Here is a 55,538-nt window from a genome sequence, read left to right on the forward strand (position 1 = left end):
ACGGCCCCAGCGACGGCGAGCCCGTGCTGCTGCTGCACGGCTTCCCGCAGACGGCGGCGAGCTGGGAGCCCGTCGCCCGCCGTCTCGCCGACGCGGGGTACCGCGTGCTCGCGCCCGACCAGCGCGGCTACTCCCCGGGCGCGCGTCCCGAGGGCCGGCGCGCCTACCGCGTCGAGGAGCTCGTCGACGACGTCGTCGCCCTCGCCGACGCCGCGGGCGCCGGGACCGTGCACGTCGTCGGCCACGACTGGGGCGCGGTCGTCGGATGGGCCCTCGCCGCGCTGCACCCCGAGCGGGTCCGGACCCTGACCGCGGTGTCGGTGCCGCACCCGGCGGCGTTCGTGAAGGCGATGGTGACGAGCCGGCAGGGCGCGCTGTCCTGGTACATGTACTTCTTCCAGCTCCCGTTCGCCGCCGAGCGGGTCCTCGGGCGGACCGGTGGTCTGGCCGGCGCGGCCCGCCGCGCGGGACAGAGCCCGGAGCGCGCCCGCCGCGACGAGGCGGCGCTCGCGGCGAAGGGCGGACTGCGGCCCGCCGTCACCGGAGCGGTGAACTGGTACCGCGCCATGCCGTTCTGGGAGCACAAGGGCCTGCAGCTGACCGTCGCGGTGCCGACGCTGCTGGTGTGGAGCGACGGGGACGTCGCCATCTCCCGGGCGGCGGTGGACGGCACGCCGCGCTGGGTGACGGGGCCCTACCGGCTGGAGGTGCTGAGCGGGGTGAGCCACTGGATCCCGGACGAGACCCCGGACCGGCTCGCCGACCTCGTGCTGGAGCAGCTGCGGGCCGCGTAGAAGCTGGGGGTTCCGGGAGCGCGGGGGGATGCGCTCCCGGAACCATGGTCGGCCGAGGGGGGCGCGGCCGACACAAGTCATGTTACGGCGGGATTGTCGAGCCCGCGTTGCGATTCACGCCATAACGCACGAGACGTCGCGCTTCAGCCCGCAACCGCCACCGGTGTGATACCCCCGCGAGGTTGCTCGGCGACGACCCGGGGGAACGTCCGGTCACCGCCCCCCGGAGAAGGGCGTTCGCCGCGCCCGTGCCGCAGCAGCGAGTTGCGGTGCGCAACGATCGCGGTCGCCAGCGCCTGGGCGTGCGACTCGGCACCGGAGGCCTGTTCGCCCGAGACGTGCTCCACCGCGCGGCCCAGCGTCTCGGCCAGCCGCGCCAGTTCGTCGAGCACGTCCGCGGTCCACGTGAAGTGGTCGACGCCGTCCGGCCGGAGGGTTCGCCCCTCGTCGTCGAGGCGCCGCAACGCCTCGGTCGCCTGCCGGGCCAGCGCGACGCCTGTGTTCTCAACCGTCACGGGAATGCTGTACCCGCGCGCACGGCGGGTGACGCCCTCCGTCGCACACGATCGAGCGCACTGGTCCGTCGAGCGCAGGCTCGGTGCAGTGGGAGAGATGAAGAAGGGGTCGGCCCCCACTCCTGACTGCTCCCCAGCGTCAGGAGCGGGGCCGACCCCGGAACGGCCTCCGTCGAACCCCCGAAGCCCGACGCGGCCTGTCGACAACAGCCTGCCCCAGTCCTGAGCAGCGGAAACAGGGCTCGGGAGCTTGGATCGGTTCAGGACACCGAATCCGGGGGCAGGGCGATTGCGGAGCGGCGGACGTGGTTAACCCTTCGTCCTTCTCCGCCGGACGCGGACCTACACCGGCCAGGTGCGAGGGATCGGGCGCTCCCCGCTGCGCGGGCTGGGCGCCGGGTGCCGGCCCATCGACGCGCCGCGCTCGAGGTGCCCGAGGCCCAGGACGAGCCCGTCGAGCAGCGCGGCGACGTCCTGCGACGTGGCGGGCGTCCCATCGTCGACACCCGTCGCGGGCACGGCCTCGTCGCGGACCGCGAGAGCCCGGGCCGCCTCGCGCAGGGCCTCGACGGCATCCGATTCAAAGGCTGGCATCGAAACGATGATGCACGACCCCGACGGCCTGCCGGCGCCCGGCTCCCGCCCTGCCGGACGCCGCGGTCAGCCGATGTGCCGTCCCTCGGCGTTCTCCCAGTAGGGCTTGCGCAGGTCCTTCTTGAGGATCTTCCCCGACGGGTTGCGCGGGAGGGCGTCGACGACGTCGACCGAGCGCGGGCGCTTGAAGCCCGCGATGCGCTCCTTGCACCACTCCAGGAGCGCGTCGGTGTCGATGTCGCTGCCCTCGTTGGCCACGACGACGGCCTTCACCGTCTCGCCCCACCGCTCGTCCGGGACGCCGATGACGGCGACGTCGGCGATGTCGGGGTGGCCGGACAGGACGTTCTCGACCTCGATGGGGTACACGTTCTCGGCCCCGGTGACGATCATGTCCTTGATCCGGTCGGTGAGGAAGAGATAGCCCTCCTCGTCGAGGTAGCCGGCGTCGCCGGTGTGGAACCAGCCGCCCGCCAGGGCCTGGGCCGTCTCGTCGGGGCGGGCCCAGTAGCCGGGCGTGACCTGCGACGAACGGATCCAGATCTCGCCGACCTCGTTCGGGGCGGAGTCCTCGCCGGTCGCCGGGTCGACCGCCTTGAGCTCGACCCACGGGTACGCCTTGCCCGCCGAGCGCATGAGGTGGGCGCGCGGGCCGTCGGGGTCGTGGTCCTCGGGGTCGAGCTGGCTGATCGCGCCCGTGGTCTCCGTCGAGCCGTAGACCTGGAAGAGCGGCGCGCGGAACGTCGTGAGCACGCGGTTCAGCACGGTGCTCGTGATCGGGGAGGCGCCGTACGCGATCGCGCGCAGCTTCGACCAGTCCTTGTCGGCCGCGCCGGGCACCTGCGTGAGGAACTGCAGCACCGCGGGCACGAGGAAGGCGTTGGTGACGCCCTCCTCCTCCATCGTCGCGAGGAGCTGGTCGGGGACGATGTCGGCGATCAGGACGCACCGCGCCCCGAACGACAGGCAGACCAGCGCGAAGCCCGAGCCGCCGATGTGGAGCAGCGGCATCGCGACCAGGCCGACCGACTCGGTGTCGAAGCCCCAGTGGTCGCCGACCGAGAGCAGCGCCGCGAACTGGACGTGGGTGAGGACGACGCCCTTGGGCAGCCCCGTGGTGCCCGAGGTGTAGAGCTGCAGCACGCAGTCGTCGTCCTCGGCGTCGTCCGGCGGGTCGAGCACCTCGTCGGAGGCGGTGAGCCAGCCGTCGTAGTCGTCGCCGACGACCAGCACGCGCCGCACCGCGTCCAGCGACTCGACGCGGCCGCGGAGGTCGGCGAAGTCCGGGCCGAGCACCACCAGCGGCGCCGCGGAGTCCTCGATGATCGCGATGAGCTCGTCGTGGGTGAGCCGGTTGTTCAGCGGCGCCGTGCCCGCCCGGACGCGCGGGGCGCCGAAGAGGAGGTCGAAGAACTCGGGCCGGTTCTTCCCGAGCCACACCACCCGGTGACCGGCACCGACGCCGTCGGCGGCCATCGCGCGGGCGGCGAGGCCGGCGCGGCGGTCCATCTCGGCGTAGGTGGTGTTCTGTCCGTCGAACGTCATCGCCACCAGGTCGGCGGTGCTCGCGTGCTGGCGCACGACGTCGGTCAGGCGGAACGGCACGGGAGACCTCCACACAGAAGGGGACATATCGGGGCAGTCGTGACGCCGACCACAGGGCAGGCGCGACCGTAACTGGTCATACGGAACCGTGGAAGAGTCAGGCTTGACTGTTACCCGCCGGTGCAGCCACGCTGAGCCGCACCGGCACGGTCACCGGGACGCCCCGGGGACCGCGACGGCGTCCGAACATCCCCACAGTGGAGGCCACCCGGTGGAGCGCACGATCTTCTCCGACGAGCACAACGACTTCCGGCAGATGGTCCGGGACTTCCTGGAGAAGGAGGCCGTCCCGCACCACCCCGAGTGGGAGAAGCAGGGCCACGTCAGCCGCGAGATCTGGCAGGCCGCGGGCAAGACCGGCCTGCTCGGCATGGATGTCCCCGAGGAGTACGGCGGCGGCGGCACCCCCGACCTGCGCTTCCAGTGGATCGTCACCGAGGAGGTCGCCCGGGCCGGCACGAGCGGGCTGGGCTTCACGCTCCACAACGACGTCATCGCGCCGTACCTCATCGAGCTGGCCGACGACGAGCAGAAGCAGCGCTGGCTGCCGCGCTTCTGCACCGGTGAGATGATCACGGCGATCGCCATGACGGAGCCGGGCACGGGCTCGGACCTGCAGGGCATCCAGACCCGCGCCGTCCGCGACGGCGACGAGTGGGTGATCAACGGTCAGAAGACGTTCATCACCAACGGCATCATGTCCGACCTGGTGATCGTCGTCTGCAAGACCGACGCCGACGCCGGCGCCCACGGCTTCAGCCTCATCGTCGTCGAGCGCGACACCCCCGGCTTCGAGCGCGGCCGCAACCTCGAGAAGATCGGCATGTCCGCCCAGGACACCGCCGAGCTGTCGTTCACCGACGTGCGCGTGCCCGCCACGAACCTCCTCGGCGAGGAGGGCAAGGGCTTCATCTACCTGATGCAGAACCTGCCGCGCGAGCGCCTCTCGATCGCCGTCGGCGCCATCGCGGGCGCGGAGAAGGTCCTCGAGGAGACGATCACCTACGTCAAGGAGCGCACCGCGTTCGGCAAGCCGCTCGCGAAGCTCCAGACGGTCCGGTTCTCGACGGCCGAGATGGCGACCAAGCTCGCCGTCACCCGCACCTTCGTCGACCGCTGCATCACCGAGCTCGGCGAGGGCAAGCTCGGCCCGGCCGACGCCTCGATGGCCAAGTACTGGTCGAGCGAGACCGCCAAGGAGGTCATCGACAGCTGCCTGCAGCTGCACGGTGGCTACGGCTACATGAAGGAGTACCCGGTGGCGAAGGCCTACCTGGACACCCGCGTGCAGACGATCTACGGCGGCACCACCGAGATCATGAAGGAGATCATCGGGCGGGTGGTCCTCGGATGAGCGCCATCAAGGTCGGCATGGGGATCGCGTACGCCCAGGGCGGCTTCCGCGAGACGGTCGAGAAGCTCGTCGAGCTCGAGGAGATCGGGCTCGACGCGGTCAGCGTCGCGGAGCTCTACAGCTTCGACGCGGTGAGCCAGCTCGGTTACATCGCGGCGCGGACGTCCCGGGTGCACATCGAGTCCGGGATCGTGCAGATCTACACGCGCACCCCGTCGCTGACGGCGATGACCGCGGCCGGCCTCGACTACGTCTCCGACGGCCGGTTCGTGCTCGGCATGGGCGCCTCGGGGCCGCAGGTCATCGAGGGCTTCCACGGGCTGAGGTACGACGCCCCGGTGGGCCGCACGCGCGAGGTCGTCGAGATCTGCCGGCAGGTGTGGCGCCGCGAAAAGGTGCAGTACTCCGGCAAGCACTACACGGTCCCGCTGCCCCCGGAGCAGGGCACGGGGCTCGGCAAGCCGCTGAAGCTCATCAACCACCCGGTGCGGGACCGGATCCCGGTCATGCTCGCCGCCCTCGGGCCGAAGAACGTCGAGCTGGCCGCGGAGCTCGCCGAGGTGTGGGAGCCGATCTGGTTCCACCCGGGCAAGGCGCACGAGGTCTGGGGATCGTCGCTGGAGGCGGGCAAGGCCCGTCGCGACCCGGCGCTGGGCGAGCTGCAGACGTCGGTCAACGTGCCGTTCGCCGTCGGGCCGGGCGCGGACAAGCTGCGCGAGCACGTGCGTCCGCAGCTCGCGCTCTACGTCGGCGGGATGGGCGCGAAGGGCAAGAACTTCTACAACGACCTCGCCGCGCGGTACGGCTTCGCCGACGAGGCGGCCGAGATCCAGGACCTCTACCTCTCCGGCCGCAAGGACGAGGCGGCGGAGAAGGTGCCCGAGGAGCTCGTCCACGCCGTCTCGCTGATCGGCACCGAGGACGAGGTCGCCGAGCAGGTCCGGGAGTTCAAGGCGGCCGGCGTCACGCAGCTGAACATCCAGCCCCTCGAGCCGGACCACGACACCGTGAAGGCGTCGCTCGAGACGCTGAAGTCGCTCCTCTAGCCCCCGGCCGACCCGCCCTCGGGCAGCAGCATCACTCCGGCAGCAGCATCACTCCGGCAGCAGCATCATCCGGGCGAGCTGCTTCCACTGCTCGAGGTGCGGGTCGGTCTGCGGGTCGCGGGGGTCGAAGCCGTAGGTCAGGGCGACCCCGCGCATGCTCGTCAGCAACGTCTCGCGCAGCAGCGCGGCGCGCGCCGGGTCGGCGTAGTCCTCGAAGAACGCATCGACGGTCTGGCGGATCGCCGCCCCGAGGCGCCGCTCGGCGGGCAGCAGCGCCGCGGCCAGCGCCGTGTCGGTGCGCGCCGCGGTCCACAGCTCGACCGAGGCCCAGAAGTAGGCCTGCTGGTAGGTCCACCACATGACCTCGACGGCCCGGTCGAGGCGCGCGTCGGCGTCGACGTCGGCGGCCGGCAGGTCCGCCCGCGCGAGACCGTCCTCGGCGAAGCGGCTGGTCGCCAGGTGCTGGGCCGCGGCGACGAGCAGGTTCTCCTTCGACGGGAAGTGGTGCAGCAGGCGCCCGCGGGACACCCCGGCGCGATTCTGGATCGTCAGCGTCGTCGTGCCGGCGTAGCCCGACTCGACGAGGCAGGTCACCGCCGCGTCGAGGATGCGGGTCCGGCTGTCGGACGTCCGCTGCTCGCGGGACCGCCGTTCCGGCTCGGCCGCCGCGCGGCTGCTCGCCATCTCGATCCCTCCCCCAGGTGCCCCGGTCGTGGTCGTGCGGAGACGATCGTGCCGCCGAGAACGCGAACGGTCAAACCTGACTGTCGAGGTGGGCCGGACCGCTCAGGACGGCGAGGAGGACGTCGACGAGGAGCGCGCGGGTGCCGGCGCGATCGAGCGTGCCGCGCACCAGCCACTCCCGGGACGCCGAGCGCACCAGGCCGAAGAACGAGCGCACGCGCGCCCGGTACGGGTCGTCCGGCGCGTCCGGGGTGAGGGCGGCGAGGACGCGGTCGGCGGCGATCTCGTCGGCCTCGGCGAGGATCGCGTCGACGTCGATGTCGCCCGCCGCGCCCGTGCCGACCGAGAGCCAGAGGCCGCGGTGGCGCTCGACGGCGTCCAGGAACCAGTCCACCGCCGCGCCCGCCCGCACGTCGACCGTGCCCGGCGGCAGCTCGGCGACGGCGACCTCGGGGATGGTCGTCAGCCGGCGCACGACCTCGAGGTAGAGCCCGCGCTTGGTGCCGAAGTAGTGGTTGATCAGCCCGCGGGCGACGCCCGCCTCCTGGGCGAGGTCGGTCGTGGAGACCGCGGCGTACGGGTGCGCGGCGAACAGGCGCAGGGCACCGGCGACGATCTCCTCGCGACGGGCGTCGGGGTCGAGACGCCGACCGCGGGCCGGAGCGGTCATCGGCGTGTCGCGGAACCGAGCGTGTGGCGATCCTGGCGTGTGACGCCAGCGATGCCGCATCGCTCGTCCTTCCGCTCGTCCTTCTCCCGGTCGGCCGGCGTCATCCCGAAGCTCATGGCGAAGTCGTGGAGGGTCGCCGAGACGACGGGGCGCCTGCCGGCGAGGAACTGCAGCGGGCCCTCGTGGTCGAAGCGCCAGTCGGCGGTCAGCGTGCCGAGCGCCGCGCGGGTGGTCACCGGGCTCTCCCAGCATCGCCCGTGGAGGTCCTGGGCGAGGGTGAAGCCGACGCGCGGGCGTCCGGGCAGGCGCGGGCCGTGGCGCAGGCGGGCGGAGGCGGCGGGGCGCGCGGCGCCCTCGAGGGTCATGGCCGGCGCGCCGTCGTCGAGGCCGGTGAAGGTCGCGAGCCCCTTGGGGATGCCCCAGAGCTCACGGCCGCCGTCGCGCGACGCGGGGCTGTCGACCCAGATCGCGACGATGTGCGGGCGCACCCGCGCGCCGACGCGTCCGGCGACGGCGATGAGCAGCTCGTGGTAGCTCATGACCCCGCCGGGGGCGTAGTCGACCCAGGCCGCGCCGACCGGCGTGATCCCGCCGAGCGCGAGCGGGCTCCAGCCGTCGGGCCACGTCGCGGTCGGCAGCGTGTCGGTCGGGACCAGGAAGGTCGACAGGTCCATCCGGCCGACCAGCGTCCAGGGCTCGGGCGGGTAGGTCGTCCCAGGGTTCGTCACAGGGTTCGTCACAGCGGAACTCCCAGAGTCGGGTGGGGCAGGTCGACGCGCAGCGCGCCGGGCGCGTCCGCCGGCACCGCGGGGTGGTCCGGCGCGACGGCGGCGACGCGGCGGTAGGGCTCGCCCGGGGCCGGGCGGGGGTCGGGCTCGCCGCGGTTGGGCCACAGCGACATCGCCCGCTCGGCGAGCGCCGTGATCGTCAGCGACGGGTTCACGCCGAGGTTGGCCGGCACGGTGGATCCGTCGACGACGTGCACGCCGGGGTGCCCGTGCAGCCGGTGGTACGGGTCGACGACGCCGGTCTCCGGGGTCTCGGAGATCACCGCGCCGCCGAGGAAGTGGCCGGTCACCGGCAGGTTCACCAGCGTCGAGCTCGCGCCGACCGGGAAGCCGCCCATCCGCCGGGCCACGCGCCGCGAGACCTCGTGGCCGGCCGGGATCCACGCCGGGTTCGGCGTGCCGGCCCCCGGCCGCGAGCGCAGCCCGCGCAGGAACCGGCGGGGCTTCAGCGTCAGCGAGTTGTCCAGGGTCTGCATCACGAGCAGGACGATCGACTGCTCGGCCCAGTTCCGGGGCCGGTGCAGCGCCCACAGCGTCTTCCGCGACCGCACGAGCTCGCCGACGATCCGGCGCACCGACGGCCCCCGTTCGCCGAGGGAGGCGTCCTTCGCCGCGGCCGTGCCGTCGACCAGCACCGCGGACAGCAGCGCGAGCAGGTTGGAGCCGCGCCCGTAGCGGACGGGCTCGACGTGGGTGTGCTCGTCGGGGTGGATCGACGAGGTGATCGAGACGCCGCGGGTGTAGTCGACGCTCTCGCTCGCGGTGCGCGCGGCGAGGATCGCCTCGGAGTTGGTCCGCGACAGCTCCCCGAGCCGCGGGGAGATGCGGGGCAGGTCGCCGGAGCCGCGCAGCCGGTGCAGCAGCCGCTGCGTGCCGAGCGCCGACGCCGCGACCACCACCTGGCCGGCGCGCAGGGTGCGCCGGCCGCCCGGACGCCCGGTGGCGCGCACGTCGACCTCGTAGCCCGAGGCGCCGGTGAGGTCGCCGCCGCGCGGGCGGATCGCCGTCGCCGTCGTCATCGGGTGCACCCGCGCCCCGGCCGCCTCGGCGAGGTACAGGTAGTTCTTGACCAGCGTGTTCTTGGCGTCGTGGCGGCACCCGGTCATGCACTCGCCGCAGTGCAGGCAGCCGTGCCGGGCGGGGCCCGCGCCGCCGAAGAACGGGTCGGGCACCTCGTTGCCGGGCGCCGCGCCGAAGAAGACGCCCACCTCGGCGGCCCGGTAGGTGTCGCCGACGCCCATCTCCTCGGCGACGTCGCGCATGACGGCGTCCGACGGCGAGACGCGCGGGTAGGTGTTGGCGCCGAGCATGCGGGTCGCCTGGTCGTAGGCGGTGTCGAGCTCGTCGGCCCAGTCGGTGATGTCGCGCCACTGCGGGTCGTCGTAGAACGCGCGCGGCGGGCGGTAGAGCGTGTTCGCGTAGACCAGCGACCCGCCGCCGACACCGGCCCCGGAGAGCACGAGGACGTCGCGCAGCGGGTCGGCCCGGAAGATGCCGAAGCAGCGGGCCCAGGGCGCCCACAGGTAGTCGCGCAGGTGCCAGGACGTCGAGGGGAACTCGTGGTCGGCGAAGCGACGGCCGGCCTCGAGCACCCCGACGCGGTAACCCTTCTCGGTCAGACGCAGTGCGGTCACCGAGCCGCCGAAGCCGGACCCGACGACGATGACGTCGTAGTCGGGGTCCGGACCGGGATCAGGGCGCACGTCAGCCACGCGAGTCACCCTCGTGAGTCGTTGGCAGCGTGTCAACGAGAGACGCGCAACCCTACCGACGAGTAACAGTGCCCGACCCGCGTGTTGACACCAGCGCAAAACAGTCCATAGTGACTGTTGAGAGCAGTCGGCTCGCACCCGCGCGAAGGGACCCACCCGTGACCGAGGCATACATCTACGACGCCCTCCGCACCCCGCGCGGCCGGGGCAAGGCGACCGGTTCGCTGCACGCGACCAAGCCGGTGTCGCTGGTCGTCGGCCTGATCGACGAGCTGCGCAAGCGCAACCCGTCGCTCGACCAGGACCGGATCGAGGACGTCGTCCTGGGCTGCGTCAGCCCGATCGGCGACCAGGGCGGTGACATCGCCAAGACCGCGGCCATCGCGGCGGGCCTGCCCGACCACGTCGGCGGCGTGCAGCTCAACCGCTTCTGCGCCTCGGGCCTCGAGGCCGTCAACCAGGCCGGTCAGCGCGTCCGCTCCGGCTTCGAGGACCTCATCGTCGCCGGTGGCGTCGAGTCGATGTCGCGCGTCCCGATGGCCTCCGACGGCGGCGCCTGGGCGATGGACCCGGAGACCAACTTCAAGACGAGCTTCGTGCCGCAGGGCATCGGCGCCGACCTCATCGCCACCCTCGAGGGCTTCAGCCGCGAGGACGTCGACGCCTACGCGCTCGAGTCGCAGACGCGCGCCGCGAAGTCGTGGGCCGACGGCGCCTTCGAGCGCTCGATCGTCCCGGTCGTCGACCGCAACGGCCTCGTCGTGCTCGACCACGACGAGCACGTCCGCGAGACGACCCTGGAGGGCCTGTCGGGCCTCAAGCCGTCGTTCGCCGGCATCGGCGAGATGGGCGGCTTCGACGCGGTGGCGCTGCAGAAGTACCACTGGGTCGAGGCGATCAACCACGTGCACCACCCCGGCAACAGCTCGGGCATCGTCGACGGCGCCGCGCTGGTGCTGCTCGGCACCGAGGAGGCCGGCAAGCAGAACGGCCTCACCCCGCGCGCCCGCATCGTCGCCACCGCTGTCTCCGGCGCCGACCCGACGATCATGCTGACCGGCCCGACGCCGGCCTGCGAGAAGGTCCTGGCCAAGGCCGGCATGACCGTCGACGACATCGACCTCCTCGAGATCAACGAGGCGTTCGCCGCCGTGCCGATGAAGCTGATGAAGGACCTCGGCTTCCCGCACGAGCGCACCAACGTCGCGGGCGGCGCCATCGCGCTCGGCCACCCGCTCGGTGCCACCGGCGCCATGCTCGTCGGGACCATGGTCGACGAGCTCGAGCGCCGCGACCTGCGCCGCGCCATCGTCACGCTCTGCATCGGCGGCGGCATGGGTGTCGCCACCATCATCGAGCGGGTCTGACCCACCCCCGGAACGTCATCCCGATAGCGAAGGAGCAGCCAGCGCAGTGTCCGAGAACATGTTCCGGTGGGAGGCCGACGGGGACGGCATCGTCACGCTGACGATGGACGACCCGACCGCCTCGGCCAACACGATGAGCGCCAAGTGGGGCGAGGACTTCGCCGAGACGCTGAAGCGCCTCGAGGCGGAGAAGGACTCGATCACCGGCGTCGTGCTGACCTCGGCGAAGAAGACGTTCTTCGCGGGCGGCAACCTCGACGACCTCGTGAAGTACACGAAGGCCGACGCGCAGAAGGTCTTCGACCAGTCCCAGGAGATCAAGGGCCTGCTGCGGCGCCTGGAGACCCTGGGCAAGCCGGTCGTCTCCGCGATCAACGGGGCGGCGCTGGGCGGTGGCCTCGAGATCGCGCTGGCCACCCACCACCGCATCGCCCTCGACGCCAAGGGCTCGAAGATCGGGCTGCCCGAGGTCACGCTCGGCCTGCTGCCCGGCGGCGGCGGCGTCGTGCGCGTCGTGCGCCTGCTCGGCCTGGCCGACGGCCTCATGAACGTCCTGCTCCAGGGTCAGCAGCGCGCCCCGAAGGCCGCGCTCGAGGCGGGCCTCGTGCACGAGGTCGTCGACACCCCCGACGAGCTGATCTCGCGCGCCAAGCAGTGGGTGAAGGACAACCCCGGGGCCGTGCAGCCGTGGGACGAGAAGGGTTACAAGATCCCCGGCGGCACGCCGTCGACGCCGAAGTTCGCCGCGAACCTCCCGGCGTTCCCGGCCAACCTGCGCAAGCAGCTCAAGAACGCCCCGATGCCCGCGCCGTACCTGATCATGGACGCGGCCGTCGAGGGCTCGCAGGTCGACATCGACAACGCCGCGAAGATCGAGTCGCGGTACTTCGCCGAGCTCGCCTGCGGCCAGGTGTCGACGAACATGACCCGCGCGTTCTTCTTCGACCTGCAGGCCATCAACAAGGGCGCCTCGCGTCCCGACGGCTACGAGAAGCACTCCGCCCGCAAGGTGGTCGTGCTCGGCGCCGGGATGATGGGCGCGGGCATCGCGTACTCGTGCGCGATGGCGGGCCTCGAGGTCGTCCTCAAGGACGTCGCCCTGGCCAACGCCGAGAAGGGCAAGGACTACTCGAAGAAGATCCTCGACAAGGCCGTCTCGCGCGGGAAGTCGACCCAGGAGAAGGCCGACGAGGTCCTCGCCCGGATCACGCCCACCGAGAAGCCCGAGGACGCCGCGGGCGCCGACCTCGTCATCGAGGCCGTCTTCGAGAGCCCGGACCTCAAGAAGAAGGTCTTCAACGAGATCCTCCCGCACCTGGCGCCCGACGCCGTGCTGGGCTCGAACACCTCGACGCTGCCGATCACCGACCTCGCGACCGGCGTCGACCGGCCCGAGGACTTCGTCGGCCTGCACTTCTTCTCGCCGGTCGACAAGATGCCGCTCCTGGAGATCATCAAGGGCGAGAAGACCAGCGACGCCACGCTGGCCAAGGCGATCGACATCGCCCTGCAGATCAAGAAGACCCCGATCGTCGTCTCCGACAGCCGCGGGTTCTTCACCAGCCGCGTCATCGGCACGTTCATCAACGAGGCCGTGGCGATGCTGGGCGAGGGCGCCGCGCCGTCGTCGATCGAGCAGGCCGGGTCGCAGGCCGGCTACCCGGCCCCGCCGCTGCAGCTGATGGACGAGCTGACCCTGACGCTGCCGCAGCACATCCGTGAGGAGACCCGCAAGGGCGTCGAGGCCGCCGGCGGCACCTGGGTCGGGCACCCGTCCGACGCCATCGTCGACCGGATGGTCGAGCTCGGCCGCAAGGGCCGTTCCTCGGGCGCCGGGTTCTACGAGTACGACGAGTCGGGCAAGCGCACGCGGCTGTGGCCGGGCCTGTCCGAGGAGTTCGGCGCGGCCCAGGGCGACCTGCCGTTCGAGGACATGCAGGAGCGCATGCTCTTCGCCGAGGCCCTCGAGACCGTGAAGTGCTTCGACGAGGGCGTCCTGCACACCATCGCCGACGCCAACATCGGCTCGATCATGGGCATCGGCTACCCGGCCTGGACCGGCGGCGTGGCCCAGTACATCGACGGCTACCCCGGCGGCCTGCCCGGGTTCGTCGAGCGCGCTCGCATCCTGGCCAAGGCCTACGGCGACCGCTTCCAGCCGCCGGCCTCGCTCGTCGAGAAGGCGGAGAAGGGCCAGTCCCTGCGCGGGGAGTGACCCGCGCACGCCTGGCGTGAACGACCGAACGGCGCCCTCGCTGCCTCCGTGGCGGCGGGGGCGCCGTTCGTGTGTCCGGGGTGGGAGCCGGCCGCGGAGGAGTCGAGCTCTTTCGTGAGAATGCTTCGAAAATTGAAGCGTTCTGTGGATCGGAGGCGGGCGGTGGGCGGCTCGGACGGGCTGTGGCAGATCGTTCTCGGGTCGGTCCCGACGTTGGTGTGGGCCGGGGTGGTCGTCGCCGCCCTGGTGCTCCTGCGCAACCCGCTGCGCCAGCTCCTCCCGCGGCTCCAGAGCGTCAGCGCTGCCGGGGTCGACGTGTCGTTCGTGGCGGCGGGCCTTGACGCCGCGGCCAGACAGCAGGAGGTCCCGGTCGACACCGGGCGACGCGAGAGCGCCACGGCACGCGCTGCGGACAACGCGGACCTCCTCCAGGGCAGCCGGCTCCTGTGGCTCGACGCCCGCCCCGCCCACAACCGGGCCGAGCGTCGTGTCTTCCGCTCGCTGGGGATGGACGTGACCGCGGTGACGACGCTCGACGAGGCCGTCGACCTGGCGACGCGAGCGGATCCCGACGTCGTGATCACGAACTACGGCAAGTCGCCCGCCGAAGGCATGGCCTCCGTCGCTGATCAGGTCGGGGCCGCGATCGGCGACCTCGTGCCCGTGATCGTCTATTCGCGCGGTGTGGCCGGGAAGCCGACCCCCGCGCACTGCTTCGCCCAGACCGACCGACCGGACGACCTCCTCCATCTCGTCATCGATGCGTTGGAGCACACCGCCCACGACCCATACCGTCAGCCCTGACTGTCTCGTAGGCTCGCGCCCGACCGCGTGACCACGAGGAGGACGAGGGCCCCATGGGTGTGCTGGACGGCGTCAAGGTCATCGAGGTCGCCGGGATCGGGCCGGGCCCGTTCGCGGCGATGATGCTCGCGGACATGGGCGCCGACGTGCTGCGCGTCGACCGTCCCGCCGGGGGGCGCGGGCTCTCGCTCGGCAACACCGACAAGGACGTGCTCGCGCGCGGGCGGCGTTCGGTGGCCCTGGACCTCAAGGCGCCCGAGGGTCTCGAGGTGCTCATGGACCTCGTCGAGACCGCCGACGTGCTGCTCGAGGGCTACCGGCCCGGCGTCGCCGAGCGCCTCGGGTTCGGGCCCGACGAGTGCCACGCCCGCAACGAGCGCCTCGTGTACGGCCGCATAACCGGCTGGGGCCAGGACGGCCCGCAGGCCTCGCGCGCCGGGCACGACCTCACGTACCTCTCGACGGCCGGTGTCGTCGCGCACATGGCGGGCCGGGACGGCGCGCCGGCGGTCCCGATCAACCTCGTCGGCGACTTCGGCGGCGGCGGGATGCTGCTGGTGGTCGGCGTGCTCGGGGCGCTGGTGGAGCGCGGCATCTCGGGGCGCGGGCAGGTCGTCGACGCCGCGATCGTGGACGGTGCCGCGCTGCAGATGGCGATGGTCTACGGGATGCGCGCGGGCGGGCTGTGGCCGAACGACCGCGGCGGCAACATCCTCGACGGCGGCGCCCCGTTCTACGACCACTACCGCTGCGCCGACGGCGGATACGTGGCCGTCGGGGCCCTCGAGCCGCAGTTCTACGCCGAGCTCATGGCGGGCCTCGGCCTCGAGGGCGAGGAGATCGCGACTGCGCAGTGGGACATGCGCCGCTGGCCGGAGTGGCGCGCCCGGATCGCCGAGGTGTTCGCGACCCGCACGCGCGACGAGTGGGCCGCCGACCTCGAGGCGACCGACGCCTGCGTCGCCGCGGTGCTGACCATGGAGGAGTCCGCCGAGCACCCCCACAACAAGGCCCGCGGCCTGCACATCGACGCCTTCGGCGTGACGCAGCCGGCGCCGGCCCCGCGCTTCAGCCGCACGCCCAGCGGCACGCCGACACCGCCGGCGACGCCCGGCCAGCACTCCGCGGAGGCGCTCGCCGACTGGGGCGTCGACCGCGACCGGATCGCGAAGCTGCAGGAGGCGGGGGTCGTCCACCAGACCTAGGCTCTGACCTTCGGCCGCACGAGGTCGTCCGAGCCCTGCCCGAGTGGAGGCACCGTGATCCTGACCCCGGCCGGGGCGTGGCGCGCCGTGGGCAACATGCGCGCGCGGGTGCTCGAGGGGCCGCTGGCCGACCTGCGCCGGATGCCGCGCACCGCGTTCGACACCGGCCCGGGCGAGGCCGGCAGCGACGGGGTCGGGCGGGCGCTCGGGCTCGCCCGCGCCGGCTCGGTGAGCACCTACCGCTACGCGGTGCACCCGACTGCGCGGCTGCGGGGCTCGCCGGTCGTGCTGGTGTCGCCGCTGGGCGCCTGCGGGGTCGCGTTCGACCTGCGGCGGGGCAACAGCCTCGTCGAGCACCTCGTCGGCGAGGGCCGGCCGGTGTACCAGGTCGACGACGAGGACCTCGTCGGCTACGGCGGCTCGATCTCGCCCGGCGCGGCCGATCTCGAGCGCTGGGTGGACGAGATCCTCCCCCACGTCGTGCGGACGGTCAGCGCCGCACACCAGGGCGCCCCGGTGCACCTCGTCGGCTGGTCGATCGGCGGGCTGCACAGTGTGCTCAGCGCGGCCGGGCACCCCGATCTGCCGCTCGCGTCGGTCACCGGGGTGGCGACGCCGTTCACGCTGGACGGGGTGCCGCCGGTGGTCGGGGCGCGGCCCCTGGCGATCGCGGCGGGCGGGCCGGTGCTCGCGACCGTGCAGACGTTGCTGGCGCTCATGCCGCTGCCGCGCCTGCTCCGCGCGCTCGGGCTCGGCTCGCTCGACGAGCTGCTCACCGCGCCGCTGACCATGATCGCCCGCCTCGATGACCGGGAGTTCCTCGCCCAGCTCGAGGCCGTGGACGATCTGCGCGCCCTCATCGGCGAGCAGGCCCGGTTCATCGGCACCTACTTCCGCGCGATGGTGGCGCCCGAGGACCTCGACGCCGGGCGGGTGCCCGTCGGGCACCGCGTCGTCGAGTTCGCCGACCTGCGCCGTCCCGTCCTGCTCGTCGCCGGCGAGACCGACCGGGTCGTGCCGCCCCGCGCCGTCCGCGCCGGGGCGCGGCGCCTCACCGGCGCGGACACGCGGTTGACGACGGCCCCGGGCGGCCATCTCGGAGTGCTCGCCGGACGCGCCGCCAAGAACACGACGTGGGCGCGGCTGTGCGCGTTCCTCGACCGGCACGACGCCCCGGCCACCGTCGAGGGCAGCACCCCGACGAGCCGCCGGACGCTGCGGCCGACGCCGACGCGGCCCCGGGCGGTCGAACCGCTGCGTCCGACGCCCCCGGCCGACGACGTCGCGGAGACCCCGGAGAAGACGGACCCGCCCGCGCGGCTCCCCGCGCGGCGCTCGTCGCGGCTGCCGGCGCCCAAGCGGGCGTCGCGGTCACCCCGTCGCCAGTGAGGCCCTGCTCGTCGCCGGGTCGTCTACTGTGACGACGTGGTTTCGTTGCGCGACGCTCGCCGCGATCGCGGCTGGTCGCAGACCACGGCCGTGGCGCGGCTCCGGGAGCTGGCCGAGCGCGGCCAGGTGGACGTCGCCAGCGCTGCCAGCCTGAAGACCCAGCTGTCGCGCTGGGAGAACGGCACCGTCCCCGACGAGCCCTACCGCACGCTGCTGGCGGAGCTCTACGAGCGCGAGCTGGGCGACCTGGGCATCGACGTCACCCCGCACTGGGAGCGCAGCCACGAGATCCCGGAGCTGCTCGTCGAGATCCGCGACGAGCTCCGCACGCTCAACGAGCTGCTGCGCGGGCGCGGCGGGTCCTGACCCGGCCTCAGGCCTGCGGGGGCCGCCCGCCGACCACGCTCAGACGCCGGCGCTCCTCGGGCACCTCGACCCGCGCGAGCACCAGCCCGAGGGCGGCGACCGACACGGTGCCCACGGCGGCCATCGCCTCCGCGGTCAGGTCGAGGACATCGGCCAGAGGGCGCAGCGGCGCCAGCAACATGTTCACGAAACCCCTACGGCGTTCGGCTGGTCGGTGACCACACGAGGGCCCGCACGGCGTCGCGGCACCGATGCCGCCCGACGCCGGGGCTCTCGCCAGTTCGTGCGCTCCATCGTGCCAGCCGTGCCCGCGCGCTGAACCCGCTGTCGCGGGAATTCACACGTCGGCCACAGAGAACTGCGACAACCGGTTGACGGCGTGCGCCGGTCGGCGCCGTTCTTCCGATGACCGGGAGTGTCGATCTCTGCGCAGGCTGTCATCGAGCGCGGCTCCTACGGTACGGGGGTGCGCCATCGACAGCTCGGTTCGAGCGACCTGCAGGTGTCCGAGATCTCCCTCGGCTCGTGGCTGACCTACTCCGGCGGGGTCGAGGCCGACGCGACGGCCGCCTGCACGCGGGCCGCGTTCGACGCCGGCATCACGTTCTTCGACACCGCCAACGTCTACGGCCGGGGCGCCGCGGAGGAGGCGTGGGGGGAGATCCTCACCGACTACCGGCGCGAGGACTACGTGCTCGCCACCAAGGTCTACTTCCCGATGTCGGACACCGACCGCGGCCTGTCGCCCACGCAGATCCACAAGCAGATCGACGCCTCGCTGCGCCGCCTGCGCACCGACCACGTCGACCTCTACCAGTGCCACCGCTTCGACGCCGAGACGCCGATCGAGGACACGATGGAGGCGCTCGCCGAGGTCGTGCGCGCCGGGAAGGCCCGCTACCTCGGCGTCAGCGAGTGGACGCCCGAGCAGATCCGCGCGGGCGTCGCCGCCTGCCCGGACGACGTGCGGATCGTGTCGTCGCAGCCTCAGTACTCGATGCTCTGGCGCGCGCCCGAGGCCGAGGTCTTCCCGACCACCGCCGAGCTCGGCATCTCGAACATCGTGTGGTCGCCGATTGCCGAGGGCGTGCTGACCGGGAAGTACCGGCCGGGCGAGCCGGTGCCCGTCGACTCCCGCGCGGCGAGCGACGAGATGAACGGCTTCATCCGGCAGAAGCTCACCGACCGCACGCTCGAGGCCGTGCAGCGCCTGGTCCCAATCGCCGAGGGCGCGGGGCTGTCGATGGCCGAGCTGGCGATCGCGTGGGTGCTGCGGCGCCCGGAGCTCGCGTCGGCGATCGTCGGCGCCTCGCGGCCCGAGCAGGTGCACGCCAACGCCGCGGCGGCCGGCATCGAGCTGACGCCCGACACGCTCGCGGCGATCGACGAGGCGCTCGGCGACGTGCCGGTCACCGGCCAGCAGCTCGGCCCCGGCGCCTCGCCGGCGATCACGCACCGCTGATGGCCCCGCCAGGTGAGTGATATGGGTCGCCCTGGCGACCCATATCGCTCACCTGGGCCTCCGGCCCCTCAGCGGGGCAGGCGGCGCCAGGCCCAGCGGGGCAGCAGGCGCATCGCCGTGAACAGCAGCCGCAGCGCGCCGGGCACCCAGACGACGTCCTTCCCGGCCGTTAGCGCGGCGGCGGTGGCGTCGGCGACCTGCCCGGGCGTCGACGAGAGCGGCGCCGGGTCCAGCCCGCTGTCGGCCGTCATGCGCCCGACGACGAAGCCCGGGCGCACGAGGGTCAGGTGCACGCCGCTGCCGTGCAGCGCATCCGCGAGGCCCGAGGCGAACCCGTCGAGCCCCGCCTTGGCCGAGCCGTACACGTAGTTGGCGCGCCGGACCCGGACCCCGGCCACCGACGAGTACACGACGATCTCGCCGCTCCCCCGGGCACGCAGCCGCGCCGCGACCTCGGTGAGCACCGCGACCTGGGCGACGTAGTCGGTGTGCACGACGGCCGCGGCGTGCGCGGCGTCGCGCTCGGCGCGCGCCTGGTCGCCGAGCACCCCGAACGCGACGACGACGGTGTCGGGCACCCCGTGCGCAGCCTCCACCTCGTCGAGCACACCCGCCTGGGCGGCGAGGTCGTCGGCGTCGAACTCGACGGTCGCCACCTCGGCGCCGGCGTCGCGGACCGCCGCGACCTCCTCGGTGAGCTCCCCGGCCCGGCGGGCGGCGAGCACCACCGTGCCGGCGCGTCCGGACGCGGCGAGGCGGCACGCGAGCGCGACCCCGATCTCGCTGCGGCCACCGAGGACCAGGACCACCGGTCGTGTCTGCGCGGGCACCGCGGCAGCGTAGGAACTCCGTCCTCGCCCGATCACGTCCGGGCCCGTAGCGTCACGGCGACCGGACGGGAGGACGCGCGGTGAAGACGGTGCACGCGATGATCCCGGCCCACGCGCTCGACGCCGCGCGACGTGCGCTGGAACGGCACGCGGTGCTCGGGATGACGATCTCGGAGGTCCTCGGTCCGAGCGCGGACGGGCAGCGGACCCTCCAGCGCGGGCAGGTCGTGCGGGACAGCTTCGCGCCGTGCCTGCGGCTTGAGACGATCGTGCACGACGAGCTCGTCGACCGGGTGGTCAACGAGATCGTCGCCGCGGTGCACCCCGAGGGGCGGCTGTGGGTCACGCCGCTGGACCTGGTCCTGCGGGTTCGGACCGGCGAGCGCGGCGAGGACGCCGTGTGAAGTCGGTGAAATTTCTGTGACCCGACACGCCCAGTCGTGACGACCGTCTGCCGCAGCGACCGACCCGCCCGGCGGAACACGCTGTTGCGGTCGCGGAAACTCGGGCGAGGATCGACACTCGTCGGGGGACGACGCCATCGGACGGGTGATGGCTGGGGGTGAGTACGTCGGACAACACCGGACGTCATCGCCGCGGTGCCGGCATCGCCGGATCCGAGGGATTCGAGCACGCGGCGCTCTTCGTCGACGACGACGCGCAGTTCGTCGCCGGTGTCGTCGAGCACGTCCGCGAGGGCCTCGACGCCGAGGACGCCGTCGTGATCGCCCTGCCCTCCGAGCACCTCAGCCCGATCCGCGAGGCGCTCGGCGCGGACGCCCGCTCCGTCGTGCTCCAGGACGTGCGACGCCTCGGGCCCAACCCGGCCCGCCTCGTCCCGCTGCTGCACCAGTTCGCCGCCGACCACCCCGGCCGGCGCGTCCGTGCCGTCGGCGGCGGGCTGTGGCCGGACCGACCCGCCGACGAGCGCGCCGCGTACCTGCAGCACGACGCGCTGACCAACGTCGCGTTCGCCGACCGGCCGGTCACCATGCTCTGCCCGTACGACACGCGGTCGCTGGACCCGGACACCGCCGCGGACGTCCGCGCCGCGCACCCCCTGCTCGTCGAGGACGGCGCCCCGGTGCCGAACCTGACCTACGCCGACCCCGCCAAGCTCGCCGAGACCGTCCTCGGGCCCCTGACGGAGCCCCCGGACCTGGGCGAGACGCTCGTCTACGCCGCCCCGCACGGTCCCCGCGCCGTCCGCGGCGCCGTGGCCGACCACGCGCGGGCCGCCGGGCTGGCCACCGAGCGCGTCGCGGACCTCTGCCTCGCCGTGCACGAGGTCGCGGTCAACACGGTCGTGCACACCGACGGCCCGGGCATCCTGTCGCTCTGGCACACCGAGGACCGCGTGGTCGCGGAGATCCAGGACTCCGGCTACGTCGCCGACCCGCTCGTCGGCCGGCACCCACCCGCCGACGCCGACGGTCGCGGCTACGGCCTGTACCTCACCCACCGGCTCTGCGACCTCGTCCGCCTGCACAGCAGCGAGGACGGCGGGACGACCGTCCGGATGACGATGTACCTGGACGGGCCACCGCGCTAGGTTCGGCGCCCTGCCGACTCCCGAGGGGCCCACCGTGGACAGCGCCGACCTGCACGCCGCCATCACGTCCGAACGGCTCCGGCTGGCCGACGTCCTCGAGGAGCTCGACACCGAGGAGTGGGGCTACGAGTCGCTGTGCACCGGCTGGACCGTGAAGACCCTCGTCGCGCACCTGACGCTGACGTCGCGGCTCACGAAGCTCGAGGCGCTGCGGGGCGTGCTCGCCGCCCGGTTCGACATCAACGCGTTCATCGACCACGCCGCGCGCACCCGGGCCGCGCAGTACACCCCGCCCGAGCTGATCACGCAGTTCCGCGAGTCGGCGGGGTGGACGCAGCGGCCGATGGGCGCGAAGCCCATGGACCCCTTCGTCGATGTCCTCGTGCACGGCCAGGATCTCACCCGCCCGCTGCGCCGGACGCTCGCGATCGCGCCGGACCGCGCCGTCTCCGCGCTCGAGTTCGTGCTGTCGACGTCGTTCTACGGCGCGCCGAAGCGTTTCGCGGGCCTGCACCTCGTCGCGACCGACACCGACTGGTCCCACGGCGAGGGCGACCGCGAGCTCCGCGGCCCCGCCGGCGACCTGCTCCTCGTGGCCACCGGTCGCCCGACGGGCCTCGCCGCCCTCGACGGCGCCGGTGTCGCGGACCTGGCCGCGCGCCTGTAGCGATGTCAGCGGCGTGGCGTCGCAGACGTTCAGTGTCCGTAACGCCACGCACTCACCTGCCGTCGAGGCGCCGCCCGAGCACGACCGTGTCCTGGCGCGCGTAGCCGAGGCGCTCGTAGAACCCGGCCGCCGCGGCGTTGTCGTCGCGCACCATGAGCTGCACCTTCGGCACGTGCGCGGCGAGCCACTCCTCGGCCGCCCCGACGAGAGCGCGCCCGACGCCGCGCCGGCGGTGGTCGTCGGCGACCGCGAGGTAGTAGAGCCACCCGCGGTGCCCGTCGTGCCCGACCATCACGGTCCCCACGAGGTGCTCGCCCGAGATCGTGGCGAGCACCGTCGACGACGGCCCGTCGAGCGCGCGCCGGAGGTCGGCGTCCGGGTCGTTCCACGGGCGCGTCAGGCCGGCGGCGTGCCAGAGGGCGACCGCGTCGGCGCACCGCTCGCGCGGCAGGGGGACGATCACCGCCGCGACGGTACGGCTCCCGAGGTCTTGCCCACCGGAGCATGCTGAGCCCATGGGGGCACTGGACCGGGCAGGGCTGATGGGCTTCGTCGGCGTCGCGGACCTCGACGCCGCGCAGCACTTCTACGGCGACGTCCTCGGGCTCGATCTCGAGGACGAGCGGCCGTTCGCCCTGGTCGGCGACCTCGGCGGGACGATGCTGCGGATCACCGAGGTCCCCGAGCCCGCGGCCGCGCCCTACACGGTGGTCGGCTGGTCGGTGCCCGACGTCGCGGCGGCCGTCGACGAGCTCACCGCGCGGGGCGTCACGTTCACGCGCTACGAGTCCATGGACCAGGACGAGCGCGGCGTCTGGACCGCGCCGGGCGGCGCCCGCATCGCCTGGTTCCTCGACCCGGACCGCAACAACCTCTCGCTCACCGAGCTCTCGTCATGAGCATCGGGACGACACGGATACTGCACGTCAAGCTGCCAGTGACCGACCTCCAGCACAGCGTCGACTGGTACTGCCGGCTGATGGACCTCGTGCTGTCGTACGAGTTCGTCGAGGACGGCGAGCTGCGCGGCGCCGTGCTGCACTCGCCGGAGGGCGGCTTCAACCTCGCCCTGCGCCTGCGGCAGTACTGCGCGGGGACACCCGACCTGGCGGGCTTCGACGTCGTGGGATTCCACATGACGAGCCGCGAGAGCCTGGCCGGCGTGCAGGAACGCTGCGCCGCCCTCGGCGCCGACTCCACGGGGATCCAGGACCGCGGGCCGCACGAGGCGGTCGTCGACGTCACCGACCCGGACGGGACGCTGCTGCGCTTCTACTGGGCCGACCTCGCCGCGGCGCCGGACGTCTTCCAGGGGCTGGAGTTCCACGGCGACGGCCCGCCGGACCGCGTCACCGAGCCGCGCCTGCGCGCTCCGTCGGTGCTGGGCCGAACATGATTCAGCCCCGTCCTCGCTGGTCAGCGAGTGGACGGGGCTGGTGGTGGCGGGTGAAGGATTCGAACCTTCGAAGCTTTCGCGACGGATTTACAGTCCGCTCCCATTGGCCGCTCGGGCAACCCGCCAGGGTGTGCCACCCCGCGGGATGACGTCGTAGAGACTACAGACCGCGGCTCCGCGACCGTGCAGGCGGGGCCCGACGAGTGTCAGCCGACCCGTCAGGAAGGACGATCATGGCGAACCCCTCGTTCGACGTCGTGAGCAAGGTCGACCGCCAGGAGGTCGACAACGCGCTCAACCAGGCGAGCAAGGAGCTCTCCCAGCGGTTCGACTTCCGTGGGACGGGTGCCGACGTCGCCTGGGCCGGCGAGGAGGCCATCACCATCAGCGCCGAGACCGAGGAGCGCTGCACCGCCGCGATCGACGTCTTCAAGGAGAAGCTGATCAAGCGGGGCATCTCGCTGAAGGCCTTCGACGTCGGCGATCCGGCGATCTCGGGCAAGACCTACAAGGTCACCGGCTCGCTGGTGCAGGGGATCAGCAAGGACAAGGGCAAAGAGATCTCCAAGGTCATCCGGGACGAGGGCCCGAAGGGCATCCAGGCCCAGATGCAGGACGACCAGCTGCGCGTCACCGGCAAGAAGAAGGACGACCTCCAGGCCGTCATCTCCCTGCTCAAGGAGCGCGACTTCGAGATCGCGCTGCAGTTCACCAACTACCGCTGACGCCCGTGGTCGCCGCGGTGCGCGACCGCCGGCCGGGGGACCTCGACGCCCTCGCCGCGGCGCTGGTCGAGGTCCACCGGGTCGACGGCTATCCCGTCGAGGGCGTCGCCGACCCGCACGCCTGGCTCACCCCGCCGGGCACCCTGCACGCGTGGGTCGCGACGGTGGACGGCGTCGTCGTCGGCCAGGCGCTGGCCCGGACCGCGCAGCCGGAGGTCGCGGCCGTCGACGCCTGGGTCCGGCAGGGCGGCGACATCGCCACCACGATCGTCGGGGCCCGCCTGTTCGTCGCCCCGGCCGGACGCGGGCACCGTCTGGGGACGAGGCTCGCCCGCACCCTCACCGACTGGGCCGTGCACCACGCCCTCGACATCGTCGGCGACGTCATGGCCAAGGACACCGCGGCGATCGCGCTCTACGAACGCCTCGGCTGGCACCGGCTCGGGACGACGATGCACGACACCGGCCGCGGCACCCAGGTCCCCGCGTACCTCTACGCCAGCCGGGAGCCGTAGGTCCTCAGACCCGGCGGTGACGCCCGGGACGCGCGTGGCGGACGGCGACGGCTCCCGCGACCGCGGCGGAGCCCATCAGGGCGTACGCGAGGGCGTCGGAGCCCTCGGACGGGCCGGAGCCGTCGCCGGCCGCGACGCCGCCGACGGGGTAGTCGTTCGTGGCCGCGGCCGCGGGGCGGACGTCGACGTCACGGGAGTCGTCCTCGGAGTCGCTGCTGTCGTCGCCGTAGTCGAACGACTCGCAGGCGACCCCGTCGTCGTCGGCGTCGAGGCGCTCGGGGTCGCTCGGGTCGTCGTCGAGGACGCCCTGGGCCTGCGCCTGCGAGGAGAAGTCGGCGCAGTCGCGGTCGTGCGTCGGGGTGGTGCGGGTGGAGGACCCGGACGACGAGGACGACGCCGCCGACGACGCGGACGTCTCATGCGTGGAGCCCGAGGACGACGATCCGTCGGTCAGACCGAGCTCCTCACTCGTCGAGCCGCGGCTCGGCAGGCTCTCGCAGGCGCGCCCGTCACCCTCACGGTCGAGGTTGTTCGGGTCGGACGGGTCGGCGTCGAGGACGTCCTGCGCGTCCTCCTGGTACGAGAAGTCACCGCAGTTCAGGTCGTCACCGGCGGCGAGCGCCATGCCCGCTCCGGGCCCGAACACGCCGAGCAGCGTCAGCGTCCCGAGGGCCGCCGCGCGGGAGCGGCGGGTGCGGCGGGCGGCGCGGTGAGCAGGCACGGAGGGTCTCCTGAGGTGGTGTGGTGGGGCGCGACGTCGCGCTCAGCACCACCGTCGCCGCGGGGTCCGCGGTCGTTATGGCCGATCGGGCGAACCACACGAGAGGGGTCGATCCGGGCGACCGGGACAACCGCGGACGCCCTGGAGCGTCCCTGCTCGGATGCGCCCGGAATCAGGGACGGGCTCAGGGTCTTACCGGAGTCAGCGACGCTCCCGACCGAGCAGAGTCGGGTCATGCCCACCCCGAGGTCGTGGCTCGCCGTCGCCGCGCTGCTCGTGGCGCTGCCGTTCGGCGCGTGGTCCGTCGGGACGCCGCCGGCGCCCGACCCGCCGAGCGCCGAGATCGTCACCGGGACCGTCGGCCAGGAGAGTGCGCCGCGCCCCGTCCCCACACCGGCGCGCGCACCGTCCCCCACGCCCGACCTCGAGCGCGGCGTCGTCCCCGACTCGCCCGCGTGACAGCCGCCCCGCGCGGGTGCCGCGTGGGGTAGGCAGAGCGGCATGAGCGAGCGGATCGTCGTCGTGGGTGGCGGCTTCGCGGGATCGGACGTGGCACGGCGGCTGGAGCGGCGGCGGCCCGACGCGGACATCCGGCTCGTCTGCCCCGACGACTACATGCTCTACCTGCCGCTGTTGCCGCAGGTCGCGGCCGGGCTGCTGCCGGCGCCGGCCGCGGTCGTCTCGCTGTCGCGGCGGCTGCGGCGCACGGTCCTGGTGCCCGGCCGCGCCACGGGCATCGACCTCGACGCCCGCCAGGTGCTCGTCCGCAGCATCACCGGCAACCCCGAGGTCCTGGACTACGACCGGCTCGTGCTGGCGCCGGGCAGCGTCACCAAGGTCATGGACATCCCCGGACTGCGCGAGTACGGCCGCGGCTGCAAGACGCTCGCCGAGGCCGCCTACCTGCGAGACCACGTGCTGGGCCAGCTGGAGGTCGCGAACACCTCCGACGACCCCGACGAGCGGGCCCGGCGCTGCCGCTTCGTCGTCGTCGGCGGGGGCTACGCGGGCGTCGAGACCGCCGCCAACCTGCAGCTCATGACCACCGCGCTCGCGCGGCGCTTCCCGCGCCTCGACCCGGAGCTCGTGCAGTGGCACGTCGTGCAGCACCACGGCGGGCTCATGCCCGGGCTCGGCGACCGGCTCGGCGAGGACACGCGGCGCGTCCTGGAGTCCCGCGGCATCCACGTCGACCTCGGGGTCAGCCTCACCGCGTGCGACGACGAGTCGGTGACGCTGTCCGACGGCCGCCGGCTCGCGACGCAGACACTGATCTGGACCGCCGGCGTCTCCCCCAGCCCGCTCATGAGCCGTCTGGACGCGGCCACCGACCACGGCCGGCTCGTCGTGGGGGCGGACCTCTCGGTGCCCGGACACCCCGAGGTGCTCGCGCTCGGCGACGCGGCGGCGGTGCCCGATCTCGCCACGGGCGGCGGCGCCGTCTGCGCGCCGACCGCCCAGCACGCGTCGCGCCAGGCGGCCGTCGCGGCCGACAACGTCGTCGCGGGCCTCACCGGGCAGCCGACGCGGGAGTACCGCCACCGCGACCTCGGCATGGTCGTCGACCTCGGCGGCACGGACGCCGTCGCGAAGCCGTTCGGCGTCGACCTCACCGGTGGCGTCGCGGCCGCGGTGACGCGGGCGTACCACCTGTGGGCCATGCGCGCCCCGGCCGCGATGGCTCGGGTCGCGTCGGCGTGGGTGCTGTCGGCGCTGCACGGCGCGAGCGCGGTCCGCCTCGGGTTCCTGACGGGCGCGAGCGGGCGGCTCGCCGAGTTCGAGCACACCGACGACTACCTCGACCCCGCCGCGACCCGGGCGGCGATCGCCGACGTGCTCAGGCCTCGCGTGTCTCGAGGGTGACGAGGCGGCGGTCGATGCGGCCGAGCGCGTCCAGGATGCGGTCGAGCTGGGGCATGACCAGCCCCGCCGCGGCGTAGGGCCGCGGGCTCGTGTCGGCCGCGAGCTCGCGGTGGGCGTCGGCGCGCAGCCGGTCGACGTCGACGTCGAGCGCATGCAGGACCTGCGACGCGTCCTCGGCGTCGTCGGCGAGGACGGCGACGAGGAGGTGGCGGACGCCGAGGCTCGGGTCGGCGGACTCGTCGGCCACCCGGACCGCGGCGTCGAGCGCGGCGACGGCGCCCGGGGTGTAGGGCCGGCGGCCGGTCCGCCCGCTCCCGCGCCACCGGATCGCGGCCTCGGCGCGCACGCCGTCGAGGTCGAGCACGTCGAGGAGCCCGCCGCCCCGGTCGCGCTCCTCGCGGGCGAGACCGACGAGGAGGTGGACGGTCCGGACGCGGGCGTCCCCGCCCCGGGCGGCCTCCTGGTCGGCGAGGAGGAACACGCGGGTGACCCGCTCCGTCTGGCGCGCGGCGATCGTCATGTCGACCACCGTCGCGCCCCGGGCCGTCCGCCACCTCAGGGTCGATCCCCGGTCCGTGCCGGGGTCGGTCACCACTCCTTGGCGTAGTAGTAGCTCGGCTCCGTGGCGCCGGGCTCGATGAACGCGTAGCCGTGCGCGGCGTAGAAGCGGCGGGCGTCGACGTCCTCGCCGTCGACGTTGACCTCGACGATCCGGCCGCCGCGCTCTCTCGCGAGCGACTCGACCGCCTCGATCAGCGCGTGCCCGATCCGCCGGCCGCGGCGGTCCGGGCGTACGTAGAGCTCGTCGAGCAGCGCGACCGGCCCGTCGAACCAGACGTTGGGGCGGAACGAGACGACGGCGAGCCCGTCGGGCGGGTCGTCGTGGAGCAACGCGACGAGGTCGTCGCTGCCCAGACGCTGCCGCAGCCGCGTCGTCAGCACGTCGACGCCGGGCGTCGGGGTGTCGAACTCGGTGTTGAAGTCGTGGAGCAGGGTCGCGACGGTCGCCGCGTCGACGGGACCCGCCCGCCGGACGTCACCCACCGGACCCGTACCGGCGGGTGATCACCTCGAAGTGGTGGCCGCCGGGGTCGTCGAAGTACAGGCCCCGACCGCCGTCGTGGGTGTTGTACTGCCCGACCCAGCGCTGCCGGGGGTCGGCCCAGTACGTGATGCCGCGGTACTGCAGCTTCGCGAGGATCACGTCGAAGTCGTCCTCGCCGATGAGGAACGCGACGTGCTGGCCCGGGAAGTCGATCGGCGGGGCGGCGTAGTCGATGGTGAAGGTGTCGTCGACGTCGACGGCGAGGAACGGCCCGGCCTCGTACGGCGCGGGCAGGTCGAGGACGTCGGCGAGGAAGCGGGCGGACTCGCGGGCGTCGTGGGCGGCGAGCGCGAGGTGATCGATGCGAACGGCCATGGGGTGGGTCACTCCAGGGCTCCGGCGCCTCCATCCGCCGGTCTGACACCGGCCCGGACGCGACGCTGCCGGTATCCGACCTTCCCGGCCCCTGGTCGTCAAGCACCGATCGAACGGGCGGATTTCCTGGCCCTATCGGCGTGCTGAGTTGATTCGCCAGCAAGATGCCGCATCGCTCGCACAGCCGGTCAGCCGCCGTTGCGGGCCATGGCCTCGAGGCGGGCGATGCGGTCGTCGAGCGGCGGGTGGGTCGAGAACATGCGCGAGAGGCCCTCGCCGGCACGGAACGGGTTGGCGATCATCAGGTGCGACTGGCTCACCAGCTGCGGGTCCGGCGGCAGCGGGGCGACGGCCGTGCCGTACTGCAGCTTGCGCAGCGCCGAGGCCAGGGCGAGCGGGTCGCGGGTGAGCGTCGCGCCGCTGGCGTCGGCCTGGTACTCGCGGGACCGGCTGATCGACATCTGGATGATCGCCGCCGCGAACGGACCGATGATCGCGACGGCCAGGGTCGCGAGGAAGTTCCGGCTGCCGCCGAAGAGCTGGGCGGCGAGCACGAGGTACGACACGACGCTCGCGAGCGCGCCGGCGACCGAGGAGATGAGGATGTCGCGGTTGTAGACGTGCGAGAGCTCGTGGCCCAGCACACCGCGCAGCTCGCGCTCGTCGAGCAGCGACAGGATCCCGGTGGTGGCGCAGACCGCCGCGTTGCGCGGGTTGCGCCCGGTCGCGAAGGCGTTCGGCGCGTCGGTGGGGCTCACGTAGAGCCGGGGCATCGGCTGGTGCGCGTCGGTCGCGAGCTCGCGGACGATCCGGTACATCACCGGCTGCTCGGCCTCGCCGACCGGGCGGGCGTGCATCGCGCGCAGCGCCAGCCTGTCGGAGAAGAAGTACGAGTAGCCGTTGACGCCCAGCGCGACGACGAGCGCGACCAGCAGCCCGGTGCGCCCGAACAGCGAGCCGATGATGAGCACGATCGCGCTCATCAGACCGAGCAGCGCGGCCGTCTTCAGCCCGTTGCGCACCGGTACCTCCCCTCGCACGGATCCTCCGAGGGGGACAACGACGCCGGCCCGCCGCCCGTTCCCGCTCGTCAGCGGGCCGCGCGTGCCGCCTCGATCACCTCGCGGGAGGCGCCGAGCGCCTCGAGGTCCTCGGGGCGGCCGTGGCGCAGGAAGTGCTCGACGCCCACCTTGAGGAACAGCGCGCGGGCGGTGCCGGCCACCTCCCCGTCGAGCTCGCCGAGGAACGCGACGCCCGAGGTGAAGATCTTGCGATCCACGATGGCGTCGACCCGCGAGCGCAGCCACAGCGTCGTGCCCACGGGCACGGGGCGGCGGAAGTCGGTCTCGAGGCGCGCGGTCACCGCCGACCGCGCGATCTGGGTGTACGCGGTGCCCAGGGCGTCGTCGAACGCCGTCATGAGCATGCCGCCGTGGAGCAGTCCGGGCGCGCCCTGGTGCTCGGCGAGCACGTCGAAGCGGCTGTGCACCGACACCCCGTCGTCGCCGACCCACGACCGGATGCGCAGGCTGCCCGGGACGTCACCGCAGCCGCGGCAGCCCTCGTAGTGCGCGGCGGTCGGCTCGCCCGGCGCGGGCGCCTTGGGGTGCCGCTGCGGGGCCTCGGCGTCCGCGGGCGGCTCGATCGAGATCGGCACCCGCGGCACGTTACCCATGCGAACGACTCCCGGGCCGCGAGCCAGGTCACCCGGACGGCATGCTGAGGCCATGAGCACCGAGTCAGGGTCCAGCTCCGCTTCGCTGCGTGTCCCGGATGTCCGCGTGGAGCGTCTCGACGGCGTGGCGCTGCTCACCGTCTCCGACCCGAAGCGGCGCAACGCCATGACCGCGGCGCTCTCGGAGCGTCTCGTGGCGGTGCTCGCCGAGATCGGCGCCGACGAGTCCGTGCGCGCCGTCGTCGTCACGGGCGACGACGACCCCAAGCCCGCGTTCTGCGCCGGCGGCGACCTCGACGAGCTCGCGGCCGCGGGCGAGGCGGGCCCCGACGCGCTCGAGCACATCTACGCCGGGTTCCTCGCCCTCGCCGAGTGCCCGCTGCCGACGTTCGCCGCGGTCGACGGGCCCGCCGTGGGTGCCGGGCTCAACCTCGCGCTGGCCGCCGACGTGCGCATCGCGGGCGAGACCGCCCGCTTCGAGCCCGGCTTCCTGCGCCTCGGCGTGCACCCCGGCGGGGGCATGACGTGGATGGCGCAGCGGCTGCTCGGCCCGCAGGTGACGACGGCGATGCTGCTCGGCGGCGAGGGCCTCGACGCCGCGCGCGCCGCCGAGCTGGGCCTCGCGCTGCGGGTGGCCACCGGGGAGGGCACGGGCGGGCAGGCGGGAGACGAAGCGGAGCGGAGCTCGACCCGACGATCGGCGGCGGTGACCGAGGCGCTGCGGATGGCGGGGGTCGCGGCGGCGGCGCCGCGCGAGCTCGTCATCGCCACGAAGGCGACGCTGCGGGCGACCGCCCAGCTGACCCGGCACCGCGACGCGGTCGCCGTGGAGGTCGGCCCGCAGCTGGAGTCGCTGCGCTCGGAGGGGTTCCGGGAGGGACTCGCCCGCGTGCGCCAGGCCACGTCGAAGCGATGACGCAGTGCCGTCACCGGGAACACCGGTGGTGCGCGATCGTCCTTTTTCGGTCCAGCCTGTGACCCACGACCAGCCGCCGACCGGTCACGGAGCGGTGAGGTTAGCCTGAAGAGTCCGCGCCTGAGCGGACGGACCACGAGCAGTGCGAAGGGACGGATGGAGCTCGATGAGCACTGATACCGCCGTCGGGCCGCCGAGTCGGGAGGTGCGCCAGACCCATCGGGTCGTCATCCGCTTCGCGGGCGACTCCGGGGACGGCATGCAGCTGACCGGTGACCGGTTCACCTCCGAGGCCGCGGCGTTCGGCAACGACCTCGCCACGCTGCCCAACTTCCCCGCCGAGATCCGTGCCCCCGCCGGGACGCTGCCCGGGGTGTCGAGCTTCCAGCTCCACTTCGCGGACTACGACATCCTCACGCCGGGTGACCGTCCCGACGTGCTGGTGGCGATGAACCCGGCGGCGCTCAAGGCGAACCTCAAGGACCTCCCGCACGGCGGGATCCTCATCGTCAACACCGACGAGTTCACCAAGCGCAACCTCGCGAAGGTCGGTTACGAGTCGAATCCCCTCGAGGACGACTCGCTGGAGCCGTACACCGTGCACCAGGTCGCGATGGCGACGTTGACGCGCGGCGCGCTCGAGCCGACCGGGATGAGCAAGAAGGACGCCGAGCGCGCGAAGAACATGTTCGCGCTGGGCCTGCTGTCGTGGATGTACCACCGCGGCACGGAGGGCACCGAGCAGTTCCTGCGCGAGAAGTTCGCCAAGAAGCCCGAGCTGGCCGAGGCGAACATCCTGGCGTTCCGCGCCGGCTGGAACTACGGCGAGACCACCGAGAGCTTCGCGGTCACCTACGAGGTCGCGCCGGCCCGCCTCGCCGAGGGCACCTACCGGCAGATCACCGGCAACCTCGCGCTGGCCTACGGCGTCGTCGCCGCCGGGCAGCAGTCGAAGCTGCCGGTGTTCCTCGGCACCTACCCGATCACCCCGGCGTCGGACGTCCTGCACGAGCTCTCGAAGCACAAGGGCATGGGCGTCACGACGTTCCAGGCCGAGGACGAGATCGCCGGCATCGGCGCCGCGCTGGGCGCGTCGTTCGGCGGCGCGCTGGGCGTCACGTCGACGTCGGGGCCCGGTGTCGCGCTGAAGTCGGAGACGATCGGCCTCGCGGTGGCCCTCGAGCTGCCGCTGCTGATCCTCGACGTTCAGCGCGGCGGGCCCTCGACGGGTCTGCCGACCAAGACCGAGCAGGCCGACCTGCTGCAGGCCATGTACGGCCGCAACGGCGAGGCCCCGGTGCCGATCATCGCGCCGCAGTCGCCCGCCGACTGCTTCGACGCCGCCCTGGACGCCGTGCGGATGGCGCTGACCTACCGCACCCCGGTGTTCCTGCTCTCCGACGGCGCGATCGCCAACGGCTCCGAGCCGTGGGCCATCCCCGACGTGGCCGACCTGCCCGACCTGACGACGACGTTCGCCACCGAGCCGAACGCCCCCGACGGCTCCGGGGAGTTCTGGCCCTACCTGCGCGACGCCGACACCCTGGCCCGCCCGTGGGCGATCCCGGGCACGGCGGGTCTCGAGCACCGCATCGGTGGCCTCGAGAAGGCCGACGGGCGCGGGACGATCTCCTACGACCCGGACAACCACGACCGCATGGTCCGGCTGCGCCAGGCCAAGATCGAGGGCATCGAGGTCCCCGACCTCACCGTCGACGACCCGACCGGCGACGCCGAGGTGCTCGTCATCGGGTGGGGCTCGTCGTACGGCCCCATCGGTGCCGCGTGCCGCCGCGTGCGGGCCGCGGGGCTCACGGTGGCCCAGGCCCACCTGCGCCACCTCAACCCGATGCCGGGCAACCTCGGCGAGGTGCTGCGCTCGTACCGCCGGGTGGTCGTGCCCGAGATGAACCTCGGGCAGCTCTCGATGCTGCTGCGCGCGAAGTTCCTGGTCGACGCGCACTCGTACACCAAGGTCGCCGGCCTGCCGTTCCAGGCCGAGGAGCTCGCCGGCGTCCTCACCGACGCCGTGAAGGGGGACCTGCCCGCATGACCGCCGTGGAGCTGGGTCAGCCGTCGTTCGGCGGGGGCCTCGATCTCGTCCCCACCACCGACGAGCCGCAGAAGGCCAAGGACTTCACCTCCGACCAGGAGGTGCGCTGGTGCCCGGGCTGCGGCGACTACGCCGTGCTCGCCTCGGTGCGCTCGTTCCTGCCGGAGCTGGGCCTCAAGCGCGAGAACATCGTGTTCGTCTCGGGCATCGGGTGCTCGTCGCGCTTCCCGTACTACCTCGACACCTACGGCATGCACTCGATCCACGGGCGCGCGCCGACGATCGCGACGGGCCTGGCGGTCACGCGCCCGGACCTGTCGGTCTGGGTCGTCACGGGTGACGGCGACGCGCTGTCGATCGGTGGCAACCACCTGATCCACGCGCTGCGCCGCAACATGAACATCACGATCCTGCTGTTCAACAACAGGATCTACGGGCTGACCAAGGGCCAGTACTCGCCGACCTCCGAGGTCGGCAAGGTCACCAAGTCGACGCCGATGGGGTCGGTCGACGCGCCGTTCAACCCGGTGTCGCTGGCCCTCGGCGCCGAGGCGACGTTCGTCGGCCGCGCGCTGGACTCCGACCGCAAGGGCCTCACCGAGGTCCTGCGCCAGGCCGCCGCGCACCGCGGCGCCTCGCTGGTCGAGATCTTCCAGGACTGCCCGATCTTCAACGACGGCTCCTTCGACGTCCTGCGCAAGGGCGACGACGTGGCCGAGCGCCTGATCAAGCTCGAGGACGGCGCGCCCATCCTGTTCGGCAACGAGAACGAGTACGGCGTCGTCCGCTCGGCCGCGGGCGGGCTCGAGGTCGCCCGCGTGGCCGACGTCGGCGAGGACGCCGTGGTCGTCCACCGCGCCGGCGAGCAGGACCCGACGCAGTCGTTCGCGCTGTCGCGGCTGTCGGACCAGGACCTCACGCACACCGTCACCGGTATCTTCCGCAAGGTCGACCGCCCGACCTACGACGACGGCGCGCGCGCCCAGGTCACGGTGGCCACCGAGCAGGCCGAGCAGCGCGGGGACAACCTGCAGGCGCTGCTGTCCGGCAAGGACACCTGGGCGGTCCTGCCGGAGCCCGAGAACGAGCAGTAGCACCGCGCCCGACACCGCGTCCGCCCCGGCGGGCACGGTGTCGGGTGCGGGTCGCGGGTACGCCGCCGCGATCACGGCCTACGCCCTCTGGGGCGTCTCGCCGGCGTTCTGGCCGCTGCTGGCGCCCGCCGACGCGCTCGAGTCGGTCGCGCACCGGGTGGCGTGGACGCTGATCGGCATGCTGGGCGTCATCACGGTCGCCCGGCGATGGGGCGACCTGCGGGGGCTGCCCTGGCGGACCTGGGCGCTGATCACCGCGGGCTCGGTGCTGATCGGCGCCAACTGGGGCACGTACATCTGGGCCACCACCCACGGTCACGTCGTGGACGCCGCGCTCGGCTACTACGGGACGCCGCTGGTGGCGGTGCTGCTCGCGGTGCTGGTGCTGCGCGAACGGCTGCGCCCGGCGCAGTGGGTGGCGATCGGGCTGGCCGTGGTGGCCATGACGGTGCTGACCGTCGGGACCGGGCGGCTGCCGTGGATCACCCTGGTGCTGGCCGTCAGCTTCGGGGTCTACGGGCTGGTCAAGAAGCGGGTGCCGCTCGACCCGATCCCCGGGCTCACCGCGGAGGGCTTCCTCCTGGGCCCGCTGGCGATCGTCTACCTGGTCGTCGTCCAGATCCTGGGCGTCGGGACGTTCACCGGCCACGGCGTCGGGCACGCCCTGCTGCTGGTCGCCGCGGGGCCCGTGACGGCGGTGCCGCTGCTGCTGTTCGCGGCGGGCGCCAAGCGCCTGACGCTGGCGACGCTGGGCGTGCTGCAGTACATCAACCCGACGCTGCAGTTCCTCTTCGGCGTGTTCGTCGCGGGCGAGGCCATGCCGGTCTCGCGCTGGGTCGGCGTGAGCCTCGTCTGGGCCGCGCTGGTCATCTTCACGGCCGATGCGCTCCGCGCACGTGAGCGGAACGGGTCGCCCTGACGACCCGTTTCACTCACCTGGGCGTCAGCCCGTCCTCGCGATCGTGTAGTCGAGCAGGGCCGCGAGGGCGCGGCGGGCGGGGCCGTCGGGCAGGGTGGCGAGCTCCGCGCGGGCGGCGTCGGCGCGGGCGTCGAGGGCCGCGCGCGCCTCGTCGAGACCCCGCGAGCCGCGGAGCAGCTCCAGGGCCTCGCCGACCTCGGGGTCGCCCAGCTCGCGCGTCCCCACGCCCAGCTCGCGCAGGCGAGGCACCTCGGGCCCGTTGCCGGCGAGCGCGTAGAGCACCGGCAGCGTCGCGACGCCCTCGCGCAGGTCGGTGCCCGGGGTCTTGCCCGAGTCGCCCGACGGCGAGGCGATGTCGATGATGTCGTCGGAGACCTGGAACGCGGTCCCGATGATCTCCCCGAACCGGCGCATCGCCGCCACCTGCTCCGGGGTCGCCCCCGCGAACATCGCCCCGAAGCGCCCCGAGGTGGCGATCAGCGAGCCGGTCTTCTCGGCCACGACCGCCAGGTAGTGCTCGACGGCGTCCTCGCCGTCGCGGGCCCCGCGCGTCTCGCGCATCTGGCCCGTGACGAGCTCGGCGAACGTCTCGGCGATGATCCGCACGGCGTCCGGGCCGAGCTGCGAGACGAGCCGCGAGGCGTGCGCGAACAGGTAGTCGCCGGTGAGGATCGCGACGCTGTTGTCCCAGCGGGCGTTGGCGCTGTCGGCGCCGCGGCGCATGACGGCCTCGTCCATGACGTCGTCGTGGTACAGCGTCGCCAGGTGGACGAGCTCCACCGACGTCGCCGCGATCACCACGTCCTCCGACGTCCCGCCCGCGAGCTGGGCGGCGAGCAGCGTCAGCAGCGGCCGGAACCTCTTGCCGCCCGCCTCGATGAGGTGCAGCGACGTATCGGTGACGAACCGGTAGTCGCTGTGCACCTCGCGGCGCAGCAGATCTTCGACGCGGTCGAGGCCGTCGCTCACCGCGGCGGCGAGGTCGGGGTCGGCGATCGGCAGACCGGCGACCTGGGTCAGCGCGGGATTGGGTCCGGACACAGGCCCTAGCCTAAGAAGGACAGGCCGTCGGCCCATCCGAGGACGGCGGTGGGCACGACACCGAGCAGCAGGGTCACCACGACCCCCAGTGTGATCGCCACCGTCGTGAAGGGGCCAGGGACGCTGACGGTCGGACCGTCCGCGGCGGGCTCCGAGAAGTACATCAGCACGATGAGCCGCAGGTAGAAGAACGCCGCCACCGCGCTGACCACCAGGGCCACGATGACCAGCGGCGCCATCCCGTCGGCCAGGGCCGCGGAGAACACCGCGAACTTGGCGGTGAAGCCACTGGTCAGCGGGATCCCGGCGAGCGCCAGCATGAGGAACGTCACCGCGGCCGCGACCACCGGCGACCGCTTCGCGAGCCCCGCCCACGCCGACAGGTGCGTCGCCTCCCCGTCCGAGCCGCGCACGAGCGAGACCAGCCCGAACAGCGCGACGGTCGTGAATCCGTAGGCGAGCAGGTAGAACAGCGTCGCCCCGAGCCCGGCCGGCGTGATCGCCATCGCCCCGAGCAGCAGGAAGCCCGCGTGCGCCACCGACGAGTACGCGATCATGCGCTTGACGTCGGTCTGGGTCAGCCCGAGCACCGCGCCGATCACCATGGACGCGATCGCGACGGCCCACAGCACCCCGCGCCACTCCCACACCGTGGAGCCGAACGCGACGGTGAACACCCGCAGGATCGCGCCGAACGCGGCGACCTTGGTGCAGGCGGCCATGAAGGCGGTCACCGACGTCGGCGCGCCCTGGTAGACGTCCGGGGTCCAGGTGTGGAACGGGCCCACCGACGCCTTGAACATCAGGCCGACGACGAGCAGCGCGAGCCCGCCGAACAGCAGCGAGTCCGGGCGCAGCGAGCCCGCGGCGGCGAGCGAGATGTCGGTGAGCTTCACCGAGTCCGCGTAGCCGTAGAGCAGCGCGAGCCCGTAGAGGAAGAACGCCGACGAGAACGCCCCGAGCAGGAAGTACTTGACCGCCGACTCCTGGCTCATCAGCCGCCGGCGCCGGGCCAGGCCGCAGAGCAGGTACAGCGGCAGGCTGAGCACCTCGAGGGCGATGAACATCGTCAGCAGGTCGTCCGCGGCGCAGAAGACGAGCATGCCGCCGAGCGCGAACAGGACGAAGGGGTAGACCTCGGTCTGGCCCTCGACGGAGTCGCGGACCCGGGCCGCGCGGCTGCGCGTCCCGTCACCGTCGCCGCCCCCGCCGGTGCGCGCCCGGCTCCGGCCGCCGCCGCCGCTGCGGGCGCCGACGGCGACCCGCGACTCGCGCGCCTTCTCCTTCTCCTCGGCCTCGCCCAGGGCCACCGGGTCGGCGACGAACGCCCCGCCCGGCTCGACGGAGCGGTCGGCGAGCAGCAGCACGCTCGGCAGGGCCAGGGCGAGCAGCGTGCCCCACAGGAACAGCGCCGGGCCGTCGACGGCGAGCGCGCCCGCCAGCGTCGTCACGGGCGCCGCGCCGGACGTCGCCCGGACGATCACGGCCAGCAGGCCCGCCACGACGACGGCGAGGGTGAACCCGAGCTGCACACGGCCGCGCACCCGCCACGGGAGCAGGGCCTCGAGCAGCACCGAGACGCACGCCCCGCCGAGCACGATGAGGACGGGCGTGATGGCGCCGTAGTCGACCGACGGCATCGCGGACGTCAGCGGGCTCATCGCGCCACTCCGTTCGGGGTCACGGGGTCGGTCACGCCGACCTCGCTCAACGTCGCCGCCACCGTCGGGTCGAGGACCTCGAGGACGGGACCGGGGAAGAAGCCGAGCACGAGGATCAGCGCGACCAGCGGGGTGAGCAGCGCGACCTCGCCGCGGGTCAGGTCGCCGAAGCGGGCGGTGGTGCGCCGCATCCAGGAGTCGTCGCTCGTGTCGGAACCGGAGTCGTGACCCCCGAGCGTCGCCGCCGACGCCGCGCCAGGGCCGTCGCCGACGACGGCGGTGCCGCGCAGCGGCCCGGTCATCGTGCGCTGGAAGACCCACAGCATGTAGAGCGCGGCGAAGACGATGCCGACGGTCGCGATCACCGTGAACGCGGGCTGGCGCGGGAACGACCCGAGCAGCACGAGGAACTCGCTGATGAACGAGTTGGTGCCGGGCAGGGCGATGGTCGACAGGCCCGCGACGAGGAACATGCCGGCCAGCAGCGGTGCGGCCCGCCCGACCCCGCCGTAGGCGGTCATGTCGGCGGTGCCGCCGCGGCGGATCAGCAGGCCGACGACGAGGAACAGCATCGCGGTCGAGATGCCGTGGTTGACCATGTACAGCGCCGACCCGGCGATCGACTGCGTCGAGAACGCGAAGATGCCGAGCGCGATGAAGCCGAAGTGCGCGATCGACGTGTAGGCGACGAAGCGCTTGAGGTCGGTCTGCGCCGCGGCCAGCAGGGCGCCGTAGAGCACGCCGATCACGGCGAGCGTCAGCACCAGCGGCGCGAGCTCCCGCGACGCGGCCGGGAACAGCGGCAGCGCGTAGCGCAGGAAGCCGAAGGTCCCGACCTTGTCCAGCAGGCCGAGCAGGATGATGCTGCCCGCGATGGGGGCCTCGGCACCGGCGTCGGGCAGCCAGGTGTGGAACGGCACCAGCGGTGCCTTGATCGCGAACGCGGCGAAGAACCCGAGGAACAGCCAGATCTGGGTCGACAGCGGCAGCTCCGCGGCCATCCCCTGCAGCGCGGTCCAGTCGAAGGTCCCCTGGCCGTAGCGGGCCTCGCTGGCGACGAACAGCCCGATCACCGACGCGAGCATGATCAGCCCGCCGAGGAACGAGTAGAGGAAGAACTTCACCGCGGCGTACTGGCGGCGCGGCCCGCCGAAGCGCCCGATGAGGAAGTACATCGGGATGAGCATCGCCTCGAACAGGACGTAGAACAGGAAGACGTCCGTCGCCGCGAAGACGCCGACGAGGATGCCCTGGGTCGTCAGCATCAGGGCGGTGAACCCGGCGCCGGTGCGGCCCGGGGGCAGCTTGTCGGCCGCCGCGAAGACCAGCACGATCGGCACGAGCACCGACAGCAGCGCGATCATCGTCAGCGCGATGCCGTCGAGCCCCAGCGCGAACGACACCCCGAACGCCGGGATCCACTCGACGGAGATCCGGCCCTGGAACCGGGCGGTGTCGGGGCTCGTGGAGAACAGCGACCAGACGACGGCCACGAGGACCAGCGACACCGCAGAGAACCCGAGACCGACGGCGCGGGCGGCCCGGTCCAGGTTCTCGCGGTGCGCCATCACGCCGCAGATCGCGGCGCCGACCAGCGGGACCAGCAGCAGGGCCAGCAGCAGCGCGCTCATCCGGCGCCGCCCACGACGAGCAGGGCCGCGACGAGCACGACGGAGCCTCCCAGGATGGTCAGGGCGTAGGAGCGGACGAAGCCGGTCTGCGTGCGCCGCAGCCGGCCCGACGAGCCGCCGAGCAGCGCGGCGATGCCGTTGACGACACCGTCGACGCCGCGGTTGTCGAGGTAGACCAGCGCCCGCGAGAGCCAGATGCCCGGGCGGGCGATGACGCCCTCGTTGATGGTGTTGGCGAACAGGTCGGCGCGGGCGGCCCGCACGGGCAGGCTGACCCGCTGCGGGCGCTCGACCGGCACCTCGCGGCGGCCGACGAGCACGTAGGCGAGGCCGGCGCCGATGAGCATGACCAGCGTCGCGAAGTAGGGCACCAGGCCGACCGGGAACGCCGCGGGCAGGTCGTGGGGCTCGACGGGCACGCCGATCGAGGCCTCCAGGTAGTGCCCGAGCCGCTCGCCCCCGACGAGGAACGCGCCCGCGCCCACCGACCCGATCGCGAGCAGCACCATCGGCGCCGTCATCGACGCGACGGACTCGTGGGGGTGGTAGTGCTCGGGCGGGTCCTCGAGGTCGGCGCCGTCGATGCGCCGCGGGTGGAGGTCCTTCCAGCGCTCGGGCCCGAAGAACGTCATGAGCATCAGGCGCGACATGTAGAACGCGGTGAGCCCGGCGGCCCCCAGCGTCGCGATGCCGAAGATCCACCCGGCGACGGGGCCCGCGGTCAGCGAGGCCTCGATGATCAGGTCCTTCGTGTAGAAGCCCGAGAGGAACGGGAAGCCGATCAGCGCCAGGAAGCCCGCGGTGAACGTCCAGAACGTCACCGGCATGTGGCGCCACAGCCCGCCGAAGCGGCGCATGTCGGTCTCGTCGGCCATCCCGTGCATCACCGAGCCGGCCCCGAGGAAGAGCCCGGCCTTGAAGAAGCCGTGGGTCAGCAGGTGCGCGAGCGCCGCGGCGTAGCCCACCGGCCCGAGCCCGACGGCCAGCATCATGTAGCCGATCTGGCTGACCGTGGAGTACGCGAGCACCTTCTTGATGTCGTCGTACGCGCAGCCGATGATCGCGCCGATCAGCAGCGTGATCGCGCCGATGATCGTCACCACGAGCTGCCCCACCGGCGCCAGGTTGTAGAGCGGGTTCGAGCGCGCGATGAGGTAGACGCCGGCGGTGACCATCGTGGCCGCGTGGATGAGCGCCGACACCGGGGTCGGGCCCTCCATGGCGTCGGGGAGCCAGGCCTGCAGCGGGAACTGGCCCGACTTGCCGCACGCGCCGAGCAGCAGGAGCAGCGTGATCGCGGTCAGCGTCCCCGGCGAGATCTCCCCGGCGCGGGCGAACACCTCGGCGTACTGCGTGGTGCCCAGCTCGACGAACAGCAGGAAGATCGCCAGCGCGAGCCCCACGTCACCGACGCGGTTCATGAGGAACGCCTTCTTCGCCGCGCTGCCCGCCGACGAGCGCCCGGTGTAGAAGCCGATCAGCAGGTAGGACGCGAGACCGACGCCCTCCCAGCCGAGGTAGAGCGTCACGAATCCGTTGCCGAGGACGAGCACGAGCATCGCCGCGACGAACAGGTTGAGCTGCGCGAAGAACTTGCGCCGGTTCGGGTCGTGGGACATGTAGCCCACGGAGTAGATGTGGATCAGCGACCCGACACCGGTGATGAGCAGCGCGAACGTCAGCGACAGCGGGTCGATCCGCAGGCCGAACTCGACGTTCAGCGCGCCGACGGCGATCCAGTCGTAGATCCCGAGGTCGCGGACCCGCTCCTCCTCGGGCAGGCCGAGCGACCCCGCGAACAGCACGACGGCGACGACGAACGACGCGACGACCGTGGCGACGCCGAGGACGTGCCCCCAGCGGTCGGTGCGACGGCCACCGACGAACAGCACGAGCGCGCCCAGGGCGGGCAGCGCCACGAGGAGCCAGGCCGCGCCCGCGGCGCCCTCGGCGGGGAGCACCTCGGGGAGCGGGGCGGCGGCGGTCACGAGCGACACGTCTCTCTGACCCCTTTCTGTTTCGCGCCGCAGGTCGGTCGGTAGCGCGACGGAGGAGCGCTGACGGCCGTACCTGCTGGGCGCGGCTGGTTAGTACTTCAGTAGGTTCGCGTCGTCGACCGAGGTCGTCCGGCGCGTGCGGAAGATGGCCATGATGATCGAGAGGCCGACGACGACCTCGGCCGCGGCGACGACCATGACGAAGAACGCCATGATCTGACCGCCGAGCGACCCGTTGATCCGGGAGAACGTGACGAGCGTCAGGTTCACGGCGTTGAGCATGAGCTCGATGCACATGAACACGACGATCGCGTTGCGCCGCACCAGCACCCCGACCGCGCCGATCGCGAACAGCAGCGCGGAGAGCAGCAGGTAGATCGTGGGGCTCACCGGGCACCGCCCTCGTCGTCGTGGGTGCCCTCCGAGAGGCGGTCGTGGGTGCTGCCCGCGCCGACCTCGGTGCCGTCGCCGCCGCGCAGGGCCCGCGCGTCGACGTCGCCGGCCGGGCCGCTGTCGGACTGCACGTCGGCGATGTCGGCGTCGAGCCGCTCGCGCCGGGTCGCCTCGATGATCCGCGAGAGCGAGGCCGGGGCGACCGAACCGTCGGGCAGCAGCGCCGGGGTGGCGACGGAGTCGGCGGTGGCGAAGACGCCGGGCCCCGACCGCGAGCCGTAGCCGGTCAGCGGGCCGCGCAGGCGCTCGGTGACCCGCTCGCGCTGGCTGGCCTGCTTGCGGCGCGCCTGCCCGGCGAACGTGTAGACCATCGCCCCGACCGCAGCCGTGATCAGCAGCGCCGAGGTCAGCTCGAAGGGCAGCAGGTAGTCGCGGAAGATGCTGGTGCCGAGCGCCTGGACGTTGCCGCGGGCCTCGGGACCGTAGGCCGGGCCGAGCCCGACGGGTCCGACCGCCGAGAGCGTCTCGGCGACCGCGGCCACGGCGAGCCCGCCGAGCCCGACGCCGAGCACCGCCGCGGCCAGCCGCTGGCCGCGCAGCACCTCGACGACCGAGTCCGACGCGTCGCGCCCGACCATCATCAGCACGAACACGAACAGCATCATGATCGCGCCGGTGTAGACGATGATCTGCGTGAAGCCGAGGAACGGCGCCTGCTGGACCATGTAGAGCACGCCCAGCGAGAGCATGGTCATCACGAGCCAGAGCGCCGAGTGCACGGCGTTCCGCGCGAAGATCATGCCGAGGCCGCCGGCGAGGGCGGCAGGGCCGAGGATCCAGAAGGCCACCGACTCGCCGGTGGTCATCTCCCCGCCGCCCGTCATGGGGGCGGCCGCCAGCAGGGTGCTCACCGGGCCTCCTGCGTGGGCACCGCGTCCGGGGTCGCCGCCCCCGACACCATCGGGATCTCCTCGCGGACCTGGTCGTGGACGTCGGGACGGCCCGCCATCTCCGGGCCCTGCACGTAGTAGTCCTGCTCGTTCTCGCCGAGACGCATCGGGTGGGGCGGCTGCTCCATGCCCGGCAGCAGCGGCGCGAGCAGCCGGTCCTTGTCGTAGATCAGGTCCTGGCGGTCGTCGTCGGCGAGCTCGTACTCGTTGGTCATCGTCAGCGACCGCGTCGGGCACGCCTCGATGCACAGCCCGCAGCCGATGCAGCGCAGGTAGTTGATCTGGTAGATCGCGCCGTAGCGCTCACCGGGCGAGTAGCGCTCCTCGTCGGTGTTGTCGCCGCCCTCGACGTAGATCGCGTCGGCCGGGCAGGCCCAGGCGCACAGCTCGCAGCCCACGCACTTCTCGAGGCCGTCCGGGTGCCGGTTGAGCTGGTGCCGCCCGTGGTAGCGCGGAGCGGTCACCTTCTTCACCCGCGGATAGTCCTCGGTGACGACCTTGCGGAACATCGTCGAGAAGGTGACGCCGAACCCGGCGACGCCGTCGAACATGCCCATCAGCGGTCTCCCTTCGATGGTCCGGCTCCGGCAGGCTCCGCGTCCGACCCACTGGTGCCCGCCCCGACCGTCTCGCTGTCCTTCTCCTCGTCGCGCCCGGCCGGCACCGCGCGCCGGCGGCGCTTCGAGGTCGTCGGGACGGCGAGGTCGAGCGGCGGGACGGGGTAGTCGGTGATGACCTGCGGCTCCTTGTCCTCCTCCGGGGGCGCCTGGTCCGGGATCAGCAGGGCCGCGCCGACGAGCACGACGAGCGCGATGCCGCCGACCACGAGGATCTGGCCGGTCGTGAGCTCGGTGCGCAGCACGCGCAGCGTCGCGACCAGCATCAGCCAGACCAGGCTGACCGGGATGAGGAGCTTCCAGCCCAGGCGCATGAACTGGTCGTAGCGCTGGCGCGGCAGCGTGCCGCGCAGCCAGACGTAGACGAACAGGAACGCCAGCGTCTTGCCGAAGAACCAGAGCAGGGGCCACCAGCCCTCGTTCACGCCCGGGATCAGCGACAGCGGCCACGGCGCCATCCAGCCGCCGAGGAACAGCGTGGTGGCCACCGCCGAGAGGGTGACCATGTTGACGTACTCGGCGAGGAAGAACAGGGCGAACTTCAGCGACGAGTACTCGGTGTGGAAGCCGCCGACCAGCTCGGACTCGGCCTCGGGCAGGTCGAACGGCGCGCGGTTGGTCTCGCCGACCATCGACACCGCGAAGATCACGAAGCTGACCGGCAGCAGCCAGACGTACCAGCCGGTCGACTGGGACGCGACGATGTCGGCGGTCGACAGCGAGCCGGCGTAGAGGACGACGGCGATGATCGACAGACCCAGCGCGAGCTCGTAGGAGATCACCTGGGCCGCGCTGCGCAGGCTGCCGAGCAGCGGGTACGGCGAGCCCGAGGCCCAGCCGGCCAGCACGATGCCGTAGACGCCGATCGACGAGCACGCCAGCACGACCAGGACGCCGACGGGCAGGTCGGTCAGCTGCAGGGCGGTCTGCTCACCGAAGATCGAGACCTCGGGGCCGAGCGGGATCACCGACCACGCGACGAACGCCGGCACCACCGAGAGCACCGGGGCGATGAAGAAGACCGCCTTGTCCGCGAGGACCGGGCGGATGTCCTCCTTGAACGCCAGCTTCAGCCCGTCGGCGAGGCTCTGGAGCAGGCCGAAGGGCCCGTTCCAGTTCGGCCCCGGCCGCTGCTGCATGCGGCCCACGACCCGGCGCTCGAACCAGATCATGAACAGCGTGATCAGCATGAGCGCCACGAAGATCACGAGGACCTTGATGAGCGTCAGCCAGAACGGGTCGTCCGCGATCAGGGTCTGCGTGTACCCCGGCGGGGGGACCGGATTCACGAGGAGCTCCTCTCGATGGTCCGGCTCCGCTGCGCTTCGCGTCCGTCGTGCAGGCGGACGACGCCGCCGTGAGAGAGACCGAGGCCGGCGAGCGTCGTGACCCCGCCGTCGAACCGCGGGACCCGCGCCGGGGCCCACACGACGTCGTCGGGGAGGTCCGCGACCTCGACCGGCAGGATCAGCGACCCGTGCGGGCCCTCGAGCTGCGCGGGGTCGTCCTCCGCGAACCCGAGCCGCCGCGCGGTCGCCGCCGAGACGCGGATCTTCGGCGGCCGCGCCGTGCCCGCGAGCTCCGGCTCGCCGGCCATCAGCGCGCCGCCGTCGAGCAGCTGGCGCCACGTGGCGAGGCGCAGCGCGGGGTGATGGGTCTCGACGACCTCGACGACCTCGACGACCTCGGCCACCTCGACCAGCTCGCCGTCGACCACCTCGGCGACCTCGACGTCGATGACCTCGACGTCGACGTCGGCTGCTCCGTCCGCCGACCCCTCGTCGGGAACGAACGGCGCGTTCGCTGCTTCGGAAGCAGTGAGAGCGCCGTTCGTTCGCCGGGACGAGGTGAACGTGCCGCTCGCTCCGGCACGGTGCCCGGCGAGGGCGTCGGCGACGCGGGCGAACTCGGCGGCCGTGGCCTCCGGGGTCTGGGTGAAGAGGTCGACGTCCATCTCGACGGCGAGGGTGTCGAGCACCCGGCAGTCGGGCAGCGTCGTCGCCGCCGTGCCGCCGACGCGCCCGGCGGACCCGCCGGACGGGTCGATGGTGGTGGCGAAGCGGCGGTCGCGGCCCTCCCAGTTGCGGAAGGTGCCCGCCTTGTTGATCACCGGGGCCACCGGGAGCACGACGTCGGCGCGGTCGGTGACCTCGCTGCGCCGCTGCTCGAGGGACACGACGACGTCGGCGGCCTCGAGGGCCCGGCGGGCCAGGTCCGGGTCGGGCAGGTCGTCGAGCGCGACGCCGCCGACGACCAGCCCGGCGAGCTCGCCCTCGGCCGCCGCCCGCAGGATCTCGGCCAGGTCGCGCCCGGCCTCGGACGGCAGCTCGGCGACCCCCCACGAGGACGCCAGCGCCGCGCGGGCCCCGGCGTCGGCGACGGGGGCGCCGCCGGGCAGCACGGTCGGCAGCGCGCCCGCGTCGAGCGCGCCCCGCTCCCCCGCCCGGCGGGGGATCCAGGCGACCTTCGCGCCGGTGCGCGCCGCGAGGTCGGCGACCGCGGCGTAGAGCCCGGGCACCTGCGCCGCGCGCTCGCCCACGAGGACGACCGCGCCGGGCTTCGCGAGGTTCGCCGCGACGGGGTCGGGCAGCGTGCCGAGGGCGGTGACCTCGTCCCCGGGCGCGCAGCGGACCAGCTTGCCGCCGGTCTTCACCACGGCCGGCGTCGACCACTGGCCGAGATGGTGCACGGAGGTGCCCGTGCGCGCCGCCTTGCGCAGCCGCAGGAAGACGATCGGCGCCTCCTCCTCGGGCTCGAGGGCGACGCACAGCACCGTGGGCGCGCTCTCGAGGGCGTCGAAGGAGACGTGGTCGGGGCCGGTGCCGGCGACCCGGGTGCCGAGGAAGTCCAGCTCCTCGTCCGTGGCCACGCGCGCCCGGGCGTCGACGTCGTTGGTGCCCAGGGCGAGGCGGGCGAACTTGCCGTAGGCGTAGCCGTCCTCGACGGTCACGCGGCCGCCCGGCAGGACGCCGACACCCTGCTTGCGGTGCCCCTCCTCGTCCGCGGGGCCCTGGCCGTCGCGCGCCGCGACCAGCAGCTGCGCCGCGCGCTCGAGGGCCTCGGTCCACGAGGTCTCGGCGAGCTCGCCGTCGTCGCCGCGCACCATCGGACGCAGGAGGCGGTCGGCGGCCTGGGTGTAGCGGAACGCGAAGCGGGTCTTGTCGTCGATCCACTCCTCGTTGACCTCGGGGTCGTCGCCCGCGAGGACGCGGGTGACCGCGCCGCGGCGCCAGTCGCGCCGGATCGAGGCGCCCGAGGAGTCGTGCTCGGACACCCCGGGCGTCGAGACCAGGTCGAACGGCCGCGAGCGGAAGCGATAGGACGCCGAGGTCAGCGCGCCGACCGGGCAGATCTGGATGGTGTTGCCGGAGAAGTAGGACTGGAAGTCCTCGCCCTCGCCGAAGGCGGTCTCCTCGGTGCCGATCTGCTGGTGCGCGCCGCGCTCGAGCAGCTCGATGAACTGGTCGCCCGCGATCTGGCGCGAGAACCGGGTGCAGCGCTGGCAGAGCACGCAGCGCTCCCGGTCGAGCAGCACCTCGTCGGAGATCGGCAGCGGCTTCGCGAACGTCCGCTTCTCCTCGACGAACCGCGACTCCGCCCGCCCCGAGGACATCGCCTGGTTCTGCAGGGGGCACTCGCCGCCCTTGTCGCAGATCGGGCAGTCCAGCGGGTGGTTGATGAGCAGCAGCTCCATGACGCCCTGCTGCGCCTTGTCGGCGACCGGCGAGGTCATCTGGGTGTTGACGACCATGTCCTGGGCGACGGTCATCGTGCAGCTGGCCTGCGGCTTGGGCATCTTGCGCCCGCCCATCTCCACCTCGACCAGGCACTGGCGGCAGGCGCCGGCCGGGTCGAGCAGGGGGTGGTCGCAGAAGCGCGGGACGACGATGCCGAGCCGCTCGCACGTGCGGATGATCAGCTCGCCCTGCGGGGCGTCGACGATGCGGTCGTCGATGGTCAGCCGCACGTACCCCTCGGGCACGGGCGGCAGGTCCTCCCGCTCCGAGGGCTTCTCCGGGGCCCTCTCCGATGCCGCGGTCATGCGCTGGCTCCGCTCAGCTCGACGATCCGGTCGACCTCGGGGTGGCGGCGCTGCGCGGTGCAGAGGTCGACGAACTCCTGCCGGAAGTACTTGATGCCGCTGGTGATCGGCGAGACCGCGCCGTCGCCGAGCGCGCAGAAGGAGCGGCCGAGGACGTTGTCGCAGACGTCGAGCAGCGTGTCGATGTCGGCCTCGGTGCCCTCGCCCTCGACCATGCGGCGCAGGATGCCGGCGAGCCAGTAGCAGCCCTCGCGGCACGGCGTGCACTTCCCGCACGACTCGTGCTCGTAGAACTCCGTCCACTTCATGACCGCCCACGGCACCGACACGGTCTCGTTGAAGATCATGAGCGCGGTGGTGCCGAGCATCGAGCCGGCCTCGGTGGCGCCCTCGAAGTCCAGCGGGACGTCGAGGTGCTCGTCGGTCAGCAGCGGGGTCGACGAGCCGCCCGGCGTCCAGAACTTCAGCGGGACGCCGTCCTTCATGCCCCCGGCGAGGTCGAGGAGCTCGCGCAGCGTCGTGCCCAGTGGCGCCTCGTACTGCCCGGGCCGCTCCACGTGCCCGGACAGCGAGTAGATCTTCGGGCCGGGCGAGCGCTCGCGGCCCATCGTGCGGAACCAGTCCTTGCCGCCCGACACGATCGCCGGGACGGTCGCGATCGTCTCGACGTTGTTCACGACGGTCGGCGCGGCGTAGAGCCCCGCGGTCGCCGGGAACGGCGGCTTGAGGCGCGGCTGGCCGCGGCGGCCCTCGAGCGAGTCGAGCAGCGCGGTCTCCTCGCCGCAGATGTACGCCCCGGCGCCCGCGTGCACGACGATGTCGAGGTCGAACCCGGTGCCGTGGATGTTCTTGCCGAGGTGGCCCGCGTCGTAGGCCTCGCGCACCGCGGCGTGCAGGCGCCGGATGCAGTGCACGACCTCGCCGCGCACGTAGATCGCGCAGAAGTGCGCGCGGATCGCCCAGCTCGTGATGATGCAGCCCTCGATGAGCGAGTGCGGGTCGGCCATCATCAGCGGGACGTCCTTGCAGGTCCCGGGCTCGCCCTCGTCGGCGTTGATGACGAGGTACTTCGGCTTCGCGGCCGGGCCGGTGGGCTCCTCGCCGGGCTTGGCCTGCGGGATGAAGCTCCACTTCATGCCCGTCGGGAACCCGGCGCCGCCACGGCCCCGCAGACCGGAGTCCTTGATCAGCGCGATGAGGTCGTCGGCCGGCGTCTCGAGCGCCTTGTCCAGCGCCTGGTAGCCGCCCAGCTCGGTGTAGTGGCGCAGCGTCCACGACTCCGGACCGAGCCAGTGCTTGGTCAGCACCGGGGTCAGCGGGTCGGTCATGAGGAGCTCCCCTCGTCCGGCACGGACGGCGCGGTCCAGCCGCGCTCCTCGGCGAGCCGCGCACCGCGCAGGCTCTCCTCGGCGGCGGACGGGCCGGCGACGGCGTCGAGACCCCCGACGGCGGGGTCGTCGAAGAACCCGGCGAGCAGCAGCTCGACCGAGCGGAAGTCGGTCAGCGGCGCCCCGCGGGTCGGCGCGGGCTTCTCGCCGCGGCGCAGCGCGTCGATGATCTCGAGCGCCGAGTCGACGGTCTGCTTGTCGAAGAACTCGTAGTCGACGGTCAGCACGGGCGCGAGGTCGCAGGCCGCGAGGCACTCCGCGTGCTCGATCGTCATCGAGCCGTCGGCGCTGGTCTCCTCGTGACCGATGCCGTCGAGGCGCTCGCGCACCGCCGCGTAGATGTCGTCGCCGCCCAGGGCCGCGCACAGCGTGTTGGTGCAGACGCTCACGAGGTGGCGGCCGACGGGCTCGCGCTTGTACATCGTGTAGAAGGTCGCGACCGCCGAGACCTCCGCGGTCGTGATCTCCAGGGCCTCCGCGCAGAACGCGATGCCGCTGCGGGAGACGTGGCCCTCGACGTGCTGGACCAGGTGCAGCAGCGGCAGCAGCGCCGACCGCGGCTCCGGGTAGCGGGCGATGATCGCCGCCGCCCGGTCGCGCACCCCGTCGAACATCGAGATGTCGACGGCGGACAGCGCGGCGTGCGCGGCGGGCGTCCCGCCGGCCTCGTCGATCGCGTGGTCGGGCTCGCTCGGCGGCGTCGCCGGGGCCTCCGGTCCGAGAGTCCGGCTCATCGGTCGCACCCCCCCATCACGGGATCGAGGCTCGCCAGCGCGGCGATGACGTCGGAGACCATCCCGCCCTCGGACATCGCCGGGGCGGCCTGCAGGTTGACGAAGCTGGGATCCCGCATGTGCACCCGCAGCGGGCGGGTGCCGCCGTCGGAGACGAGGTGCGCGGACAGCTCGCCGCGCGGCGACTCGATCGGCACGCACGCCTGCCCCGGCGGGACCTTGAAGCCCTCGGTGACCAGCTTGAAGTGGTGGATCAGGGACTCCATCGACTGGCCCATGATCCGGCGGACGTGCTCGAGCGAGTTGCCCATGCCGTCCGCGCCGATCGACAGCCGCGCGGGCCAGGCGATCTTCGCGTCCTCGACCATGACCGGGCCCGGCTCGAGGCGGGCGAGCGCCTGCTCGATGATCGACAGCGACTGGCTCATCTCCTCCACCCGCAGCAGGTAGCGGGCGAAGCTGTCGGCGGCCGTGTCGGTGGGGACCTCGAAGTCGTAGTGCTCGTAGCCGAGGTAGGGCTCGACCTGGCGCAGGTCCCACGCGAGCCCGGCCGACCGCAGGATCGGGCCGGTGACGCCGAGCGCCAGGCAGCCGTCCAGCGGCAGGTAGCCGACGCCCTCGAGGCGCTGGCGCCAGATGCGGTTGCCGGTGAGCAGCTTGTGGAAGCCGGGCAGCCGCTCGCGCATGACCTTGACGAACGAGCGGATGCGCTCCTCGTAGCCCTCGGGCAGGTCCTGCACGACCCCGCCGGGGCGGATGAACGCGTGGTTCATGCGCAGGCCGGTGAGGAACTCGAGCAGGTGCAGGACCTCCTCGCGCTCGCGGAAGCCGTTGGTCATGCCGGTGAGCGCGCCGAGCTCCATGCCGCCGGTCGCGAGCGCGACCAGGTGCGAGCCGATCCTGTTGATCTCCATGAGGAGCACGCGGATCGTTGCGGCGCGGTCGGGCACCTCGACGCCGAGCAGCCGCTCCACGGACATGCAGTAGGCGGTCTCGTTGAACAGCGGGGCGAGGTAGTCCGCGCGCGTCACGAAGGTGACGCCCTGGGTCCAGGTGCGGTACTCGCAGTTCTTCTCGATGCCGGTGTGCAGGTAGCCGATGACGAGACGGGCATCGGTGACGGTCTCGCCGGAGAGCTCGAGCACCAGGCGCAGCACGCCGTGCGTCGAGGGGTGCTGCGGACCCATGTTGATGACGATGCGCTCGTCGCCCGCGGTCTGGTCGACCATCTCGTCCCAGTCGCCACCGGTGACCGTGTAGACGGTGCCCTCGGTGGTCTCGCGGCTGGTGGCGGCGTAGGGATCGTGGGTCTCGGTCACGTTGCCAGAACTCATCAGGTGTACGCCCTCCGCTGGTCGGGCGGCGGGATCTCGGCGTCGTGGTACTCGACCGGGATGCCGCCGAGCGGGTAGCTCTTGAGCTGCGGGTGGCCGTTCCAGTCGTCCGGCATGAGGATCCGGGTCAGACTCGGGTGGCCCTCGAAGACCACGCCGAACATGTCCCAGGTCTCGCGCTCGTGCCAGTCGGCCGTCGGGTAGATCTCGACCAGCGAGGGGCAGCGCGCGTCGTCGAGCTCGAGGGCGATCTCGAGGCGCAGGCGGCGGCGGTAGGTCATCGACAGCAGGTGGGTGACGACGTGCAGCTGCTGCGGCACGCCCTCGCCGTAGTCGACCCCGGACACCCCGGAGCAGAACTCGAAGCGCAGCGCGGGGTCGTCGCGCAGGGTGCGGGCCAGGCGCACCAGCTGCTCGCGGTTGACGTACCAGGTCATCTCGCCGCGGTCGACGGTCACCTGGTGCACGCAGGTGTCGAAGTCGGCGCCGCCGTCGTCCGCGAGGGCCGCGGTGGTCTCGTCGACGACCTCGTCGAACCAGCCGCCGTAGGGCCGCTCGGCGGGCGCGGGGGCGTACGCGGGCAGGCGCAGGCCGCCGAAGCCGGACGTGTCGCCCGAGCCGTGGATGCCGAACATGCCCTCGCGGGCCCGGCCGGCCACGGCTCCGCTGACGTCGCGGCGCTGGATCTCCTGGGGGCCGAACGCGGTGCCGGCCGTGCCCGGGTTGGACGCGCCGCTCGGGCCGCTCGCGCCGCCGACACCCGTGCCGGGGGTCTCGGGCTTCTCGTCCTTCCGGGTCGAGCTCCGCTGCGCTCCGTCTTCCGAGTCACCAGACATGCTCGGCCTTCACCTCCCCCGTCTTCCGGTCCTTCTTGGCGTACTTCTCCGAGGAGGGCAGCAGCTCGAGCTTCTCGCCCTGGGCCCGCCGCTCGGCGGCGAGCTCGGCGCGCACCGGGCCGAGCGGCTCGTTCTGGATCTTCTGGTGGAGCTTGAGGATCGCGTCGATGAGCATCTCCGGGCGCGGCGGGCAGCCCGGGAGGTACATGTCGACGGGGACGACGTGGTCGACGCCCTGGACGACCGCGTAGTTGTTGAACATCCCGCCCGACGACGCGCAGACGCCCATGGCGAGCACCCAGCGGGGCTCGGCCATCTGGTCGTAGATCTGGCGCAGGACCGGGGCCATCTTGTTGGTGACGCGGCCGGCGACGATCATCAGGTCGGCCTGGCGGGGGCTCGGGCGGAACACCTCCATGCCGAAGCGGCCGAGGTCGTAGCGGGGGGCGCCCGAGGTCATCATCTCGATCGCGCAGCAGGCCAGCCCGAAGGTGGCGGGCCACAGCGACGCCTTGCGGGTCCAGTTGACCAGGCTCTCGACGCTGGCCAGCACGATCCCGTTCGGGAGCTTCTCTTCCAGTCCCATGTCTAGCTCCAGTCCAGCCCGCCGCGACGCCACACGTACGCGTAGGCGAAGGCGACGGTCGCGACGAACAGCACGATCTCGACCAGGCCGAACAACCCGAGCGCGTCGATGTTCACGGCGAACGGGTAGAGGAAGACCATCTCGATGTCGAAGAGGATGAAGAGCATCGCCGTGAGGTAGTAGGCCACCGGGATGCGGCCGCCGCCGGCGATCGGCTGCGGCGACGGCTCGATGCCGCACTCGTAGGAGTCGAGCTTCGCCCGGTTGTAGCGGCGGGGCCCGATGAACGGCGCGGCCGTGACGGAGAACAGCCCGAACGCGGCCGCCAGCACGAACATGACGATGAGCGGGACGTAGAGGTCCAGCATCCTCGTCTCCTTCCTCCCCGATCGCGGGTGCGCGCTCCGGGAAGTCGCGTGGTGGTCCGGCCCACGTGCGGGGCCGTGTGGTGGATCACGCTCGTCGGGCGGACGCCGACCCTAATGAGGACCGTGCCGTCGTCCGGCGATGAGGGCGACCTAACCCGTGGTGCTCAGGCGGCTCGTCGGGCCGCCGGGGACTCCCCCTTCCGGTCGGGGGCGTCGTCCAGCGGGGGGACCAGGCGGAGGGCCAGCTCGAGCACGCGGTCGGCCGCGTCCCCGTCCCGTCCGTCGGTCAGGCCCGCGAAGAGCTTGAGGGCGGCGCGCATCACGCGGCGCCGCGGCAGCCCGACGCGCAGGGCGTGGTGCATGAACCGCGGCCGGCCCAGCGCGCCCGCGGCGCGGTTGCCGACGCGGTAGTAGCGGCCGAGCTCCTGGCGCACCGCCGCGGGGTAGGCGCCCAGGGCCCGCTCGCGGCCCGGTCCCTCCGGGCGCGCCATGGCCTGCACGACGCACTCGGCGGCGAGCGCCGCGGACTGCAGCGCGTAGGCGATGCCCTCGCCGCTGAACGGGTTGACCATCCCGCCGGCGTCGCCGACGAGCACGAGCCCGTCGCGGTACACCGGGGTGCGGCTCAGGCCCATCGGCAGCGCGGCGCCGCCGATCGGGCCGGTGGCGTTCTCCTCGCGCAGGCCCCACTCCGCGGGCAGGCCGTCGAGCCAGGAGCGCAGCATCGCGCGGTAGTCGCGCTTGTCGCTCTGCTGGGTCGCGAGGACGCCGAGGCCCACGTTCGCGGTGCCGTCGCCCATCCCGAAGATCCAGCCGTAGCCGCCGTGGAGGTCGCTGCCGACACCCGGGCGATCGTGCAGGCCCAGGTGGGTCTCGAGGTAGTCGTCGTCGTGGCGCGGACTCGTGTAGTAGCGGCGGACGGCGACGCCGAGCGGGCGGTCGTCGCGCTTGGCGATGCCCAGGCTCAGCGCGGTGCGGGCGCCGACGCCGTCGCAGGCGACCACGAGGGGGGCCCGGTGCTGCGCGGGCGTGCGCTCGGGGCCGCGGCGGACCTCCACGCCCGTGACGCGCCCGGTGCGCTCGTCGCGCGTCACGCCGGTGACCGAGACGCCCTCCTCGACGCGGGCGCCGGCGGCGCGGGCGTGGTCGGCGAGCATCTGGTCGAAATCGCGGCGCGGGCGCACGAGGCCGTAGGCGGGGTAGTGGGCGAGCTCGGGCCAGTCGAGCTCGACGCTCGCGCCGCCGCCCACCACGCGCAGGCCGCGCTGGTGTCGCCAGCCGGCCTCCTCGCGGGTGTCGACACCCAGGTCGACGAGCTGCTTCACCCCGCGCGGCGTGACCCCGTCGCCGCAGACCTTCTCGCGCGGGAAGGTGGCCTTCTCGAGCACGAGGACGTCGAGGCCGGCGCGCGCCAGGTACGTCGCGACCGTGGAGCCTGCGGGACCGGCACCCACGACCACGACGTCGGCGTCGCTGTCGGGGCTGCGGCGCGCTCCGGTGGTGGCGGACACGGCGACCTGGCTCCTTGTGAATCCGTTCACTAGCGTCGCCCGGGAGTGTAGGGATCGAGAGGCGAGATCGCCCGCCGAGGGTGGTTTGGATCCGTTCCGCGTGGTCAACAGGTCAGCTGCCGCGCCGAAGGCGAATGGCTGACGACAGGTGTCAGGAAATCCGCCGGCTCGGATTCGCAGTGATCGTGGGGGCTTCCCTGACGTTCAACGTCAGCGTGGCCGCCACGCTGACGAACCTCAGCCGCCTACGAGGGCCTGGTGGCCGTGTGGAGGGCGACGATGCCGCCGGAGAGGTCGCGCCAGGCGACCGAACGCCAGCCGGCGGCGGCGATGCGCTGCGCGAGGGCGGCCTGGTCGGGCCAGGCGCGGATGGACTCCGCGAGGTAGACGTACGCGTCGGGGTTCGAGCTCACCGCCGTCGCCACGCGGGGCAGCGCGCGCATGAGGTAGTCGGTGTAGATCCGGCGGAACGGGCCCCAGGTCGGCCGCGAGAACTCGCAGACCGCGAGCGTGCCGCCGGGGCGGGTGACGCGGGCGAACTCGGCGAGGGCGGCGTCCGGGTCGACGGTGTTGCGCAGGCCGAAGGAGATGACCACGGCGTCGACGGAGGCGTCGGGCACCGGGAGGTGCAGGGCGTCCGCGGCGACGAAGGGCAGGCCGGCGGTCGCGGGCCGCGCGCGGCCGGTGCGCAGCATGCCGAGCGAGAAGTCGGTGGCCAGGCAGCGCGCGCCGGTGCGGGCGAGCTCGACGGTCGACACCCCGGTGCCCGCGGCGACGTCGAGCACGGTGTCGCCGGGCCCGACGGCGAGCGCCGCGCGGGTGGCCCGGCGCCAGCGGACGTCCTGGGCGAACGAGAGCACGGTGTTGGTGAGGTCGTAGCGCGCCGCGACCCCGTCGAACATGCGCGCCACCGCGGACGGGTCACGGTCGAGGTCGGCGCGGCTCACCGCTTGCCCGCCCCGGCCATCTCCGGCTCGCCGTCCTCGCGCTCGTCGTCAGAAGTGTCGGAAGCGACGGCACCGGCGGGATCGGCGGGGTCGGCGGACCCGGCACCGACGGACTGACGCCACCGCGCGGCGGCCAGCGCGGCCTCGCGGCGCCGGCGGCGCGCCCGCGCGAGCGCCCACGCCGACGGGCCCACGACGGCCCACAGCACGACGAGGCCGAGCAGCACGGGCACGAGGCCCTCGGTCCAGGTGCGGCCGGCGACGCGCACGAGCTCGGGGTCGGTGCGGTCGTACTCGACCTCCACGAGCTGGCCCGGCTCGAGCCCGCGCGGGTAGAACACGCCCTTCTCGGGGGTGAGCACCGCGCCCTCGACGGTGGTGAAGCGGACGTAGACGTGGGGCCGCGAGCCGCCCTCGAGCACCTCGGCGACGGCCGCACCCCGCGCGGCGTCGATGGAGGCGTCGTTGCGGGCGGCGCCGACGAGCACGAGCGCGAGCAGCACGCTCACCACGACGCCGACGACGACCACGATCTCCGGCGCCCGCCGGCCCGCGGGGCGGATCAGCGCGAGGGCGTCGGCGAGGA

Annotated in this window: 57 protein-coding genes and 1 tRNA gene (2 of these 58 only partly in view); 23 read left to right on the forward strand and 35 right to left on the reverse strand. The window is 73.0% G+C overall.

The window, feature by feature from the left end:
* Positions 1–794, forward strand: partial view of an alpha/beta fold hydrolase gene (locus WCD58_RS17350; RefSeq protein WP_337704310.1) — the 3' portion only. The gene continues 46 nt to the left of window position 1, outside the view; the window shows 794 of its 840 coding nt (coding positions 47–840); the start codon falls outside the window, past its left edge; it ends in the stop codon at positions 792–794.
* A gap of 143 nt (positions 795–937) precedes the next feature.
* On the opposite strand, the gene WCD58_RS17355 is transcribed toward WCD58_RS17350, so the two are convergent.
* From WCD58_RS17355 to WCD58_RS17365, 3 genes are all read right to left on the reverse strand, one after another.
* Positions 938–1,429 carry a hypothetical protein gene (locus WCD58_RS17355; protein ID WP_337704311.1) on the reverse strand — a complete coding sequence of 164 codons (492 nt, stop codon included), beginning with the start codon at positions 1,427–1,429 and terminating at the stop codon, positions 938–940.
* 222 nt (positions 1,430–1,651) lie between these two features.
* Entirely contained in the window at positions 1,652–1,903 is a 252-nt protein-coding gene (locus tag WCD58_RS17360) for a hypothetical protein (RefSeq protein WP_337704312.1), read from the reverse strand.
* 66 nt (positions 1,904–1,969) lie between these two features.
* Positions 1,970–3,508 (reverse strand): long-chain-fatty-acid--CoA ligase, encoded by a 1,539-nt coding sequence (locus tag WCD58_RS17365; RefSeq protein ID WP_337704313.1) that lies wholly within the window; start codon positions 3,506–3,508, stop codon positions 1,970–1,972.
* A 211-nt stretch (positions 3,509–3,719) separates the two neighbouring features.
* On the opposite strand from WCD58_RS17365, the gene WCD58_RS17370 reads away from it, so the two are divergent.
* Positions 3,720–4,862 carry an acyl-CoA dehydrogenase family protein gene (locus WCD58_RS17370; RefSeq protein ID WP_337704314.1) on the forward strand — a complete coding sequence of 381 codons (1,143 nt, stop codon included), beginning with the start codon at positions 3,720–3,722 and terminating at the stop codon, positions 4,860–4,862.
* Positions 4,863–4,867: 5 nt separating this feature from the next.
* The gene (locus tag WCD58_RS17375) at positions 4,868–5,908 is read left to right on the forward strand and encodes an LLM class F420-dependent oxidoreductase (RefSeq protein WP_337704592.1); all 1,041 of its coding nucleotides are present in this window, start codon (positions 4,868–4,870) and stop codon (positions 5,906–5,908) included.
* 48 nt (positions 5,909–5,956) lie between these two features.
* On the opposite strand, the gene WCD58_RS17380 is transcribed toward WCD58_RS17375, so the two are convergent.
* The 4 genes from WCD58_RS17380 to WCD58_RS17395 form a co-directional block, all read right to left on the reverse strand.
* Positions 5,957–6,592 (reverse strand): TetR/AcrR family transcriptional regulator, encoded by a 636-nt coding sequence (locus WCD58_RS17380; RefSeq protein ID WP_337704315.1) that lies wholly within the window; start codon positions 6,590–6,592, stop codon positions 5,957–5,959.
* A 70-nt stretch (positions 6,593–6,662) separates the two neighbouring features.
* The gene (locus tag WCD58_RS17385; RefSeq protein WP_337704316.1) at positions 6,663–7,262 is read right to left on the reverse strand and encodes a TetR/AcrR family transcriptional regulator; all 600 of its coding nucleotides are present in this window, start codon (positions 7,260–7,262) and stop codon (positions 6,663–6,665) included.
* Complete coding sequence (locus WCD58_RS17390; protein ID WP_337704317.1) at positions 7,259–7,990, reverse strand: acetoacetate decarboxylase family protein; 732 nt, start codon at positions 7,988–7,990, stop codon at positions 7,259–7,261. The genes WCD58_RS17385 and WCD58_RS17390 overlap by 4 nt, the downstream gene beginning before the upstream one ends.
* Before the next feature lie 8 nt (positions 7,991–7,998).
* Positions 7,999–9,762: a GMC family oxidoreductase N-terminal domain-containing protein gene (locus tag WCD58_RS17395; protein ID WP_337704318.1), complete on the reverse strand. Its 1,764-nt coding sequence runs from the start codon at positions 9,760–9,762 to the stop codon at positions 7,999–8,001.
* Positions 9,763–9,920: 158 nt separating this feature from the next.
* Between WCD58_RS17395 and WCD58_RS17400 the strand changes: the two genes are divergently transcribed.
* From WCD58_RS17400 to WCD58_RS17425, 6 genes are read left to right on the forward strand one after another with little or no spacing between them, the layout of a single operon-like run.
* Positions 9,921–11,129, forward strand: a complete 1,209-nt coding sequence (locus WCD58_RS17400) for an acetyl-CoA C-acetyltransferase (protein ID WP_337704319.1) — start codon at positions 9,921–9,923, stop codon at positions 11,127–11,129.
* Positions 11,130–11,187: 58 nt separating this feature from the next.
* On the forward strand, positions 11,188–13,344 hold the full coding sequence (locus WCD58_RS17405; RefSeq protein ID WP_337704593.1) for a 3-hydroxyacyl-CoA dehydrogenase NAD-binding domain-containing protein: 2,157 nt from the start codon (positions 11,188–11,190) through the stop codon (positions 13,342–13,344).
* A 48-nt stretch (positions 13,345–13,392) separates the two neighbouring features.
* Positions 13,393–14,148, forward strand: coding sequence for a DNA-binding transcriptional response regulator (locus tag WCD58_RS17410; RefSeq protein ID WP_337704320.1), 756 nt, complete (start codon positions 13,393–13,395; stop codon positions 14,146–14,148).
* Positions 14,149–14,201: 53 nt separating this feature from the next.
* A complete protein-coding gene (locus tag WCD58_RS17415; protein WP_337704321.1) occupies positions 14,202–15,353 on the forward strand; it encodes a CaiB/BaiF CoA transferase family protein in 1,152 nt (383 codons plus the stop codon).
* A 54-nt stretch (positions 15,354–15,407) separates the two neighbouring features.
* Positions 15,408–16,742 carry a polyhydroxyalkanoate synthase family protein gene (locus WCD58_RS17420; protein WP_337704322.1) on the forward strand — a complete coding sequence of 445 codons (1,335 nt, stop codon included), beginning with the start codon at positions 15,408–15,410 and terminating at the stop codon, positions 16,740–16,742.
* 36 nt (positions 16,743–16,778) lie between these two features.
* Positions 16,779–17,108: a helix-turn-helix domain-containing protein gene (locus tag WCD58_RS17425; RefSeq protein ID WP_337704323.1), complete on the forward strand. Its 330-nt coding sequence runs from the start codon at positions 16,779–16,781 to the stop codon at positions 17,106–17,108.
* Positions 17,109–17,115: 7 nt separating this feature from the next.
* Here the strand turns inward: WCD58_RS17425 and WCD58_RS17430 are convergent, their stop codons facing one another.
* The gene (locus tag WCD58_RS17430; RefSeq protein WP_337704324.1) at positions 17,116–17,289 is read right to left on the reverse strand and encodes a hypothetical protein; all 174 of its coding nucleotides are present in this window, start codon (positions 17,287–17,289) and stop codon (positions 17,116–17,118) included.
* Positions 17,290–17,574: 285 nt separating this feature from the next.
* On the opposite strand from WCD58_RS17430, the gene WCD58_RS17435 reads away from it, so the two are divergent.
* Positions 17,575–18,570, forward strand: coding sequence for an aldo/keto reductase family protein (locus tag WCD58_RS17435; protein ID WP_337704325.1), 996 nt, complete (start codon positions 17,575–17,577; stop codon positions 18,568–18,570).
* A 68-nt stretch (positions 18,571–18,638) separates the two neighbouring features.
* On the opposite strand, the gene dprE2 is transcribed toward WCD58_RS17435, so the two are convergent.
* The gene (gene dprE2, locus WCD58_RS17440; protein ID WP_337704326.1) at positions 18,639–19,400 is read right to left on the reverse strand and encodes a decaprenylphospho-beta-D-erythro-pentofuranosid-2-ulose 2-reductase; all 762 of its coding nucleotides are present in this window, start codon (positions 19,398–19,400) and stop codon (positions 18,639–18,641) included.
* Between the two features lie 80 nt (positions 19,401–19,480).
* Between dprE2 and WCD58_RS17445 the strand changes: the two genes are divergently transcribed.
* The 3 genes from WCD58_RS17445 (at position 19,481) to WCD58_RS17455 (ending at position 21,619) form a co-directional block, all read left to right on the forward strand.
* Complete coding sequence (locus WCD58_RS17445; protein ID WP_337704327.1) at positions 19,481–19,804, forward strand: P-II family nitrogen regulator; 324 nt, start codon at positions 19,481–19,483, stop codon at positions 19,802–19,804.
* 158 nt (positions 19,805–19,962) lie between these two features.
* Entirely contained in the window at positions 19,963–20,952 is a 990-nt protein-coding gene (locus tag WCD58_RS17450) for an anti-sigma factor RsbA family regulatory protein (protein ID WP_337704328.1), read from the forward strand.
* A gap of 34 nt (positions 20,953–20,986) precedes the next feature.
* On the forward strand, positions 20,987–21,619 hold the full coding sequence (locus tag WCD58_RS17455; RefSeq protein WP_337704329.1) for a maleylpyruvate isomerase family mycothiol-dependent enzyme: 633 nt from the start codon (positions 20,987–20,989) through the stop codon (positions 21,617–21,619).
* A 52-nt stretch (positions 21,620–21,671) separates the two neighbouring features.
* On the opposite strand, the gene WCD58_RS17460 is transcribed toward WCD58_RS17455, so the two are convergent.
* Positions 21,672–22,082 (reverse strand): GNAT family acetyltransferase, encoded by a 411-nt coding sequence (locus tag WCD58_RS17460; protein ID WP_337704330.1) that lies wholly within the window; start codon positions 22,080–22,082, stop codon positions 21,672–21,674.
* A gap of 52 nt (positions 22,083–22,134) precedes the next feature.
* Between WCD58_RS17460 and WCD58_RS17465 the strand changes: the two genes are divergently transcribed.
* On the forward strand, positions 22,135–22,518 hold the full coding sequence (locus tag WCD58_RS17465; protein ID WP_337704331.1) for a VOC family protein: 384 nt from the start codon (positions 22,135–22,137) through the stop codon (positions 22,516–22,518).
* Positions 22,515–23,015 (forward strand): VOC family protein, encoded by a 501-nt coding sequence (locus tag WCD58_RS17470; protein WP_337704332.1) that lies wholly within the window; start codon positions 22,515–22,517, stop codon positions 23,013–23,015. The genes WCD58_RS17465 and WCD58_RS17470 overlap by 4 nt, the downstream gene beginning before the upstream one ends.
* 41 nt (positions 23,016–23,056) lie before the next feature.
* Here WCD58_RS17470 and WCD58_RS17475 read toward each other — a convergent pair.
* A tRNA-Tyr gene (locus tag WCD58_RS17475) sits at positions 23,057–23,140 on the reverse strand.
* Between the two features lie 108 nt (positions 23,141–23,248).
* Here WCD58_RS17475 and WCD58_RS17480 point away from each other — a divergent pair.
* Both WCD58_RS17480 and WCD58_RS17485 read left to right on the forward strand, forming a co-directional pair.
* Complete coding sequence (locus WCD58_RS17480; RefSeq protein WP_337704333.1) at positions 23,249–23,740, forward strand: YajQ family cyclic di-GMP-binding protein; 492 nt, start codon at positions 23,249–23,251, stop codon at positions 23,738–23,740.
* A gap of 5 nt (positions 23,741–23,745) precedes the next feature.
* Positions 23,746–24,255 carry a GNAT family N-acetyltransferase gene (locus WCD58_RS17485; RefSeq protein ID WP_337704334.1) on the forward strand — a complete coding sequence of 170 codons (510 nt, stop codon included), beginning with the start codon at positions 23,746–23,748 and terminating at the stop codon, positions 24,253–24,255.
* Between the two features lie 4 nt (positions 24,256–24,259).
* Here WCD58_RS17485 and WCD58_RS17490 read toward each other — a convergent pair whose 3' ends face one another.
* Positions 24,260–24,976 carry an excalibur calcium-binding domain-containing protein gene (locus WCD58_RS17490; RefSeq protein WP_337704335.1) on the reverse strand — a complete coding sequence of 239 codons (717 nt, stop codon included), beginning with the start codon at positions 24,974–24,976 and terminating at the stop codon, positions 24,260–24,262.
* A 234-nt stretch (positions 24,977–25,210) separates the two neighbouring features.
* Here WCD58_RS17490 and WCD58_RS17495 point away from each other — a divergent pair, with 234 nt between their 5' ends.
* Positions 25,211–25,435, forward strand: coding sequence for a hypothetical protein (locus tag WCD58_RS17495; RefSeq protein ID WP_337704336.1), 225 nt, complete (start codon positions 25,211–25,213; stop codon positions 25,433–25,435).
* Between the two features lie 42 nt (positions 25,436–25,477).
* The gene (locus tag WCD58_RS17500; RefSeq protein ID WP_337704337.1) at positions 25,478–26,839 is read left to right on the forward strand and encodes an NAD(P)/FAD-dependent oxidoreductase; all 1,362 of its coding nucleotides are present in this window, start codon (positions 25,478–25,480) and stop codon (positions 26,837–26,839) included.
* On the opposite strand, the gene WCD58_RS17505 is transcribed toward WCD58_RS17500, so the two are convergent.
* From WCD58_RS17505 to WCD58_RS17525, 5 genes are all read right to left on the reverse strand, one after another.
* A complete protein-coding gene (locus tag WCD58_RS17505; protein WP_337704338.1) occupies positions 26,814–27,359 on the reverse strand; it encodes a Clp protease N-terminal domain-containing protein in 546 nt (181 codons plus the stop codon). The genes WCD58_RS17500 and WCD58_RS17505 overlap by 26 nt on opposite strands.
* A 68-nt stretch (positions 27,360–27,427) precedes the next feature.
* Positions 27,428–27,883 carry a GNAT family N-acetyltransferase gene (locus WCD58_RS17510; protein WP_337704339.1) on the reverse strand — a complete coding sequence of 152 codons (456 nt, stop codon included), beginning with the start codon at positions 27,881–27,883 and terminating at the stop codon, positions 27,428–27,430.
* On the reverse strand, positions 27,876–28,259 hold the full coding sequence (locus tag WCD58_RS17515; RefSeq protein WP_337704340.1) for a VOC family protein: 384 nt from the start codon (positions 28,257–28,259) through the stop codon (positions 27,876–27,878). Before WCD58_RS17515 ends, WCD58_RS17510 begins: the two co-directional genes overlap by 8 nt.
* A gap of 188 nt (positions 28,260–28,447) precedes the next feature.
* The gene (gene htpX / locus WCD58_RS17520; protein WP_337704341.1) at positions 28,448–29,281 is read right to left on the reverse strand and encodes a zinc metalloprotease HtpX; all 834 of its coding nucleotides are present in this window, start codon (positions 29,279–29,281) and stop codon (positions 28,448–28,450) included.
* A 68-nt stretch (positions 29,282–29,349) separates the two neighbouring features.
* The gene (locus tag WCD58_RS17525; protein WP_337704342.1) at positions 29,350–29,934 is read right to left on the reverse strand and encodes a PaaI family thioesterase; all 585 of its coding nucleotides are present in this window, start codon (positions 29,932–29,934) and stop codon (positions 29,350–29,352) included.
* A gap of 52 nt (positions 29,935–29,986) precedes the next feature.
* Between WCD58_RS17525 and WCD58_RS17530 the strand changes: the two genes are divergently transcribed.
* From WCD58_RS17530 to rarD, 4 genes are all read left to right on the forward strand, one after another.
* Entirely contained in the window at positions 29,987–30,850 is an 864-nt protein-coding gene (locus tag WCD58_RS17530) for an enoyl-CoA hydratase-related protein (RefSeq protein WP_337704343.1), read from the forward strand.
* 166 nt (positions 30,851–31,016) lie between these two features.
* A complete protein-coding gene (locus WCD58_RS17535; RefSeq protein WP_337704344.1) occupies positions 31,017–32,903 on the forward strand; it encodes a 2-oxoacid:acceptor oxidoreductase subunit alpha in 1,887 nt (628 codons plus the stop codon).
* Positions 32,900–33,997 carry a 2-oxoacid:ferredoxin oxidoreductase subunit beta gene (locus WCD58_RS17540; protein WP_337704345.1) on the forward strand — a complete coding sequence of 366 codons (1,098 nt, stop codon included), beginning with the start codon at positions 32,900–32,902 and terminating at the stop codon, positions 33,995–33,997. The genes WCD58_RS17535 and WCD58_RS17540 overlap by 4 nt, the downstream gene beginning before the upstream one ends.
* Before the next feature lie 37 nt (positions 33,998–34,034).
* Positions 34,035–34,916, forward strand: a complete 882-nt coding sequence (gene rarD / locus WCD58_RS17545; protein WP_337704346.1) for an EamA family transporter RarD — start codon at positions 34,035–34,037, stop codon at positions 34,914–34,916.
* 24 nt (positions 34,917–34,940) lie between these two features.
* Here the strand turns inward: rarD and WCD58_RS17550 are convergent, their stop codons facing one another.
* The 18 genes from WCD58_RS17550 to WCD58_RS17635 all read right to left on the reverse strand — a co-directional run.
* Positions 34,941–35,993, reverse strand: coding sequence for a polyprenyl synthetase family protein (locus WCD58_RS17550; RefSeq protein ID WP_373696237.1), 1,053 nt, complete (start codon positions 35,991–35,993; stop codon positions 34,941–34,943).
* The gene (gene nuoN / locus WCD58_RS17555; RefSeq protein WP_337704348.1) at positions 35,963–37,618 is read right to left on the reverse strand and encodes an NADH-quinone oxidoreductase subunit NuoN; all 1,656 of its coding nucleotides are present in this window, start codon (positions 37,616–37,618) and stop codon (positions 35,963–35,965) included. Before nuoN ends, WCD58_RS17550 begins: the two co-directional genes overlap by 31 nt.
* Positions 37,615–39,249, reverse strand: a complete 1,635-nt coding sequence (locus WCD58_RS17560; RefSeq protein ID WP_337704349.1) for an NADH-quinone oxidoreductase subunit M — start codon at positions 39,247–39,249, stop codon at positions 37,615–37,617. The genes nuoN and WCD58_RS17560 overlap by 4 nt, the downstream gene beginning before the upstream one ends.
* On the reverse strand, positions 39,246–41,237 hold the full coding sequence (nuoL, locus tag WCD58_RS17565) for an NADH-quinone oxidoreductase subunit L (RefSeq protein ID WP_337704350.1): 1,992 nt from the start codon (positions 41,235–41,237) through the stop codon (positions 39,246–39,248). Before nuoL ends, WCD58_RS17560 begins: the two co-directional genes overlap by 4 nt.
* Before the next feature lie 99 nt (positions 41,238–41,336).
* Positions 41,337–41,636 (reverse strand): NADH-quinone oxidoreductase subunit NuoK, encoded by a 300-nt coding sequence (nuoK, locus tag WCD58_RS17570; protein ID WP_274190868.1) that lies wholly within the window; start codon positions 41,634–41,636, stop codon positions 41,337–41,339.
* Positions 41,633–42,505: an NADH-quinone oxidoreductase subunit J gene (locus tag WCD58_RS17575; protein WP_337704594.1), complete on the reverse strand. Its 873-nt coding sequence runs from the start codon at positions 42,503–42,505 to the stop codon at positions 41,633–41,635. Before WCD58_RS17575 ends, nuoK begins: the two co-directional genes overlap by 4 nt.
* A 41-nt stretch (positions 42,506–42,546) precedes the next feature.
* Entirely contained in the window at positions 42,547–43,146 is a 600-nt protein-coding gene (gene nuoI, locus WCD58_RS17580; protein ID WP_337704351.1) for an NADH-quinone oxidoreductase subunit NuoI, read from the reverse strand.
* Entirely contained in the window at positions 43,146–44,495 is a 1,350-nt protein-coding gene (gene nuoH, locus WCD58_RS17585) for an NADH-quinone oxidoreductase subunit NuoH (RefSeq protein ID WP_337704352.1), read from the reverse strand. The genes nuoI and nuoH overlap by 1 nt, the downstream gene beginning before the upstream one ends.
* The gene (locus WCD58_RS17590; RefSeq protein ID WP_337704353.1) at positions 44,492–47,248 is read right to left on the reverse strand and encodes an NADH-quinone oxidoreductase subunit G; all 2,757 of its coding nucleotides are present in this window, start codon (positions 47,246–47,248) and stop codon (positions 44,492–44,494) included. Before WCD58_RS17590 ends, nuoH begins: the two co-directional genes overlap by 4 nt.
* Positions 47,245–48,576, reverse strand: coding sequence for an NADH-quinone oxidoreductase subunit NuoF (nuoF, locus tag WCD58_RS17595; RefSeq protein WP_337704354.1), 1,332 nt, complete (start codon positions 48,574–48,576; stop codon positions 47,245–47,247). The genes WCD58_RS17590 and nuoF overlap by 4 nt, the downstream gene beginning before the upstream one ends.
* The gene (gene nuoE / locus WCD58_RS17600; RefSeq protein ID WP_373696238.1) at positions 48,573–49,370 is read right to left on the reverse strand and encodes an NADH-quinone oxidoreductase subunit NuoE; all 798 of its coding nucleotides are present in this window, start codon (positions 49,368–49,370) and stop codon (positions 48,573–48,575) included. The genes nuoF and nuoE overlap by 4 nt, the downstream gene beginning before the upstream one ends.
* On the reverse strand, positions 49,367–50,704 hold the full coding sequence (locus WCD58_RS17605; RefSeq protein ID WP_337704355.1) for an NADH-quinone oxidoreductase subunit D: 1,338 nt from the start codon (positions 50,702–50,704) through the stop codon (positions 49,367–49,369). The genes nuoE and WCD58_RS17605 overlap by 4 nt, the downstream gene beginning before the upstream one ends.
* Entirely contained in the window at positions 50,704–51,540 is an 837-nt protein-coding gene (locus WCD58_RS17610) for an NADH-quinone oxidoreductase subunit C (RefSeq protein ID WP_337704356.1), read from the reverse strand. The genes WCD58_RS17605 and WCD58_RS17610 overlap by 1 nt, the downstream gene beginning before the upstream one ends.
* Positions 51,530–52,126 (reverse strand): NuoB/complex I 20 kDa subunit family protein, encoded by a 597-nt coding sequence (locus WCD58_RS17615; protein WP_274280270.1) that lies wholly within the window; start codon positions 52,124–52,126, stop codon positions 51,530–51,532. The genes WCD58_RS17610 and WCD58_RS17615 overlap by 11 nt, the downstream gene beginning before the upstream one ends.
* A 2-nt stretch (positions 52,127–52,128) precedes the next feature.
* Positions 52,129–52,494, reverse strand: coding sequence for an NADH-quinone oxidoreductase subunit A (locus tag WCD58_RS17620; RefSeq protein WP_274280269.1), 366 nt, complete (start codon positions 52,492–52,494; stop codon positions 52,129–52,131).
* A 164-nt stretch (positions 52,495–52,658) separates the two neighbouring features.
* Positions 52,659–54,005, reverse strand: coding sequence for a geranylgeranyl reductase family protein (locus tag WCD58_RS17625; protein ID WP_337704357.1), 1,347 nt, complete (start codon positions 54,003–54,005; stop codon positions 52,659–52,661).
* Between the two features lie 245 nt (positions 54,006–54,250).
* Entirely contained in the window at positions 54,251–54,952 is a 702-nt protein-coding gene (locus WCD58_RS17630; protein WP_337704358.1) for a demethylmenaquinone methyltransferase, read from the reverse strand.
* On the reverse strand, positions 54,949–55,538 hold the 3' portion of the coding sequence (locus WCD58_RS17635) for a DUF3592 domain-containing protein (RefSeq protein WP_337704359.1). It continues 52 nt past the right edge of the window; the window shows 590 of its 642 coding nt (coding positions 53–642); its start codon lies off the right edge, out of view — the gene reads right to left on this strand; it ends in the stop codon at positions 54,949–54,951. The genes WCD58_RS17630 and WCD58_RS17635 overlap by 4 nt, the downstream gene beginning before the upstream one ends.

Origin of the sequence: Actinomycetospora flava (assembly GCF_037400335.1) — a bacterium.
In the GTDB taxonomy this organism is placed as follows: Bacteria; Actinomycetota; Actinomycetes; order Mycobacteriales; family Pseudonocardiaceae; genus Actinomycetospora; species Actinomycetospora flava.

Excerpts from the sequence above, each read along its gene's own strand:
- WCD58_RS17360 (WP_337704312.1), bottom strand. The coding sequence starts at position 1,903 with ATGCCAGCCTTTGAATCGGATGCCGTCGAGGCCCTGCGCGAGGCGGCC.
- WCD58_RS17380 (WP_337704315.1), bottom strand. The coding sequence starts at position 6,592 with ATGGCGAGCAGCCGCGCGGCGGCCGAGCCGGAACGGCGGTCCCGCGAG.
- WCD58_RS17385 (WP_337704316.1), bottom strand. The coding sequence starts at position 7,262 with ATGACCGCTCCGGCCCGCGGTCGGCGTCTCGACCCCGACGCCCGTCGC.
- WCD58_RS17405 (WP_337704593.1), top strand. The coding sequence starts at position 11,188 with ATGTTCCGGTGGGAGGCCGACGGGGACGGCATCGTCACGCTGACGATG.
- WCD58_RS17415 (WP_337704321.1), top strand. The coding sequence starts at position 14,202 with ATGGGTGTGCTGGACGGCGTCAAGGTCATCGAGGTCGCCGGGATCGGG.
- WCD58_RS17430 (WP_337704324.1), bottom strand. The coding sequence starts at position 17,289 with ATGTTGCTGGCGCCGCTGCGCCCTCTGGCCGATGTCCTCGACCTGACC.
- WCD58_RS17465 (WP_337704331.1), top strand. The coding sequence starts at position 22,135 with ATGGGGGCACTGGACCGGGCAGGGCTGATGGGCTTCGTCGGCGTCGCG.
- WCD58_RS17470 (WP_337704332.1), top strand. The coding sequence starts at position 22,515 with ATGAGCATCGGGACGACACGGATACTGCACGTCAAGCTGCCAGTGACC.
- WCD58_RS17480 (WP_337704333.1), top strand. The coding sequence starts at position 23,249 with ATGGCGAACCCCTCGTTCGACGTCGTGAGCAAGGTCGACCGCCAGGAG.
- WCD58_RS17495 (WP_337704336.1), top strand. The coding sequence starts at position 25,211 with ATGCCCACCCCGAGGTCGTGGCTCGCCGTCGCCGCGCTGCTCGTGGCG.
- WCD58_RS17500 (WP_337704337.1), top strand. The coding sequence starts at position 25,478 with ATGAGCGAGCGGATCGTCGTCGTGGGTGGCGGCTTCGCGGGATCGGAC.
- WCD58_RS17505 (WP_337704338.1), bottom strand. The coding sequence starts at position 27,359 with ATGACGATCGCCGCGCGCCAGACGGAGCGGGTCACCCGCGTGTTCCTC.
- WCD58_RS17515 (WP_337704340.1), bottom strand. The coding sequence starts at position 28,259 with ATGGCCGTTCGCATCGATCACCTCGCGCTCGCCGCCCACGACGCCCGC.
- WCD58_RS17525 (WP_337704342.1), bottom strand. The coding sequence starts at position 29,934 with ATGGGTAACGTGCCGCGGGTGCCGATCTCGATCGAGCCGCCCGCGGAC.
- WCD58_RS17530 (WP_337704343.1), top strand. The coding sequence starts at position 29,987 with ATGAGCACCGAGTCAGGGTCCAGCTCCGCTTCGCTGCGTGTCCCGGAT.
- WCD58_RS17535 (WP_337704344.1), top strand. The coding sequence starts at position 31,017 with ATGAGCACTGATACCGCCGTCGGGCCGCCGAGTCGGGAGGTGCGCCAG.
- WCD58_RS17540 (WP_337704345.1), top strand. The coding sequence starts at position 32,900 with ATGACCGCCGTGGAGCTGGGTCAGCCGTCGTTCGGCGGGGGCCTCGAT.
- WCD58_RS17550 (WP_373696237.1), bottom strand. The coding sequence starts at position 35,993 with ATGGGCCGACGGCCTGTCCTTCTTAGGCTAGGGCCTGTGTCCGGACCC.
- nuoN (WP_337704348.1), bottom strand. The coding sequence starts at position 37,618 with ATGAGCCCGCTGACGTCCGCGATGCCGTCGGTCGACTACGGCGCCATC.
- WCD58_RS17560 (WP_337704349.1), bottom strand. The coding sequence starts at position 39,249 with ATGAGCGCGCTGCTGCTGGCCCTGCTGCTGGTCCCGCTGGTCGGCGCC.
- WCD58_RS17575 (WP_337704594.1), bottom strand. The coding sequence starts at position 42,505 with ATGACCACCGGCGAGTCGGTGGCCTTCTGGATCCTCGGCCCTGCCGCC.
- nuoI (WP_337704351.1), bottom strand. The coding sequence starts at position 43,146 with ATGGGCATGTTCGACGGCGTCGCCGGGTTCGGCGTCACCTTCTCGACG.
- WCD58_RS17590 (WP_337704353.1), bottom strand. The coding sequence starts at position 47,248 with ATGACCGCGGCATCGGAGAGGGCCCCGGAGAAGCCCTCGGAGCGGGAG.
- nuoF (WP_337704354.1), bottom strand. The coding sequence starts at position 48,576 with ATGACCGACCCGCTGACCCCGGTGCTGACCAAGCACTGGCTCGGTCCG.
- nuoE (WP_373696238.1), bottom strand. The coding sequence starts at position 49,370 with ATGAGCCGGACTCTCGGACCGGAGGCCCCGGCGACGCCGCCGAGCGAG.
- WCD58_RS17605 (WP_337704355.1), bottom strand. The coding sequence starts at position 50,704 with ATGAGTTCTGGCAACGTGACCGAGACCCACGATCCCTACGCCGCCACC.
- WCD58_RS17610 (WP_337704356.1), bottom strand. The coding sequence starts at position 51,540 with ATGTCTGGTGACTCGGAAGACGGAGCGCAGCGGAGCTCGACCCGGAAG.
- WCD58_RS17615 (WP_274280270.1), bottom strand. The coding sequence starts at position 52,126 with ATGGGACTGGAAGAGAAGCTCCCGAACGGGATCGTGCTGGCCAGCGTC.
- WCD58_RS17620 (WP_274280269.1), bottom strand. The coding sequence starts at position 52,494 with ATGCTGGACCTCTACGTCCCGCTCATCGTCATGTTCGTGCTGGCGGCC.